41 protein-coding genes and 4 pseudogenes are annotated in these 55,641 nt (G+C 38.7%); 31 read left to right on the top strand and 14 right to left on the bottom strand.

Annotated elements, in window-relative coordinates:
• Positions 1-563: 563 nt before the first annotated feature.
• Positions 564-1,442: an NAD kinase gene (locus tag JCM17102_RS14825; protein ID WP_025075725.1), complete on the bottom strand. Its 879-nt coding sequence runs from the start codon at positions 1,440-1,442 to the stop codon at positions 564-566.
• A 148-nt stretch (positions 1,443-1,590) separates the two neighbouring features.
• Here JCM17102_RS14825 and JCM17102_RS14820 point away from each other — a divergent pair, with 148 nt between their 5' ends.
• From JCM17102_RS14820 to folE, 14 genes and pseudogenes are all read left to right on the top strand, one after another.
• Entirely contained in the window at positions 1,591-2,304 is a 714-nt protein-coding gene (locus JCM17102_RS14820; RefSeq protein ID WP_025075724.1) for a pyridoxine 5'-phosphate synthase, read from the top strand.
• Positions 2,304-3,020, top strand: a complete 717-nt coding sequence (locus tag JCM17102_RS14815) for a MotA/TolQ/ExbB proton channel family protein (protein WP_025075723.1) — start codon at positions 2,304-2,306, stop codon at positions 3,018-3,020. Before JCM17102_RS14820 ends, JCM17102_RS14815 begins: the two co-directional genes overlap by 1 nt.
• Positions 3,021-3,022: 2 nt before the next feature.
• Positions 3,023-3,439 carry an ExbD/TolR family protein gene (locus JCM17102_RS14810; protein ID WP_025075722.1) on the top strand — a complete coding sequence of 139 codons (417 nt, stop codon included), beginning with the start codon at positions 3,023-3,025 and terminating at the stop codon, positions 3,437-3,439.
• Between the two features lie 5 nt (positions 3,440-3,444).
• Positions 3,445-4,320, top strand: coding sequence for an energy transducer TonB family protein (locus tag JCM17102_RS14805; RefSeq protein ID WP_025075721.1), 876 nt, complete (start codon positions 3,445-3,447; stop codon positions 4,318-4,320).
• A 25-nt stretch (positions 4,321-4,345) separates the two neighbouring features.
• Positions 4,346-4,897: a DJ-1 family glyoxalase III gene (locus JCM17102_RS14800; protein ID WP_025075720.1), complete on the top strand. Its 552-nt coding sequence runs from the start codon at positions 4,346-4,348 to the stop codon at positions 4,895-4,897.
• Between the two features lie 7 nt (positions 4,898-4,904).
• Complete coding sequence (locus tag JCM17102_RS14795; protein ID WP_025075719.1) at positions 4,905-5,564, top strand: 2-C-methyl-D-erythritol 4-phosphate cytidylyltransferase; 660 nt, start codon at positions 4,905-4,907, stop codon at positions 5,562-5,564.
• The gene (recG, locus tag JCM17102_RS14790; RefSeq protein WP_025075718.1) at positions 5,565-7,661 is read left to right on the top strand and encodes an ATP-dependent DNA helicase RecG; all 2,097 of its coding nucleotides are present in this window, start codon (positions 5,565-5,567) and stop codon (positions 7,659-7,661) included.
• Positions 7,662-7,880: 219 nt separating this feature from the next.
• Positions 7,881-8,344 (top strand): annotated as a pseudogene (gene ndk / locus JCM17102_RS27830) (nucleoside-diphosphate kinase).
• A 21-nt stretch (positions 8,345-8,365) separates the two neighbouring features.
• Complete coding sequence (locus JCM17102_RS14780; RefSeq protein WP_025075717.1) at positions 8,366-9,247, top strand: peptidoglycan DD-metalloendopeptidase family protein; 882 nt, start codon at positions 8,366-8,368, stop codon at positions 9,245-9,247.
• 108 nt (positions 9,248-9,355) lie between these two features.
• A complete protein-coding gene (locus JCM17102_RS14775) occupies positions 9,356-9,898 on the top strand; it encodes a DUF1599 domain-containing protein (RefSeq protein WP_025075716.1) in 543 nt (180 codons plus the stop codon).
• Positions 9,888-11,243, top strand: a complete 1,356-nt coding sequence (locus JCM17102_RS14770) for a BT_3928 family protein (RefSeq protein WP_025075715.1) — start codon at positions 9,888-9,890, stop codon at positions 11,241-11,243. The genes JCM17102_RS14775 and JCM17102_RS14770 overlap by 11 nt, the downstream gene beginning before the upstream one ends.
• Positions 11,244-11,307: 64 nt before the next feature.
• The gene (gene tpiA / locus JCM17102_RS14765) at positions 11,308-12,066 is read left to right on the top strand and encodes a triose-phosphate isomerase (protein ID WP_025075714.1); all 759 of its coding nucleotides are present in this window, start codon (positions 11,308-11,310) and stop codon (positions 12,064-12,066) included.
• Positions 12,067-12,159: 93 nt separating this feature from the next.
• Positions 12,160-12,609, top strand: a complete 450-nt coding sequence (locus tag JCM17102_RS14760; protein WP_025075713.1) for an SPOR domain-containing protein — start codon at positions 12,160-12,162, stop codon at positions 12,607-12,609.
• A 7-nt stretch (positions 12,610-12,616) separates the two neighbouring features.
• Entirely contained in the window at positions 12,617-13,207 is a 591-nt protein-coding gene (gene folE / locus JCM17102_RS14755; protein WP_025075712.1) for a GTP cyclohydrolase I FolE, read from the top strand.
• A 26-nt stretch (positions 13,208-13,233) separates the two neighbouring features.
• Here folE and dnaG read toward each other — a convergent pair.
• The 8 genes and pseudogenes from dnaG to recJ form a co-directional block, all read right to left on the bottom strand.
• Positions 13,234-15,311 (bottom strand): annotated as a pseudogene (dnaG, locus tag JCM17102_RS27825) (DNA primase).
• 116 nt (positions 15,312-15,427) lie between these two features.
• Positions 15,428-16,201, bottom strand: coding sequence for a prephenate dehydrogenase (locus tag JCM17102_RS14745; RefSeq protein WP_025075711.1), 774 nt, complete (start codon positions 16,199-16,201; stop codon positions 15,428-15,430).
• A gap of 38 nt (positions 16,202-16,239) precedes the next feature.
• Positions 16,240-17,301 carry a bifunctional 3-deoxy-7-phosphoheptulonate synthase/chorismate mutase type II gene (locus JCM17102_RS14740; RefSeq protein WP_025075710.1) on the bottom strand — a complete coding sequence of 354 codons (1,062 nt, stop codon included), beginning with the start codon at positions 17,299-17,301 and terminating at the stop codon, positions 16,240-16,242.
• Between the two features lie 85 nt (positions 17,302-17,386).
• Positions 17,387-18,568: a pyridoxal phosphate-dependent aminotransferase gene (locus JCM17102_RS14735; RefSeq protein WP_025075709.1), complete on the bottom strand. Its 1,182-nt coding sequence runs from the start codon at positions 18,566-18,568 to the stop codon at positions 17,387-17,389.
• Positions 18,543-19,391: a prephenate dehydratase gene (locus JCM17102_RS14730; RefSeq protein WP_025075708.1), complete on the bottom strand. Its 849-nt coding sequence runs from the start codon at positions 19,389-19,391 to the stop codon at positions 18,543-18,545. The genes JCM17102_RS14735 and JCM17102_RS14730 overlap by 26 nt, the downstream gene beginning before the upstream one ends.
• A 351-nt stretch (positions 19,392-19,742) precedes the next feature.
• Positions 19,743-20,705: a tetratricopeptide repeat protein gene (locus JCM17102_RS14725; protein ID WP_025075707.1), complete on the bottom strand. Its 963-nt coding sequence runs from the start codon at positions 20,703-20,705 to the stop codon at positions 19,743-19,745.
• A 39-nt stretch (positions 20,706-20,744) separates the two neighbouring features.
• A pseudogene (locus tag JCM17102_RS27820) lies at positions 20,745-22,648 on the bottom strand (RecQ family ATP-dependent DNA helicase).
• The gene (recJ, locus tag JCM17102_RS14715; protein ID WP_025075706.1) at positions 22,641-24,359 is read right to left on the bottom strand and encodes a single-stranded-DNA-specific exonuclease RecJ; all 1,719 of its coding nucleotides are present in this window, start codon (positions 24,357-24,359) and stop codon (positions 22,641-22,643) included. Before recJ ends, JCM17102_RS27820 begins: the two are co-directional and overlap by 8 nt.
• Before the next feature lie 262 nt (positions 24,360-24,621).
• On the opposite strand from recJ, the gene JCM17102_RS14710 reads away from it, so the two are divergent.
• Positions 24,622-25,476 carry a phosphodiester glycosidase family protein gene (locus JCM17102_RS14710; protein WP_025075705.1) on the top strand — a complete coding sequence of 285 codons (855 nt, stop codon included), beginning with the start codon at positions 24,622-24,624 and terminating at the stop codon, positions 25,474-25,476.
• A 1,419-nt stretch (positions 25,477-26,895) separates the two neighbouring features.
• Here JCM17102_RS14710 and JCM17102_RS31820 read toward each other — a convergent pair.
• Positions 26,896-27,126 carry a hypothetical protein gene (locus JCM17102_RS31820; protein ID WP_245798503.1) on the bottom strand — a complete coding sequence of 77 codons (231 nt, stop codon included), beginning with the start codon at positions 27,124-27,126 and terminating at the stop codon, positions 26,896-26,898.
• 265 nt (positions 27,127-27,391) lie between these two features.
• Positions 27,392-27,832: an acyl-CoA thioesterase gene (locus JCM17102_RS14700; protein ID WP_025075703.1), complete on the bottom strand. Its 441-nt coding sequence runs from the start codon at positions 27,830-27,832 to the stop codon at positions 27,392-27,394.
• 78 nt (positions 27,833-27,910) lie between these two features.
• On the opposite strand from JCM17102_RS14700, the gene JCM17102_RS14695 reads away from it, so the two are divergent.
• The 16 genes and pseudogenes from JCM17102_RS14695 (at position 27,911) to JCM17102_RS14620 (ending at position 52,806) form a co-directional block, all read left to right on the top strand.
• On the top strand, positions 27,911-28,474 hold the full coding sequence (locus JCM17102_RS14695; protein WP_025075702.1) for an L-threonylcarbamoyladenylate synthase: 564 nt from the start codon (positions 27,911-27,913) through the stop codon (positions 28,472-28,474).
• Positions 28,475-30,268, top strand: coding sequence for a chloride channel protein (locus JCM17102_RS14690; protein ID WP_025075701.1), 1,794 nt, complete (start codon positions 28,475-28,477; stop codon positions 30,266-30,268).
• Positions 30,269-30,273: 5 nt separating this feature from the next.
• Positions 30,274-31,242, top strand: coding sequence for a methionyl-tRNA formyltransferase (gene fmt, locus JCM17102_RS14685; protein ID WP_025075700.1), 969 nt, complete (start codon positions 30,274-30,276; stop codon positions 31,240-31,242).
• Between the two features lie 27 nt (positions 31,243-31,269).
• Entirely contained in the window at positions 31,270-31,920 is a 651-nt protein-coding gene (rpe, locus tag JCM17102_RS14680; RefSeq protein ID WP_025075699.1) for a ribulose-phosphate 3-epimerase, read from the top strand.
• A gap of 8 nt (positions 31,921-31,928) precedes the next feature.
• Positions 31,929-34,025 carry a ComEC/Rec2 family competence protein gene (locus tag JCM17102_RS14675; RefSeq protein ID WP_025075698.1) on the top strand — a complete coding sequence of 699 codons (2,097 nt, stop codon included), beginning with the start codon at positions 31,929-31,931 and terminating at the stop codon, positions 34,023-34,025.
• 47 nt (positions 34,026-34,072) lie between these two features.
• Entirely contained in the window at positions 34,073-35,110 is a 1,038-nt protein-coding gene (locus tag JCM17102_RS14670; RefSeq protein WP_025075697.1) for a DHH family phosphoesterase, read from the top strand.
• A 197-nt stretch (positions 35,111-35,307) separates the two neighbouring features.
• A complete protein-coding gene (bamK, locus tag JCM17102_RS14665) occupies positions 35,308-35,967 on the top strand; it encodes a BamK family beta-barrel-assembly machinery protein (RefSeq protein WP_025075696.1) in 660 nt (219 codons plus the stop codon).
• A 35-nt stretch (positions 35,968-36,002) separates the two neighbouring features.
• Positions 36,003-37,391 (top strand): phosphoglucosamine mutase, encoded by a 1,389-nt coding sequence (gene glmM / locus JCM17102_RS14660; RefSeq protein WP_025075695.1) that lies wholly within the window; start codon positions 36,003-36,005, stop codon positions 37,389-37,391.
• 216 nt (positions 37,392-37,607) lie between these two features.
• Positions 37,608-41,555 (top strand): helix-turn-helix domain-containing protein, encoded by a 3,948-nt coding sequence (locus tag JCM17102_RS14655; RefSeq protein WP_025075694.1) that lies wholly within the window; start codon positions 37,608-37,610, stop codon positions 41,553-41,555.
• Positions 41,556-41,803: 248 nt separating this feature from the next.
• A pseudogene (locus JCM17102_RS27810) lies at positions 41,804-44,141 on the top strand (GH92 family glycosyl hydrolase).
• Between the two features lie 18 nt (positions 44,142-44,159).
• Positions 44,160-44,951 (top strand): basic secretory family protein, encoded by a 792-nt coding sequence (locus JCM17102_RS14645; protein WP_025075693.1) that lies wholly within the window; start codon positions 44,160-44,162, stop codon positions 44,949-44,951.
• Between the two features lie 17 nt (positions 44,952-44,968).
• Positions 44,969-47,287 carry a GH92 family glycosyl hydrolase gene (locus JCM17102_RS14640; RefSeq protein WP_033886925.1) on the top strand — a complete coding sequence of 773 codons (2,319 nt, stop codon included), beginning with the start codon at positions 44,969-44,971 and terminating at the stop codon, positions 47,285-47,287.
• 149 nt (positions 47,288-47,436) lie between these two features.
• Positions 47,437-47,745, top strand: coding sequence for a hypothetical protein (locus JCM17102_RS14635; protein WP_025075691.1), 309 nt, complete (start codon positions 47,437-47,439; stop codon positions 47,743-47,745).
• A gap of 145 nt (positions 47,746-47,890) precedes the next feature.
• Positions 47,891-48,892, top strand: a complete 1,002-nt coding sequence (locus JCM17102_RS14630) for a basic secretory protein-like protein (protein ID WP_033886923.1) — start codon at positions 47,891-47,893, stop codon at positions 48,890-48,892.
• Positions 48,893-49,079: 187 nt separating this feature from the next.
• Entirely contained in the window at positions 49,080-51,647 is a 2,568-nt protein-coding gene (locus tag JCM17102_RS24090; protein WP_275564408.1) for a hypothetical protein, read from the top strand.
• 160 nt (positions 51,648-51,807) lie between these two features.
• Entirely contained in the window at positions 51,808-52,806 is a 999-nt protein-coding gene (locus tag JCM17102_RS14620; protein WP_025075689.1) for a glycoside hydrolase family 43 protein, read from the top strand.
• Positions 52,807-52,834: 28 nt separating this feature from the next.
• On the opposite strand, the gene JCM17102_RS14615 is transcribed toward JCM17102_RS14620, so the two are convergent.
• The 3 genes from JCM17102_RS14615 to JCM17102_RS14605 are packed head-to-tail and all read right to left on the bottom strand — an operon-like array spanning position 52,835 to position 55,636.
• Positions 52,835-53,623 carry a LytR/AlgR family response regulator transcription factor gene (locus tag JCM17102_RS14615; RefSeq protein ID WP_025075688.1) on the bottom strand — a complete coding sequence of 263 codons (789 nt, stop codon included), beginning with the start codon at positions 53,621-53,623 and terminating at the stop codon, positions 52,835-52,837.
• A gap of 21 nt (positions 53,624-53,644) precedes the next feature.
• Entirely contained in the window at positions 53,645-54,703 is a 1,059-nt protein-coding gene (locus tag JCM17102_RS14610; protein ID WP_025075687.1) for a sensor histidine kinase, read from the bottom strand.
• Between the two features lie 27 nt (positions 54,704-54,730).
• Positions 54,731-55,636, bottom strand: coding sequence for an efflux RND transporter periplasmic adaptor subunit (locus JCM17102_RS14605; RefSeq protein WP_025075686.1), 906 nt, complete (start codon positions 55,634-55,636; stop codon positions 54,731-54,733).
• Between the last annotated feature and the right edge of the window lie 5 nt (positions 55,637-55,641).

Raw genomic sequence — 55,641 nt, 5'->3', positions numbered from 1 at the left:
AAGAAAAGCCTTATATTGCTCATAAACAATATAAGGCTTTTCTGTAATTATATAGTTTGATTAATGCTTTTCGGACTATAGTTACAAAGTGGTTCTTATAACTATTACTTCTTTCTTCCTAGAGTATTAATAGATAAGTTCCTGTCTCTTAATACAAAACTTGCTCTAATCTAATACAAAACTTGTTTGCGCCTAATATAAATCTATAATTGCAAGTTTTGATTATATAAATGAAACTTGCGTTTATATAAATGCAAGTTCCGTTTATAGATTGAATCAAATAGAGAGAAACTTTGCTATTAAAGGAAAAGAAGTTTACTCCTAATAAAGAGGAATTTATCTATTAATACTTTGGAATAGAAGTAGTAAGTGTTAATGGGTGATAGGTGATAGATGCGGTGATAGATTGTTTTAACCTATCACCATGTCTCAAAGTACGATGAATAAGCGGTTATAGATCTTCCGGTGATAGGTGATAGAGAAAAATGAATTATTTCTATAGTGGGATTTCTTATTTAAAATGTGAAAAGGAATAAATTGTTCTAACAAAGGTTTTCAGAGCCTTAGCTGTTGCTCCTTCCATCCGCTCCCCACATCATTTTACTGCGAAGTGTATCAAAAAATATGTGGTTGAAGCGTTTTATTACTTTAATACTGTAGTCAGCTTTACGGATTTTGAGTTGAGTCGTCTCCTTGCAACTCTCACTTCGCCCGTCAATAGCTACGAGAAAATTATGACTACGACTCTCTACATCAAGAGTTATTTCCCAATCGTCACGAATGACAATAGGACGGATGTTGAGGCTGTGAGGCGCTACAGGAGTAATAGCAATCGCATTGCAATGGGGAACAATAATAGGACCGCCTACACTGAGAGAATATGCAGTAGAACCGGTAGGAGTCGTTATTACCAGACCATCGGCTTGATACGTATTCAAATAAGCTCCGTTGATAGCTGTACGAATACTGATCATCGAAGAACTATCCCGTTTCAGAACAGCAATCTCATTAAGTGCGTATGGATAATTCTGCAAGCGTTTGTCATTACAAATAAGCTGTAATACCCCCCTTTCTTCCACACTATATCTTCCGGAGAAAATTTCTTCGAATGTCTCTTCCATTTCCTCCGGTGAGATATCGGCTAGAAATCCTAAACGTCCCGTATTAATTCCAAGGATAGGGATTCCCTTTCTGCCTACACGACTAGCCGCTTTCAGGAAAGTACCGTCGCCACCGATACTGATTACCATATCAGCCGTAAAATCATTGCCATCAAACAAACGGTCAGCATGGATCTGCATTTTTAGGTCTGAAGTCAGAAATTGATAAAATTCTCTGCACACATAGATCTCTGTTCCATGCTTTTGCAGGAGTTGGAACAGATTAGCGGCATGAGAAGACTTCTTAGCCTGAAAAGTATTTCCGAAAATGGCAAATTTCATAAGTTATATCATTAGTTTCGATTGCAAATTTGGCATTTTTTCTTGGAATTCTACTTTAAATAACCAAAAAAGAACTAAGAATGCGTTTCGTATTATTAGGCAACTAATAATAATATTTGTATTTTTGCGGCAAATATTGCATAAAACTATGACTAAATTAAGTGTGAACATAAACAAGATTGCTACATTGAGAAATGCGCGTGGAGGGGATGTCCCCAATGTGGTAAAGGTAGCTCTTGATTGTGAAACTTTTGGTGCCGACGGTATTACCGTTCATCCCCGTCCTGACGAACGTCACATTCGCCAGGCAGATGTATATGATTTGCGTCCATTGTTACGGACAGAATTTAATATCGAAGGTTATCCGAGCCCTGAGTTTATAGATCTGGTATTGAAGGTAAAACCGCATCAGGTTACTTTGGTTCCCGATTCTCCTTCTCAAATCACATCCAACTCCGGGTGGGATACGAAAGTGAATCTGGAATTCTTGAGGGAAGTGCTCGACCAATTCAATAGTGCCGGTATCCGTACTTCTGTGTTTGTTGCTGCCGATCCGGAAATGGTGGAATATGCTGCAAAAGCAGGAGCAGACCGTGTAGAACTCTATACTGAACCTTATGCTACGGATTACCCTAAAGATCCTGAAGCGGCTATCGCTCCTTTTATAGAAGCGGCAAAAACTGCCCGTAAGTTGGGATTAGGCTTGAATGCCGGACACGACTTGAGTCTTGTGAACTTAAATTATTTCTATAAAAACATTTCTTGGTTGGATGAAGTTTCCATCGGACATGCATTAATTAGTGATGCGTTGTATCTGGGATTGGAGCGTACCATTCAGGAATATAAAAACTGTCTACGCTAATGAATGGATTGATGTTATTGGCCCAAGGGGCTATGAGTATGGCTGATTCGCTTGCGACAGCCAATCCTGTGTTAACTCCGGTCAGTGCTCCGGAAATGAACATGCTTGATATGGCTATCAAGGGTGGCTGGATTATGATTGTACTGGGAGTACTTTCGGTGGTATGCTTCTATATTCTGTTCGAACGTAATTACATGATTCGTAAGGCTGGAAAAGAAGATCCGATGTTTATGGACCGTATCAAAGATTATATTCATAGTGGTGAGATAAAAGCGGCTATTAATTATTGCCGTACCATGAATACCCCCTCGGCTCGTATGATTGAAAAGGGTATTAGCCGTTTGGGCCGTCCGATTAATGACGTACAGGCTGCTATTGAAAATGTTGGTAATATCGAAGTTGCCAAGCTTGAAAAAGGACTGACTGTAATGGCAACCATTTCCGGTGGTGCTCCGATGCTCGGATTCTTGGGTACGGTGACCGGTATGGTGCGTGCTTTCTACGAGATGGCCAATGCAGGAAGCGGCAACATTGACATTACACTGCTCTCCGGTGGTATCTACGAAGCTATGATTACCACAGTCGGTGGTTTGATTGTAGGTATCATTGCCATGTTTGCTTATAACTATCTGGTGATGTTGGTAGACCGCGTCGTAAACAAGATGGAATCTCGTACAATGGAGTTTATGGACTTGTTGAATGAGCCAACGAAATAACTATGGGATTAAAGAGAAGAAATAAAATATCGCCCAATTTTAGTATGGCATCCATGACGGACGTCATTTTCCTGTTATTGATCTTCTTTATGATTACTTCTACAGTGGTATCGCCCAATGCAATAAAGGTGTTGTTACCTCAAGGAAAACAACAAACCTCGGCCAAACCGCTGACGAGAGTGATCATTGATAAAGACCTTAAGTTCTACGCTGCTTTCGGTAATGAAAAGGAGAAAACACTAACTTTGGACGAACTGACTCCGTTCCTGAAATCATGTTCGGAGAAGGAACCTGAAATGTATGTTGCATTGTATGCGGATGAAACAGTACCTTATCGCGAAGTGGTGAAGATACTGAATATTGCGAATGAGAATCATTTTAAAATGGTGCTGGCTACCCGCCCACCGGAAAATAAATAAGAATGATGGACAGAAGAAAAAAGGGTGAATATATCGGAGCGTTGGGTGCACTGTTGGTGCACGTGGCAGTGATTGCTCTTTTGATTCTGGTGAGCTTTACGGTTCCCCAGCCGGATGAAGATGCTGGTGGAATACCTGTCATGATGGGAAATGTAGATACTGCACGAGGCTTTGAGGATCCTTCATTGGTGGATGTGGATATATTGCCGGAAGAACCGGCTGTTGCCGAGCCCGAACCGACTCCGCCGGAAGTTCCTTCTGAACAGGAATTGCTGACACAAACGGAAGAAGAAACAGTGGCTATTAAACCAAAGACGGAACCAAAGAAAGAAACCGTGAAACCAAAAGAAGTGACTAAACCAAAGGAACCAGTAAAGAAACCGGAGAAGACGGAAGCAGAGAAAGCGGCAGAAGCGAAACGTTTGGCAGAAGAAAAGGCAGAACGTGAGCGGAAAGCAGCCGAAGAAGCTGCAAAGAAAAAAGTTGCAAATGCTTTTGGTAAAGGTGCTCAGATGGGAGGAAATAAAGGAACTTCTGAATCCGGAACCGGAGTGGAAGGTAGTAAGGACGGAAATTCTTCTACAGGAGCGAAGACTGGAGTTGCCGGTTACGGAACATTTAACCTCGGTGGACGTTCTTTAGGTGAAGGTGGTTTACCGAAGCCTGTCTATAATGTACAGGAAGAGGGACGTGTGGTTGTAAATATTACGGTGAATCCTGCAGGTTTGGTTATTGCTACCAGTATAAACCCTCAAACAAATACGGTGAATGCCGTTTTGCGTAAATCAGCGGAGGATGCCGCAAAAAAGGCTCGTTTCAATTCGGTAGATGGAGTAAACAACCAGAGTGGAACGATTACTTATTATTTTAATTTGAAATAGTATCACTGATCAAAATATTAAGATTATGGGAACTGTATATGCTTTTTTTGCAGATGGTTTTGAAGAAATAGAAGCCTTTACTGCCGTTGATACACTGAGACGTGCCGGGTTGAACGTAGAAATCGTATCTGTTACTCCGGATGAAATTGTAGTAGGTGCACATGATGTATCTTTGCTTTGTGACATTAACTTTGATAATTGTGACTTCTTTGATGCCGATTTGTTGTTGTTGCCGGGTGGAATGCCGGGGGCAGCTACTCTTGATAAACATGAAGGATTACGCAGATTGATCTTGGACTTTGCAGCCAAGAATAAACCAATCGCTGCAATTTGTGCCGCTCCGATGGTATTAGGAAAGTTGGGCTTGTTGAAAGGTAAGAAAGTTACTTGTTATCCAAGCTTCGAACAATACTTGGATGGAGCCGAGTGTGTTAATCAACCAGTTGTTCGTGATGGAAATATTATCACAGGTATGGGGCCGGGAGCTGCAATGGAATTTGCTTTGACTATTGTTGAATTGTTGGTCGGTAAAGAAAAAGTTGACGAATTGGTAGAGGCAATGTGCGTTAAACGCTGAACTGCTTATGAATCGATATGTGATTATTGTTGCCGGTGGCAAGGGGTTGCGGATGGGAAGTGATTTACCTAAACAATTTCTTCCCATCGGCAACAAACCTGTATTGATGCGTACTTTGGAAGTCTTTCGGAAATTTGATGCGAATCTTCAGATTATCCTGGTACTTCCACTTGCACAACAGGAGTTTTGGAAGCAACTCTGTGAAAAGTATTGTTTTACTGTGGAGCATGTTGTTGCCGATGGTGGTGAAACTCGTTTCCATTCAGTGAAAAACGGATTAGCACAAGTAAAAGGTCCCGGATTGGTCGGCGTACATGATGGAGTTCGTCCATTCGTGGCAGTTGAAGTGATTCGTAATTGTTATATTCTGGCAAAGCAATACAAAGCTGTAATTCCGGTGATTGATGTTGTCGAGACTTTGCGGCATTTGACTGATGCAGGAAGTGAGACAGTCAGTCGTAATGACTATAAACTTGTACAAACTCCTCAGGTTTTTGATGTGGAACTTCTTAAACAGGCTTATGCGCAGGAATATACTCCGTTTTTTACCGATGATGCTTCTGTAGTAGAAGCTATGGGTGTTTCTGTTTATCTTGCACCCGGTAATCGTGAAAATATAAAAATAACTACTCCTTTCGATTTGAAAATAGGGAGTGTTCTCTTGTAAATGTTCGATTTAGTTACACGTGACATAAAATATATCTCCGGTGTAGGTCCTCAAAAGGCAACTGTATTAAATAAGGAGTTAGGAATCTACTCTTTGCATGATTTGATTTATTATTTCCCCTATAAATATGTAGACCGGAGCCGCATCTATTACATTCACGAAATAGATGGTAATATGCCGTATATCCAATTGAAAGGGAAAATTCTCGGCTTCGAAACAGCAGGTGAAGGACGGCAACGTCGTTTGACAGCTCATTTCTTTGATGGTACAGGCGTAGTGGACTTGGTGTGGTTTCAGGGAATTAAATATATATTGGAAAAATACAAGCTTCACGAAGAATATATCATATTTGGCAAGCCAACTGTTTTTAATGGACGGATCAATGTGGCACATCCTGATATCGATAAAACGGATGAGTTAAAACTTTCTTCCGTGGGACTGCAACCTTATTATAATACAACGGAGAAGATGAAGCGTTGTTTTCTCAATTCTCATGCTATTGAGAAGATGATGACAGTGGTTATTCAACAAATACAGGAACCTCTGCCGGAAACACTTTCTCCTAAACTGCTGGCCGAGCATCATTTGATGTCTTTGACGGAAGCTCTTCGAAATATTCATTTTCCCGCAAATCCTGATGTGTTGCGCAGAGCACAATATCGTCTTAAATTTGAAGAGCTGTTTTATGTGCAATTAAATATTCTCCGGTATGCCAAAGACAGGCAAAGGCGTTATCGGGGATATGTCTTCGAAAAGGTGGGCGATATATTTAATACCTTTTATACACAGAATCTCCCTTTCCAACTGACGGGTGCTCAGAAGAGAGTGCTGAAAGAAATAAGAAACGATGTCGGAAGTGGAAAGCAGATGAACCGTCTTCTACAAGGAGACGTAGGTAGTGGAAAGACTTTGGTTGCGTTGATGAGTATGTTGTTGGCGTTGGACAATGGTTTTCAAGCTTGCATGATGGCTCCTACTGAGATTTTAGCAAATCAACATTACGAAACCATCAAAGAGTTACTCTTTGGCATGGACATTCGTGTGGAACTTTTGACAGGTTCCATCAAAGGGAAAAAAAGGGAAGCTATTCTGGTCGGTCTATTAACAGGAGATGTGCATATATTAATAGGTACACATGCTGTTATTGAGGATACGGTAAACTTCTCTTCTTTGGGATTTGTGGTGATTGATGAGCAACATCGCTTTGGTGTGGCACAACGGGCCCGTCTTTGGAGTAAGAATGTTCAGCCACCTCATGTGCTTGTGATGACTGCAACCCCAATTCCCCGTACGTTGGCGATGACTTTATATGGCGACTTGGATGTTTCTATTATTGATGAACTCCCACCAGGACGAAAGCCAATCGCTACGATTCATCAGTTTGATAATCGTCGTGAAAGTCTATATCGTTCAGTGCACAAACAAATTGAAGAAGGACGCCAGGTATATATCGTCTATCCTCTGATAAAGGAAAGTGAGAAGATTGATTTGAAGAATCTAGAAGAGGGATATCAACATATTCTTGAAGAATTTCCCGAATGTAAAGTTTGCAAAGTACATGGTAAAATGAAGTCGGCTGAGAAAGACGAGCAAATGCAGCTTTTTGTTTCGGGACAGGCACAGATTATGGTGGCTACTACTGTGATAGAAGTGGGCGTAAATGTACCTAATGCTTCTGTGATGATTATAGAAAATGCCGAACGTTTCGGTCTCTCACAATTGCATCAGTTGCGGGGTAGAGTGGGGCGTGGTGCTGATCAGTCTTATTGTATTTTGGTTACTACTTATAAACTGACGGAAGATACCCGAAAGCGGCTTGAGATTATGGTACGTACCAATGATGGATTTGAAATTGCTGAGGCCGATTTGAAGTTGCGTGGTCCCGGTGATTTGGAAGGTACGCAACAGAGTGGTGTCGCTTTTGATTTGAAGATTGCGGATATTGCTCGTGACGGACAATTGTTGCAATATGTTCGTTCGATAGCTGAAGATATTGTGGAGCATGATCCTATGGCAGAGAATCTGGAAAATGAAATCTTATGGCGTCAGTTGAAGGCACTTCGGAAGTCGAACGTTAATTGGGCTGCGATTAGTTGAAAACGGTTAAACATACAGTTTATTTACGTAAATGTGTTGCAAAACATGTTTTTTCTTTATTTCTCCTATTCATAGGCACTTACAGCTTGTTTTTAGTCTTTCTTTAGTCCTGCCTATCTGAAAAATAGTTAATAATAAACTTGCTGTTTCATTGGAAAATGCTATCTTTGGGAGAATTTTTAGAAAATGTATTGTTTAACCGTCTGAATATTGCATATTATGCTTGAAAAAACATTGGTCATTTTAAAGCCTTGTACCCTTCAACGGGGATTGTTGGTGAGATTACTCATCGCTTTGAACGTAAAGGATTACGATTGGCTGGAATGAAGATGATGCAATTGACTGACGCTTTGTTAAGTGAACATTATTCTCACCTGAGCAGTAAACCCTTCTTCCAACGGGTGAAGGATTCAATGATGACAGCTCCTGTTATTGTTTGTTGCTTTGAAGGTGTGGACGCTATTCAAACAGTCCGTACATTGGCGGGACCAACTAATGGACGCCTGGCAGCACCAGGAACCATTCGTGGAGATTATAGTATGAGTTTTCAAGAGAATATCGTTCATACTTCTGATTCCCCGGAGACTGCAGCTGCTGAATTAACAAGATTTTTTAAACCGGAAGAAATATTCGATTATAAGCAGATTACATTTGACTACTTGTATGCAAATGACGAATATTGATTGAACAATTGACGAGAACGAATGAATTTTAATTGTATTATTAAAACAGGATTGGTTGCGGTAGCGGCTATGGTCAGTTTGAGCTCCTTTTCGCAAGATCTGATTGCCCGTCAGGCACCAATAGATAAAAAATTAAAAACAGTAGACTCTTTGGCATTGCAAAAGCAAATTCGTATTGAGCAGTCTGAATACCCTGCCCTTAGTCTATATCCAACTTGGAATAACCAATATGTACATGCATACGGAAAAGATGTTATTATTCCTGATTCTTATACTATTGACTTGACAGGTTTCCATATGCCGACTCCAAGTACGAAGATCACTTCACCTTTTGGTCCGCGTTGGAGAAGAATGCACAATGGTCTGGACTTGAAGGTAAATATCGGTGATACTATTGTAGCTGCTTTTGACGGTAAGGTACGTATTGTAAAATATGAGCGTAAAGGATATGGTAAATATGTAGTGATACGTCATGATAATGGTTTGGAAACTGTATATGGCCACTTGTCTAAACAACTCGTAGAAGAAAACCAATTGGTAAAAGCTGGTGAAGTGATTGGTTTGGGTGGTAACACCGGACGTTCTACAGGTTCACATCTTCATTTTGAAACTCGTTTCTTGGGGATTGCTATCAATCCGGTTTATATGTTTGATTTCCCAAAACAAGATATCGTAGCTGATACTTACACATTCCGTAAAACTCAACGTAAGAATTCGACTCGTGCTGGTTCTCATGATGCGGAAATAGCTGATGGAACGGTTCGTTACTATAAAGTGAAGAAGGGTGACTCTTTGTCACGTATTTCTAAGTTGACGGGAGTCTCTATTACGAAACTCTGTGAGTTGAATCGTATTACTACTAAGAGTACTTTGAGATTAAATCAAGTTTTGCGTTGTTCGTAAAAAGTAATACAATATAATCTTTTGCAGAGGGCACTTTAATATAATTTAGAGTGCCCTCTTTCTGTTTTTACTTAATTATTGTTACCTTTGCACACTATTTGGAAGAAAATGAAAGATACCAAGCAACAATTTGAACATGTCATCGCTTTGTGCCGTGACTTATTTTCCAAGAAGCTGCATGATTATGGGCCTGCATGGCGCATTTTGCGTCCAGCTTCGGTAACTGACCAGATTTTTATTAAAGCCAACCGTATACGTAGCATTGAAATAAAAGGAGTAACCTTGATAGATGAAGGGATTCGTTCTGAATTCATTGCTATTGTTAATTATGGTCTAATAGGATTGATTCAATTAGAATTGGGATATGCTGAATCTGCGGATATAAGCAATGAGGAAGCATTGGCCTTGTATGATAAATATGCTAAAGAAGCTTTGGAATTAATGCTTGCCAAGAATCATGATTATGATGAAGCTTGGAGAAGTATGCGTGTTAGTTCTTACACAGATCTGATCCTGATGAAAATCTATCGTACCAAACAGATTGAGAGCTTGTCAGGAAACACTTTAGTGTCGGAAGGTATCGATGCCAATTACATGGATATGATTAATTACTCTGTTTTCGGACTGATCAAAATAGAATTTGAAGGATAAGCATTTACATATCATTCAGCAGATAGGAGCGAATGTTTGCCGTTTTTTGATGGCAGCAGCATTTATCTTTTCCGGGTTTGTGAAGTCTGTAGACCCGCTAGGTTCGCAGTACAAGATACAAGATTATCTTTCAGCGTTCGGGATGGCTTCTTGGTTTCCTTCCTTTTTCCCGTTGTTAGGGGGAATTATTCTATCTGCGATTGAGTTCTCTGTTGGTATTTTCCTGTTTTTCGGTGTCAGAAGATCAGTAGCTTCTACTTTAGCATTGATCCTGATGATTTTCATGACTCCGTTGACTTTATATCTTGCACTTTTTAATCCGGTTTCAGATTGTGGCTGTTTTGGTGATGCATGGGTATTGACCAACTGGGAGACTTTCGGAAAGAATGTGATATTGTTGATCGCAGCAGTCATCGTATTTAAAGAAAGAAAGCTGCTCATTCGGTTTGTAAGTCAAAAAATGGAGTGGTTGGTATCTCTATATACTTTGTTTTTTGTATTTGCATTATCATTTTATTGTCTAGATCGTTTGCCAGTTTTAGATTTCCGACCTTATAAGATTGGAAAGAATATCCCGGAAGGCATGACTATTCCGGATGGATCTAAACCAAGCGTATATGAAAGTATATTCACTTTAGAGAAAAACGGAGAAAAGAAAGAGTTTACATTAGAGAACTATCCGGATAGCACATGGAAATTTATAGATACCCGTACGGTTCTTAAAGAAAAAGGATACGAACCTCCTATTCACGATTTCTCGATGTTAGAACTGAATACGGGAGATGATATAACAGATGATGTACTGACTGATATGGGGTATACCTTCCTGTTAGTGGCTCATCGTATTGAGGAGGCTGACGATAGTAATATCGATCTGATTAATGAAGTTTTTGATTATTCTGTAGAACATGGTTATAAGTTTTATTGCCTGACTTCTTCACCGGAAGAACAAATTGAGTTGTGGAAGGATAAGACAGGGGCTGAATATCCTTTTTGCCAGTTGGATGATATTACATTGAAAACGATGATACGTTCTAATCCGGGATTGATGTTAATAAAGAATGGAACCATCCTGAATAAGTGGAGCGATGAAGATATCCCGGATGAGTATGTGCTGACTGATAAGTTGGAAAATCTACCACTGGGACAAGTGAAAGTGGAGAGTGATACTCATACTATTGGATTTGTCGTTTTATGGTTTGTAATACCATTGTTGTTGGTGTTAGGAGTAGATATCTTAATCGTTCGTCGCCGGGAACGCAGAGCTACTAAGAAACGACAAAATAATGTAAATGAAAAGAATGAGAAAACAAGGGAGGATAACGGAGAGAAATCTTCATTCTAAGTTATCTGCTTGAAGATTTATAAATAGATAGTAATTTATTAACCCTTTAAATAAAAAGACAAAAATGAGAAAGAACATTGTTGCAGGAAACTGGAAAATGAACAAAACCCTTCAAGAAGGTATTGCTTTGGCAAAAGAACTGAATGAAACATTGGCTAATGAAAAGCCTAACTGTGATGTAATTATCTGTACTCCGTTTATTCACCTGGCTTCTGTTACTCCATTGGTAGATGCTGCTAAGATTGGCGTAGGTGCTGAAAACTGTGCTGATAAAGAATCAGGTGCTTACACTGGCGAAGTTTCTGCTGCTATGGTAGCTTCTACAGGTGCTAAATATGTAATCTTGGGCCACTCTGAACGTCGTGCTTACTATGGTGAAACTGTTGCTATCCTTGAAGAGAAAGTGAAATTAGCTCTGGCTAACGGTCTAACTCCGATTTTCTGTATCGGTGAAGTTTTGGAAGAACGCGAAGCTAACAAGCAAAATGAAGTAGTAGCAGCTCAATTGGCATCTGTATTCTCTTTGTCTGCTGAAGATTTCTCTAAGATTATTTTAGCTTATGAACCGGTTTGGGCTATTGGTACTGGTAAAACTGCTTCAGCAGAACAAGCTCAGGAAATCCATGCTTTCATCCGTTCATTGGTAGCAAATAAATACGGTAAAGAAATTGCGGACAATACTTCTATTCTTTACGGTGGTAGCTGTAAGGCTTCTAATGCAAAAGAATTGTTTGCTAACCCTGACGTAGATGGTGGTTTGATTGGTGGGGCTGCTTTGAAAGTTGCTGACTTCAAAGGTATCATTGATGCGTTTAAAGCATAATTAAAATCTTCTAGACGCGGATTGCATGGAGATACCATACTTTATAAGTAACAGTTGATCTGTGAAATTCGTGTCTATTTAAAAATTCACTGAATGAAAAAGCTATCTTTATTTATTCTATTGTTTGTTTTTACAGGCGTTGGTGCACAAGCTCAGAATATCGTAAAGAGTTTGGAACGTAACGTACCAGGACAGGGAAAGGTGACTATTCATCAGGATCCTGCAATAGAAGCGTTGATTGGTGTAGAACGTATTGGAACGGGTGAGCAAAAAGTATTAAAAACTTCTGGATTTAGAATTCAGGCATATGCCGGCAATAATACTAATGAAGCTAAAAATGAGGCTCGTAATGTGGGTGCACGTATAAAAGATCATTTTCCAGAACTGACAGTATATACTTCGTTCAATTCTCCTCGCTGGCTTTGTCGTGTGGGTGATTTCCGAAGCATTGAAGAAGCGGATGCCATGATGCGTAAGATGAAAGCAACTGGTGTGTTTAAAGAAGTCTCTATTGTTAAGGACCAAATTAATATTCCTTTATAATCTGATTATGTTAGAAAAAGAAGAAATAGACTCTCCGAATTTGGAGGAGTTGAAAAGTCATTATCGTAGTATCATCACTCTTTTGGGAGAAGATGTAGAACGGGAAGGTTTATTGAAGACTCCGGAACGTGTGGCTAAAGCAATGCTGAGTTTGACAAAAGGTTACCATATGGATCCTCATGAAGTGCTCCGTTCGGCTAAGTTTAAAGAAGAATATAGCCAGATGGTGATTGTGAAAGACATTGATTTTTTCTCTCTTTGCGAACATCATATGTTACCGTTTTATGGAAAAGCACATGTGGCGTACATTCCTAACGGCTATATTACAGGACTGAGTAAGATTGCTCGGGTAGTCGATATCTTTTCTCACCGTCTCCAAGTGCAGGAACGTATGACACTGCAAATCAAGGAGTGTATTCAGGAAACACTTAATCCATTGGGAGTAATGGTTGTAGTGGAGGCGAAACATATGTGCATGCAAATGCGTGGGGTGGAAAAACAAAATTCTATAACTACTACTTCCGATTTTACGGGTGCATTTAATCAGGCTAAAACTCGTGAGGAGTTTATGAATCTGATTCAGCACGGATACTTGTAACGGTTTTCTGCTTTGAAACAAGGGGATTATCGCAGAACTACGCGATCCCCTAGCGTTTAGCCATAATACTTTGTACTCCTCTTAATTCATTGTAACGTTGCATCAGTGAGTTACACTTTTCATTGTCATTAGCGAGAGATGGATCTTGCAATGCATAAAGCATGTGTTTTAATTCTTCTGTTACAATTGCATATTTGAAGTTTATCATTAGCATGGGAACTAATTCATAAAGACGTTCCTCATCTGTCACAATCTTCTGTGATTTCGAATGATATTTACTGAGTTGATAACGTACATTAATCAGATCGACACTTAGTCTGCTGATAGTCGGATCTGAATGTGCCAGGAAATAGCGTTCTGCCACAAATCCTGAGTCGTGAATATGTGTTGCTGCTTCCGATAGAATCTGGCGATGTAACGGATTATGGAAAGCCAGATCATCTTCTTTCAAATCATTAATAATGTATTCTATGACAGTTACAGGAGTCTCATTCCCTTCTTCATCAGTCAGATTACACATAATCTTTTCCCCATAACGGACTACCGCTTGTAAAATAAGTCGTTCAAATTTGTAGAACTCTTGTCCTTCTTTTCCTTCCTGAGGAATAAAGGAAGTATAGCTATCCTCTTGCAAGGTAGATGGAACCTTCGAATATCCAGCACCTACTTCGGGTGGCATTGGAATATCTCCGTCAGGCATTGGGATATTTTCTCCAGGTACAGCCTGAGACATATTAGCTGCTCTTTCGTTAATTCTACGTTCCCGTTCTGTTTGTTCAACTCGTTTTTCCGCTTGTGCTTCCCGTCTTTTAGCTACCTCGGATACAAGTAGTTTATCTTCTACATGTAGTAACTGAGCACATTCTTTGATATAAACATCCCGTATAATAGCCTCCGGAATAACGGAAATACTTTGTACCAGATTACCTATCAGTTCTGCACGCTTGATTGGATCTTTTCCAGCGTCTTCTAACAATAAGTTTGTCTTGAAACGGATAAAATCACTTTCATGCTCTTTAATGAAGGCTTGGAATTCAATGGAGTTATGTTTACGGGCAAAAGAGTCCGGGTCATCACCGTCAGGAAGCAAACATACCTTGATATTCATTCCTTCTTCAAGTAACATATCGATTCCTCGGAGAGAAGCTTTGATACCTGCTACGTCACCGTCATAAAGAACAGTGATATTATTAGTGAAACGATGGATCATACGGATCTGTCCCGGCGTTAAGGCCGTTCCAGAGGAAGCAACTACATTTTCTATACCCGATTGGTGCATGGAAATAACATCCGTATAGCCTTCAACTAGAAAGCAACGATCTTGCTTTACGATCGCTTGTTTCGCGAAGTAAATACCATATAATTCGTTGCTCTTATGATAAATCTCAGATTCGGGAGAATTGACATATTTTACTTTGACTCCCTTTGTTGCATTGGCAAGTACACGTCCGCCGAAAGCAACAACTTTGCCTGATAGTGTATGAACAGGAAAAATAACTCGTCCCCAGAAACGGTCGCGTAATCGGTGGTCATCTGTTTCGTAGCAAAGTCCGGTTTTAACAAGATATTCTTTTTTATATCCTTTTTGTAGAGCTTCTTGTGCAAAAGCGTCATGACTGTCGGTACAATATCCTAATTGAAATTTCTCAATAATGTCATCCCGAAAACCACGGTTACGGAAGTATGCCATACCAATACTACGACCGTCTACATGATTTTTTAAAATATCTTGAAAGTAGTCACGTGCATAGTTATTGACGATGAAAAGACTCTCACGTTCACTTTGGACCAGTTTCTCTTCATCACTTAACTCCCGTTCCTTAATTTCAATATTGTACTTTTTGGCAAGGTATTTTAGAGCTTCCGGATAAGACATTTGTTCATGTTCCATTATGAAATGTACAACATTTCCCCCTTTTCCACAAGCGAAGCATTTACAAAGTCCTTTGGCAGGAGAGACATAAAAAGAAGGTGTCTTATCACTATGGAACGGACATAAACCGACATAATTCACTCCACGTTTACGCAAAGTGACAAAATCAGATACAACATCTATTATCTGTGATGCATCTAATATACGGTCTATTGTTGCTTGATCAATCATTGTTCTTATCTCCTGTGAATCCGTTTTTGCGGATACAAAGTTACACATAAAAAAATCCTCTGCAAAAAAGATTTTTAGCAGAGGATCGTTAAATATTGCCTATACAGACTAAAGGATTATTTAATTTTCTCGCGAATCTTCGTCAGATACTTCTTCATTCCTTCCGCATCTTTGTTTTCAATGATTTCAAGCAGATTTTTTAGCTCTGTCCTGATATTGGCTACTTGTGACGGGGTACGGGGATTGAATAAAATTTCCTGAAGCAGGTAGTCATCTTCGTTCAAAAGTCCTTTGGCGATAGCCATATGCTTTTTGAAGGTAGTACCGGGTGCTTCCTGATGTTTCATTACTGCTGCAAACACAAAAGTCGATACAAATGGAATAGACAATGAGTAAGCCACTGTCTCATCGTGTTCGTCAAATGTATACTCAAAAATATTTAGGCGTAATGTCTGGTAAAGGTCTTTGAAGAATATCTTTCCCAAGTGGTCACCTTCGCTGATGATAATTGCATTTTCGCTGCTCAGATTGCTGAGGCTGGCAAAAGTAGGACCAAACATCGGGTGAGAAGAGACATAACGGAAACCACTTTCTTCATAGAATTTCTTCAGTCCGTTTTTTACCGAGGCGATATCACTTATAATACAGTCCTTGGGTAACACTGGCAATACGGTGCGGAAGGCATCAAGAGTATACTTCACAGTAGCAGCGTTGATGACTAATTCCGGTTCAAATTCTTTAATCTCCTCTAGTGTAGTGAAACGATAGGTGTTATAGACAAAACGTAACTGGTGCGGATTGACGTCAAACACGGCCGTCTCGTGCTGGAAACTTAATATATCGGTAAAGAAGGAACCCATTTTTCCGGCTCCAAGGATTAATATTCTCATATCTTTATTTATCAGTTTATTACGTGGTAATTCTCCTATTACTTATTAATGATTTCCATCTGTTGGCGAACAGATTCTTCGTGGATGGCTTCGAATATCTTTTTCATGAATTCTCCATCCATACCGCAATGCTCACCTTGTGCACCACGCTTTTCCAAAATTTCGTTATAACGTCCTGTTTGGAGAACAGTGATTCCATGTTCTTTCTTATAAGTACCGATTTCACGTGCTACACGCATTCTTTTTGATAATTCCTGGATGATGTTATCGTCACATTCATCAATTTGCTTGCGCAGTTCTGATAGGTTCTCTGTTGTTTGAGTTTCGGTACGAATCACTAATAAGTTGAGGATGTAATCCAGTACATCCGGAGTAACCTGTTGAGATGCATCACTCCATGCACAATCCGGATTACAATGACTTTCTACAATCAGGCCGTCGAAATTTAAATCCATTGCTTGCTGGCAAAGAGGAGCTACCAATTCTCGTTTACCTCCAATATGACTAGGATCGCAGAAAATAGGTAAGTTAGGAATACGACGGCGTAGTTCGATTGGAATATGCCATTGAGGAAGATTGCGATAAATTTTCTTATCGTAGCTGCTGAAACCGCGATGGATAGCTCCTAGACGTTTCAAACCAGCGTTATGAATGCGTTCCAAAGCACCGATCCATAATTCAAGATCCGGATTTACCGGGTTCTTTACGAGTACGGGAATATCTACACCTTTCAGGGCATCCGCAATTTCTTGTACGGCGAAGGGATTGGCAGTAGTACGTGCACCTATCCAAAGAATATCAATACCCGCTTTCAGACATTCATAAACATGCTTAGCTGTAGCTACTTCGGTAGAAACATACATACCTGTTTCTTTTTTCACTTCTTTCAACCAGGGAAGGGCTTCTACTCCGATACCTTCGAAGCCTCCCGGTTTGGTGCGTGGCTTCCAGATTCCGGCACGAAATATTTTTTGTCCTTTAGCAGCCAGTTGTTTGGCTGTATCCATAACTTGTTCTTCAGTCTCTGCGCTACATGGACCGGCGATGACAATCGGTCTTTTCGCTTCAATGCCCGGTAATAAAATTGATTCGAGTTCCATATTCTTTCTTTATTTTTATTTTATTCTGATATTCAGTTTTTATCAGGAGATTTGTTCTATTCCTTTTGTTTCTCTCTTTAGATGATTAGGAAAGTTTCTTTATTCTCTCCAATGCTTCTGCCAGTTTGTCGTCTTTGCAGCAAAGAGAGATACGGATATATCTGGCTCCATTGCTTCCGAAGATAAATCCAGGGGTAATAAATACTCTCGCTTCATGGAGTACTCTTTCTGTCAGTTCCTCCACATCCCTACAAGAAGCAGGAATTTTTCCCCAAAGAAACATTCCTACTTGTTTTTCATCGTACGTGCAACCTAGAGTATTCATGATTTCACCCGCTAGATGACGACGATTCCGATAATTCAGGTTGTTACCTTCATACCAACTCTTCTCTGCTTCTAAAGCGGTGGCTGCCGCCAGTTGCATGGCACGAAACATTCCGCTGTCGATATTGCTTTTCACTTTCAAGATCCATTGGATAAAGTTTGAATTCGAAGCTATCATTCCGATACGCCATCCCGGCATATTATGGCTTTTACTCATGGAGTTGAATTCGATGCAACACTCTTTAGCTCCCGGTACACTGAGAATACTAATTGGCTTTTCGTTTAGGATAAAGCTGTATGGATTGTCATTGACAATCACGATATTCTTGCGACGTGCAAAGTCTACCAAACATTTGTACAGTTCCGGCGTTGCATTGGCACCTGTTGGCATATTGGGATAGTTGGTCCACATTAATTTAACCCGGCTTAGATTCATCTTTTCCAATGCTTCGAAATCCGGCATCCATCCATCCTCTTCTTTCAAATCGTAATTAATCACCTCTGCACCAAGTATTTTACTCAGAGAAGTATAAGTCGGATATCCTGGATTGGGGACTAGAACTTGTTCTCCCGGATTAACGAAAGCGAGTGTGACATGAAGGATACCCTCTTTTGAACCAATAAGCGGTTGTATTTCAGTATTTGAGTTTAGTTCTACTCCATACCAGCGCTGATACCAATTGGCAAAAGCTTTACGAAGTTCAGGAATACCTACATACGGTTGGTAACCATGTCCATTCGGGTCGTGTGCATTGTTACACAATGTTTCGATCGTCTTCTCTGAAGGTGGCATATCAGGACTTCCAATTCCCAGACTAATTATATCTTTACCTTCAGCATTCATTTGAGCTACTTCTTTAAGTTTTTTGGAGAAGTAGTATTCACTGACACTACTCAGTCTATCGGCTGGAGATATCTTATATGTTTGATTTTCCTTCTGCATATTCGCCTAATAATTTAAGTTCTTTGGTTAATGGAGTGATTGCTGTAATGGATTGTTTATATCTCAGATAATCGTTGAAAGCTACATCTACATAAAATTGGTATTCCCATTCACGTCCGATGATCGGCAACGATTGTATCTTAGTCAGATTGATATTATAGAACGATAAAATTGATAACACTTGTGAAAGACTTCCTTCCATATGTGGTAGTGTGAATACCATACTTGCTTTATTGATAGCATTGGTATGATGTTGGCGGAGTTCATCAACTTGCCAAGGATCGGCCACTACTAAAAAACGGGTGAAGTTGTGTTTGTTGGTTTCGATACCTTCCTGTAAAACTTTCATTCCATAGCGCTCTGCTGCTGTTTTGGAACAGATGGCTGCATGTCCTTTCAAGTTCTCTTTTTTAATAATTTCTGCGCTGAGCGCTGTGTCCTCGCTTTCTACTACTTTCAGTTGCGGATGTTGGTTCAGAAACTCGCGGCATTGCATTAATGCGATAGGGTGGGAGTTTACCTCATTCAAATCCTTCCAGTCTTCATCCGGGAGACAGACAAAACTGTGAGAAATGCGCAGTTTGTATTCTCCAATAATCTGTGTACCACTTTGTCTCAATAACTCATTGTTGTGTAACAGACTACCTGCAATTGTATTTTCAATGGCAAGCATCCCGATGACTTGACTGTCTTTTCGGATCGATGTAAACACATCCTCGAAGTTGGCACAACAGATTAACTCTATTTCTTCTCCTTCGAAGTACTTGTGTGCGGCGATGTCGTGATACGAGCCGATTGTTCCTTGAATTGCTATCTTTTTCATTGTTCTAAATTTCTATAAATAAAAAAATCCCGCGTCCATGTCGGAGCGGGATTCATATGATTGATTTCTTCATTCAGTCCTTAAGCATCACTGTCACTTGATACATACAAACTCCCGCTCCACTTTGTTGCTAAAGTAAAAGTAAAAAAAGAAGTAATATGCATAAGTAAATGATTTCATTCGAATCTCAATTTTTTAGCTTTATTTTTTAATTTATGGGACAAAAGTAATACTTTTCTGTTAGATGCAAATAAAAAACGATATTTTTTTTAGTTTTTCATCTAAAATAGATGAAAGTATCATGCTATGTTACAGAAATATTTCGCTCTTAATTACATTTTTCTTGCTGTTTTAGAAGATTCCAGGCAGTGTTTCCGGTTTGGTTCCCAAATTCTTAAACTCCCCGTTAAGACTTGAACCATCCTTTGGATTTAACTCCAGTGATTTTTTCATATCTTCCACAGAACCATCTTTATCTCCGTTAAGAAGTTTGGCACGTCCGCGCTCTTTATAGGCTTCTGCAAAATTAGGATTTAGTTCGATTGCTTCGTCGAACAGGCTAATCGCTTCCGACAGTTTTTTCTGGTTAATGAAAAGTTGCCCAAGATAAAGATAAGCTTGTTCGTTGAACGGATTTATTTCTGTCACCTGTTTATAGTCTGCTTCTGCTTCCTCTTGTTGCTGATTAGATTCTTCCACTTTCCCACGTAGAAGTATGGCGGTCTCTTCTTCCTGATTTTGTGCCAGTACGGCATCAATATCTTCCATTGCTTCCTTATATTGGTGCATCTTTACTAATGCTTGAGCACGCATTAGACGAGCTTCAATGAAATCATCTTTCAGTGAGATAGCTTTAGTCAGATGGGCGATCGTCATGAGATCATCATCTTGTCCTTTGCAGGCTTTTCCTAAAAGGAAGTGAGCAACAGCATTGCCTTCTTCGATTGCGATTGCTTTATTGGCAGCCTCTTCCATTGCTTTGTAGTCTTCCTGAACGTAACATACGTTAGCCAAGGTCAGGAAGGTGTTGGTCATATCCGGCTCTATTACAGCCATTTTTTCCAAGAGTATACGTGCTTTCTCTGTTTCTCCCATTTGGATATACAGCTGGCTAAGATACCCCATTGTTTCGAAATCCTCTTCGATGGCAAGGGCTTCAGTGAAACATTTTACAGCATAATCCGCACGTCCCATACGCTGTGCACGTAAGCCGTCATATTTGAATATTTCGAAATTCTTTTGGTCGTTTTTTTGTTTTTCACTTTCTGATGTTTCACTCTTCCCGGAAAAGAATGATTTAAAAAAGTTCGGCATGATTCTGTTATTTTTGAGTTTATGTGCAAATGTAATAACTTATTTTGAAATATAGATCATTCCATCTTCTATCTTCAATACTCCTTCTTCTAATAAATACTGAATGACTTCTCCTATATCTTCTTTTTCTGTTTCCACTTGGTTAGCGATATCCGCAGGAGTAAGTTTCTTTTTGTTGAGTATAAAGAGAATCTGTCTTTTTAGTTCTTCGAAAGAAGTTTCGGACAAATGATTATCTGCATGATGACTAAGACAAACATCACATTGCTTGCAGCTATGTTCATTCTTCTCACCAAAGTATCGAAGTAACATCCGGCTTCGACAGATATTATCTGTTGTGACATATTCTTCCATTGCCTTAATACGTGCTTCATATCGTACTTTGCGGTCTTCATAGACGGAAATGGGAATGTGGACATCATGTAGTTCCATTCGTTCGCGCGTATATATAATATAAGGTGTCTTCTTATGAGGGATGTAATCTACGATACGACGTTTAGTTAATGTCACTAAAATAGCATAGATTTGTTGGCGCGTTAGTCCTGTGCGTACGGCAAGTGATTCTTCACTGATATAAGCATAGTCGGTGAATACCCCTGTGTAAGAACGGAGGATGGCTTGTATCAATGCTTCGGCTTCTTTGCCCATTTCGTGCAACTTATAAAGTTCATCCCGCCGAATGGTAAAAAAGATACGCGAGGAGTTATCTTGTTCATCTGTATATTCCAGATAACCTGCTTGCGTCAGTATTTTTAAAGCACTGTCTACCGGGACAGGGAAGTACTTGAACTTTCGGCAAAACTCTTCCAGATTAAACTCACGAACACACTGAAAGCCATCACCCATTGCCATCTGGTAATAATATTGCAGATGTTCGTAAACATTTAGAATATATTCTTTTTCGGGAAAAGTATCAGCGATCCGCTTGTGAAGGGTCGTCTTATCGGATTTTGCATACAGGATAACGGCATAGGCTTTTTCCCCGTCTCTCCCTGCACGTCCGGCCTCTTGGAAATAAGCTTCCGGAGAGTCGGGAAGGTCGAGGTGGATGACGATGCGTACATCCGGTTTATCGATACCCATACCGAAAGCGTTGGTAGCTACCATGACGCGTACTTCACCGTTTTGCCAACGTTTCTGCCTGATATCTTTTACAGCATTATCCAGTCCGGCATGGTAGAAATCTGCTGTAATATTTTCGTTCATCAGCAGTTCGGTTATTTCTTTGGTACGTCGTCTGTTACGTACATAAATAATAGCACTACCCTCTATCCGACGTAAAATATGTAGTAACTCTCCTGTTTTATTATCTGTTTTGCGAACAATATAGGCCAGATTCTTTCGCTCGAAACTCATTCGGAAAACGTTTCTTCCCGAAAATTTAACCTGGACTGGATATCTTTCACTACTTCTGGAGTTGCCGTAGCCGTTAAAGCTAGTACTGGGACACCTGGTAGTAAATCCCGTATCTCAGCTATTTTAAGATAAGCCGGACGGAAATCGTATCCCCATTGTGAAATACAGTGGCTTTCGTCCACTGTGATCATTGAGACTTTCATCGAACGTAGTTTGATACGGAATATTTCGGTATCCAGACGTTCCGGTGATATATATAAGAATTTATAATTACCAAAGATACAGTTTTCCAGAGCAGTAAGAATTTCCTGCCTGGACATTCCGGAATAGATAGCCAGCGCTTTGATTCCTCGTTTCCGAAGATTCTGTACCTGGTCTTTCATAAGGGCTATGAGGGGAGTGATAACAATACAAATTCCTTCCTGTGCGAGAGCAGGTACTTGAAATGTGATGGATTTTCCACCTCCCGTAGGCATCAATCCTAACGTATCCTTTCTTTCGCCGATACTGGTGATGATCTCCTCCTGCAAATCGCGGAAGGAGTCATATCCCCAATATTGTTTTAATATCTCCTGATACTTATTCAATCGGCTTTATATCCTCAATTTGAAGTTGCACTTCACCACGCTTGTGTGTATTTTCTTCAATGGAATAACAGATATCAAATGAACGTTTCGTTTTGATATAACGAACGTGCGAGCTTTGACCGAAAGCTATACCATTCATTACGTTATTTGATTTGTTATCTACCAATTCCAGTTTGATATGCTCCTGATCCCGTCCAACTACTTTACTGGTTCCATAATCATATACATGATGAGTACAGAATACAGGTTTAGTATTATCCGGACCGAAAGGATTGAACTTCTTCAGATCATTAAAAAACTTAGGAGTAATGTCCTTAAAGTCAATTTCAGCATCAATATCTATCACCGCACTGGTTTGTTCGGGCAAAATGTTTTTTGAGACAAACTCTTCAAAGCGTTGTGTAAATGCTTCCACATTTTCCACCTTCATTGATAATCCGGCTGCGTAAGTATGTCCTCCGAAATTTTCTAATAGGTCACGACAATACTCGATAGCCTTATAAACATCAAAACCGGATACGGAACGTGCCGAACCTGTTGCCATGTCATCTGTACGTGTCAGTACAACTGCTGGGCGATAATAGATCTCTGTCAGACGGGAGGCAACGATACCGATCACTCCTTTATGCCATTCTTCATTGAAAAGTACGATGGAACGTCGATCAGCCAAGCCTTCTAGATGAGCCACAATCTGATTAGCCTCTTCTGTCATACTTTTATCCAAGTCTTTTCGGGTTTCATTGTATTGGTTGATCTGTCCCGCTTTCTCCAGAGCAGTGGAAAAATCCTTTTCTGTTAGCAGGTCTACTGCCTCTTTACCATTCTGAATTCTCCCTGAAGCATTGATGCGCGGACCTATTTTGAATACGATATCGCTAACGGTGATTTCACGTTCGGAAAGTCCGCAAACATCGATAATCGCTTTCATCCCGACACTGGGATTACTGTTTAGCTGCTTTAAACCATGGAAAGCCAAGATCCGGTTTTCACCCATAATCGGTACGATATCCGAAGCGATACTGACTGCCACTAAATCAAGTAATGGAATCAGGTGGTGAAATTCAATGCCATTATTGATAGCGAATGCTTGCATGAATTTGAAACCAACACCACAGCCGGAAAGGTGTGTGTATGGATACGTGTTGTCCAAACGTTTCGCATTCAGAATAGCTATCGCAGGAGGTAAAACGTCATCTGGAACATGATGGTCGCAGATGATGAAGTCAATACCTTTTTCTTTGGCATACGAAATTTCTTCCACTGCTTTAATTCCGCAGTCGAGTACAATAATCAAACCTACACCGGTTTCTGCGGCATAGTCTATACCTTTTTTAGAAATACCATATCCTTCGTTATAACGATCAGGTATATAATAGTCAATGTTCGAGTAGAACTGTTGTATGAACTTGTAGACCAGTGCCACAGCTGTAGTACCGTCTACATCATAATCCCCATAAATCAGAATACGCTCTTTCTTTCCCATTGCCCTGTTCAGACGTTCCACTGCAATGTCCATATCCTTCATCAGGAATGGATCGTACAGATCGGGCAATTGCGGGCGGAAAAACTTTTTGGCTTCTGAAGCCTTTGTTATTCCCCGCTGCACCAATAATTGTCCAAGTATCGGGCTAATCCCTAATTCTTGGGCCAATGTCTGGCTTGTCTCTGCCTGTTCGGGTGTAATGGGTTGATAATTCCATTTGTGATTCATTTTATATATTGTTTTTTCTTTTTCTTTTCTCAGAGGTCGGAAAGGCACTTCTTTCCAACAAGGGGTAAAAGTACGAAAAAAAGCGGAAGCTTATAGTAAGATGTGACGAAAATATTTCGGGGAGATTTGAAAGTTAAGATTTATTTTAAAGAATAGAACTTTTTTTTTCTTTTGACAAATACTTGCTGAATATGTGGATAGAGCTTATCTTTGTATCTATTCTTTTTGAGTGAAATACAAAACAATAATTTTTCCAATGAACATGAAACGTTATTTTACTTTCTTTATTTTGCTTGTCTTTTTAGTTGGTGTGGTTGGTGCTCAGACGAAGGTAGATTCTGTCGCTATTGTCACTGCCCCCTGGCAGGTTGTGGAAACACAAAAAGGTATTGTTCATAAACATGTTGTCATCCCTTCTCTCTATCAAGGTGTTCAATCCATCAATATAATTGAAATAGATCTGGCAACACAGAAGAAAGTAGGGGTGGCTGTAAATGAAAAAATGGATAAAATCAGCTATAGTGCTCCAAACTATCAAGCAATTGCAGCAATTAATGGCTCTTATTTTAATATGAAGGAGGGAAATTCGATTTGTTTCTTGAAAATGGACGAACAGTTGGTGGATACGACTACTTTGAGTGAATTTAAAATTCGGGTAACGGGAGCAATTTACATCAAGAAAGGTAAACTGAAATTGATTCCTTGGAACAGAGATATCGAGAAAACGTATGAAGGGAAAAAAGGAACGATTCTAGCTTCCGGACCTTTGATGTTGAAAGACGCGGCTTATTATGACTGGAGTATGTGTGATTCTGAGTTTATTCGGACAAAGCATCCCCGCAGTGCTGTTTGTATTACCAAAAAGGGAAAAATCTTATTTGTAACGGTAGATGGACGTTCGGAAGGACTTGCAGATGGGATAAATATCCCTGAGTTAGCTCATTTGCTTAAAGTGTTAGGAGGTAAAGATGCAATTAATTTGGATGGTGGAGGATCTACCACTTTATGGCTGTCAGGAGTATCAGAAAATGGTATTGTTAATTATCCATGTGATAATAAAAGGTACGATCACCAGGGAGAACGCCGGATAGCTAATTTCCTTTATATATATGAATAATGTTTTGAATGCGATGTTATTGTTGAATTATGCTTTTCTTCTTAGGATAAAAAATACTTGTTTTATTGTCACTTGTCACTTTTTTTAAGTTAAACATCTTATTATCAATGCTAAAATGGTGATAATAGCCGGTGATAATAGGGTGACAATAGGAAATTATCCGGGTTCTATTGTCACTTTTACTTTGTTATTCTATTATTCTCGGCGCTTTTGTGTTTTTACTTTCCCTTTCTTTGTGTTATTATTGGATTTTCTATCTCTTTTAAATATAGAAAAGAGACAAAGCAATCATCTTATCTTTTTATTTCGGTTAAATAGATTTGGCATGTAAAATTGTGTAATCCCCTTTATATTAGAGGAAATAGACCGTTTGTTTAGTTGTTTTGAACCTTTAGTTAATGGCTTTTTGAAATGATAAATATCGTTTTACGTACATGGTCCCATGGCTTCACGTACGTGATCTATTGGGTTCACGTACATCATCCGAATGGTTTACGTACGTGAAACGAGGATGTGTACCTTGCAAAAAACAGTAGTCGAGCCTTGTCGGTATGTTAAGGTTAGTAGTATTTGTTCTATTATATGCCGTATTAGTTGAATAATCATTCTGTTTATTAATAAAAAGCAAGTAATGCAATAGCCGTAGATTGTGTTTTTTAACACTCAGGAAATTGATGATCGAATTGTATTTGTAATCGTTGATAACCAGATAAATAAATGATAATATAACTAAATGGAAGTGACAATAGGGAGGTTCTAAATTTCTATTGTCACTCTATTGTCACCTGTCTATTATCACTATTTCATCATTGATTATCTGGGACTTAATACAGAAAAGTGATAAGTGACAATAAAAAGTAACTTTATAATCTCTAAGAGAGCAAGGTAGATATAGACTCAATAATATTTTATTAGAAACTTATATTAAGAGAAAACTAAAACAGGATTGGCATATTTACATCGCCAATCCAATTTTGTCTATATGAGATTATTATGGGAGACTATCTATGTTTTACTACATATCATCGAGATCTTTTGAAATTTTGATAGAATTTGTTTCAAGTTGATAGATAAAATAAGTACTAAGAGCCGGTGAATATACTCCAAAACTGGTGAGCCCAATTTGATTTTGGTATAACTTGAATGTACAAATATCTGTTGCTGATATAAATGGTTCTTTTTTTAGGTGAGAATGGAAATGCTTTCCACCGGGTTTTCTCTTGTCAATTGGAATAAGGCTGGAATGAAATTTCTTCCAGGATTGTATTTCTCCTTCTTTATTAGTGATGAACAGATAGTCGTTTCCAGTGGGGACTTCTTTTGCTTGCTGAGTTCCGTTTATAGCATAAAGTTTATACCCTTTTTCAAAAGGGGGTAATATCCAGTTCAGACTATACCCTTCAAATGTGCTGCCTCATATTAATTCTCGACTATACTTTTCAGAATTTTTGTTCTGGTACTGAGTAGGTTGTTTTCACAATCGGACAAGTCGCGATATAAATGACGTACTAAACAAGGTGTTGATGTTTCAAGAAAAGATACTTCAAAACAACATTTCCCCTCTTTGTCGATCAGAATACATTTGATGGAATCTCCCTGCTCATAAGTTAAATAAGTAGCAGCAGTTTCCATCGTTTCCGGTTTATTCATATACATATCCTGAAATACCCATGTGGCTTTTTCATATCGATATAGGAGATTGCCTTCTTGGATGATAGAGTCACATTTTTTGTCCTAATTCAGCTTTGGTATAATTATTAGTTTGAGAATAAACTACCGAAAAACATGATATAAGAAGAATAGCGGTGAGTATTCTTTGTTTATTAAGGGATTGTTTAATAAACAAATATATGATATTTTTAGTACCTACATTACTTTCTAAAAAGAATATTTGCCATTGTAGCTCTTTTTATGATCATTTTCCTGTCTTTTTCCGTAAATCCCGTCCTTCATACCTGCAAATAGCCTCAATCCATTCCTGAGTAAGTGGCATAGATTCGTGCTTTTCCAGATCGTAAGTAACCATCACAGATTTACAGACACATTTTACCTCAAAAGTTTCTGTGTCGATCACCCGTTGAACCAAATGAAAACTTTTAGTTCCGATTTCCGAAACGGCTGTTTGTACTGCAATATGATCCGATCCGAAAATTTGCTTGACAAAATTTGCCTCAATATGTACAACGACAATTCCCATTTTTTCCCAGTCGACTCCCGGGCATACATAAGCAAAATATTCAGTCTTTCCCAAATCGTAGAAAGAGAAATAAACGGTGTTATTGACGTGACCGAATTTGTCTACGTCATTAAAGCGTAATTGGATAGGCAATGAGTGGTGAAATACAATTTCTTCCATAGTTTTCACTTAATCTTTTTGAATTCGGAGCAAAAGTAGTACTTTTGCGTGTTATTCTCAACAGAAATTAATCAAGAAATGATAGAAGATATTAAAAAAGCCTGTCAGGTGATGAATGGAGGAGGAGTTATCCTTTATCCTACTGATACCGTATGGGGTATAGGTTGTGACGCTACTAACGAAGAGGCTGTACGCCGAATTTATGAGATAAAAAAACGTGCCGACAGTAAAGCAATGTTGGTTCTGGTGGACACCTCTGTGAAAGTAGATTTTTATGTACAGGATGTTCCCGAGGTGGCGTGGGATTTAATTGATGTTGCAGAAAAACCACTTACCATTATTTATTCAGGTGCGCGTAATTTGGCTCCCAATCTGCTGGCTGAGGACGGTAGTGTTGGTATCCGGGTGACAAATGAAGAGTTCTCCAAACGCCTTTGCCAACAGTTCCGTAAGGCGATTGTTTCTACATCGGCCAATGTTAGCGGGCAACCGGGTGCAGCTAATTTTAGTGAAATCAGCGATGAAATAAAATCTGCTGTAGATTATATTGTAGGTTATCGTCAGGATGATATGAGCCGGCCAAAACCTTCTAGTATTATTAAGTTGGATAAAGGTGGAGTGATTAAGATAATTCGTGAATAGATGAGGAAAGAAAAACAGAGTTTGTTACAGCGTTGTATTAAATGGCGGGAAAATAATATTAAGGAGAAACAATTCATCTTGATACTAAGTTTTCTTGTTGGTATCTTTACGGCGATGGCAGCCTTAATATTGAAATTCCTGATTCATGAAATACAGAATTTTCTTACAGAAAACTTTAACGCGACAGAAGCTAACTATCTTTATTTAGTATATCCGGTAATCGGAATCTTTTTAGCGGGTTTGTTTGTACGGAACATAGTAAAAGATGATATTAGTCATGGAGTCACTAAGATTTTGTATGCTATTTCCCGTAGACAAGGACGTATTAAAAGACATAATATATGGTCGTCTACCATTGCCAGTGCTATAACCATCGGATTCGGTGGATCGGTCGGGGCGGAGGCTCCTATTGTATTAACCGGTTCGGCAATCGGTTCCAATTTGGGAAGTGTGTTCAAGATGGAACATCGTACCCTGATGTTACTGGTTGGTTGCGGTGCGGCAGGTGCAATTGCCGGAATCTTTAAGGCTCCGATCGCCGGTTTGGTGTTTACGTTGGAAGTCTTGATGATTGACTTGACTATGTCCTCTTTGCTTCCTTTATTAATTTCGGCAGTAACGGCAGCAACAGTATCTTATATCATTACCGGAACCGAGGCTATGTTTAAATTCCATCTGGATCAGGCATTCGAGTTGGAGCGTATTCCTTATGTTATTTTATTAGGTATTTTTTGTGGTCTTGTTTCGCTGTATTTTACCCGTGCAATGAATTCCGTAGAAGGAGTTTTCGGAAAGCTCAAAAATCCATATAAGAAACTGGCTTTCGGCGGGGTGATGTTGAGTGTATTAATTTTCCTTTTTCCTCCTCTTTATGGCGAAGGTTACGATACGATTGAACTTTTACTGAATGGATCATCGGCAGTAGAGTGGGATACGGTCATGAACAATTCCATGTTCTATGGATATGGTAATTTGTTGTTGGTATATCTTTTACTGATTATCTTGTTTAAGGTGTTTGCTTCCAGTGCAACGAATGGTGGAGGTGGATGTGGTGGTATTTTTGCACCTTCACTTTATCTGGGATGTATTGCGGGATTTGTCTTTTCTCATTTCAGTAATGAGTTTGAATTCTCTGCTTTTCTGCCCGAAAAGAATTTTGCTTTAATGGGAATGGCAGGAGTGATGAGTGGTGTCATGCATGCTCCTCTGACCGGCGTATTCCTGATTGCGGAACTGACAGGAGGATATGACTTGTTTCTTCCATTGATGATTGTCTCGGTAAGTTCATACCTGACGATTATTGTATTTGAGCCACATAGTATTTACTCCATGCGTCTTGCCAAGAAAGGGCAATTACTCACTCATCATAAAGATAAAGCTGTATTAACTTTGATGAAGATGGAGAATGTGGTAGAGAAAGATTTTGTGGTAGTCCACCCGGAAATGGATTTGGGTGAACTTGTAAAAGCAATTGCTGCTTCACATCGAAATGTTTTTCCGGTGACAGATAAAAAGACCGGTGAGTTGTTGGGATTAGTACTGTTGGATGACATTCGTAATATCATGTTTCGTCAAGAACTTTATCATCGCTTTACCGTTAGTAAATTGATGACATCTGCTCCTGCAAAGATCTTTGATACGGATGGAATGGAGCAAGTGATGCAGACTTTTGATGATACAAAAGCATGGAATTTACCTGTGGTAGATGAAGAAGGTCGTTATGAAGGTTTTGTCTCTAAGTCGAAGATATTTAATTCATATCGACAGGTGTTGGTACATTTTTCAGAAGACTAGAAGAAATGAAGAAAGAAGATTTAAGAATTGTATATATGGGCACACCCGATTTTGCGGTGGAGGCCTTGCGTCAGTTGGTAGAGGGTGGTTATAACGTAGTAGGTGTGATAACAATGCCTGATAAACCGGCAGGACGCGGACATAAAGTGCAGTATTCTCCGGTAAAACAATATGCGTTGGAACAGAATTTGCCTTTGTTGCAACCTGAAAAGCTAAAGGATGAAGCTTTTGTGGAAGCTCTTCGTGCTTGGAAGGCAGACTTACAGATTGTGGTTGCCTTTCGAATGTTGCCGGAAGTAGTATGGAACATGCCTCGATTGGGTACATTTAATCTTCATGCTTCTCTGCTTCCTCAATATCGTGGTGCGGCTCCTATCAATTGGGCGGTAATCAATGGGGATACGGAGACAGGGATTACTACTTTTTTCTTAAAACATGAAATAGATACCGGTGAAGTAATTCAGCAGGTACGAGTGCCAATTGCAGATACAGATAATGTAGAAGTGGTGCATGATAAACTGATGATGTTGGGAGGAAAGTTGGTTGTTGAAACAGTTGATGATATTTTAAATGGTACAGTGAAATCTATTCCTCAGGAAGAAATGGCGGTAGCAGGTGAACTTCGTTCGGCTCCGAAGATCTTTAAAGAGACTTGTCGTATTGATTGGAATCAGCCGGTGAAGAAGGTATACGATTTTATTCGCGGATTATCTCCTTATCCTGCCGCATGGACCGAATTGATAAACTCTGAAGGGGAAGCAGTAATAATGAAAGTATTTGAAAGTGAGAAAATACATGAAACACATGATCTTACTCCGGGTACTATTGTTACGGATGGGAAGAAATATATCAAAGTCGCCCTACCTGACGGATTTGTTTCCATACTATCTTTGCAGCTTCCCGGTAAGAAACGTCTTAAAACGGACGAATTTCTTCGTGGATTCCATCTTACGAATGAATTTCGAATGAACTAACCTTTTATGAACTAAAATAGATAAATGATGAAACCAATTATTGCTCCTTCCATTCTTTCGGCTGATTTTGGATATTTGGCGAGAGATATTGAAATGATAAACCGCAGTGAAGCGGAGTGGGTGCATATTGATATTATGGACGGAGTGTTTGTTCCTAATATTTCGTTCGGCTTTCCGGTATTGAAATATGTAGCTAAATTAACGAACAAGCCTTTGGATGTACATTTGATGATTGTTAATCCGGAGAAGTTTATACCGGAAGTTAAAGCACTGGGTGCTCATACGATGAATGTTCATTATGAAGCTTGCCCTCATTTGCACAGGGTAATTCAGCAGATCAGGGAAGCAGGGATGCAGCCTGCTGTAACTATTAATCCGGCAACTCCGGTAGCTTTATTGCAAGATATTATACAGGATGTTTATATGGTTCTTATCATGAGCGTAAATCCTGGATTCGGTGGACAGAAGTTTATAGAACACTCTGTTGAAAAAGTCCGTGAGTTGAAGTCTTTGATTGAACGTACAGGGTCGAAAGCTTTGATTGAAGTGGACGGAGGAGTGAACTTAGAGACAGGAGCTCGGTTAGTGGAAGCAGGAGCGGATGCATTAGTAGCCGGTAATGCGGTGTTCGGAGCGCCCGATCCGGAACAGATGATTCGGAAGTTACACGAAATCTAATTTATTTCTTGGATAATTACTATTTACATCAGTATCCGTATATACGCCTGATTATCCCATGGATAACAGGCGTTTTTTGTGGAGATATGTTCTTTGACAATACATCTGTACTGTCTGGAAGTATCCTTCTTTTTTGTTTTTTTGTCGGTTTATCCTTTACTTTTTATTTTTTACGACGTCATTCCCTGCGTTGGTGTTTTGGTATCTCGGTTTCTGCTCTTTGTTTTATGGGAGGGTGGATAGGAATAACAGGGCAGTTGCAACAGTCTGTTTATGACTTTAAAGATCAAGAAACAGTTTATCGGGTACGATTGACAGATGCACCGGAGTTAAAGGAACGGTCCTACCTTTGTCGTGTATTTCTGGAAGAGTATCATGATTCTGCCAATATTTGTCCGGTGGAGCGAAAGGCTATTCTTTATCTGGAACAAGATTCGTCAGTAGTGCGGTTACAGGATGGAGATGAACTATTAGTTTCTTCGCAAATCTCTCCTCCTGTGAACGGGAAAAACTTTGGAGAATTTGACTATAGCCGCTATCTGATGTATAAAGGGATCGCCGGAACCGGATATGTTGCTTCCGGGAAATGGACAAAGTTGTCTTCTGTTTCAGTTTCTTCCCTTCGGTTGATGGCTAATTCTTATCGGGAGAAGTTGCTGGCTTTATATCGGAAACTAGGGTTTGAAGGAGATGAATTAGCGGTACTTTCAGCATTGACTGTGGGGGATAAAACTGAACTAAGTGAATCAATTCGTGAAAGTTATTCTGTTTCTGGTGCAAGTCATGTTTTGGCATTATCCGGTTTGCATATAGGACTTTTATATGTCTTATTTTCTTATATTTTGAAATTGTTGGATGTGAAGGGAGGTAATGCGGGAAAATATTTGCGCACTCTTCTTCTCCTTCTATTATTATGGTCCTTTGCATTTTTCACAGGACTGTCGCCGTCAGTTATTCGTTCGGCCAGTATGTTTTCTGCGTTGGCAGTAGCAGAAGTATTCAGCCGTAAGGCTATCTCATTAAATACTTTAGCTGCAGTTGCGTGGTTTATGTTATTATGTAAACCGGTCTGGCTGTTTGATGTAGGTTTTCAACTTTCGTTTCTTGCGGTAGCGTCTATTTTATTAATTCAGAAACCGATTTATCAGTTGCTTCCTGTCAAGGGTTGGTTGGGAAAATATATCTGGAGATTGATGGCAGTATCTATAGCGGCACAATTAGGTACGGCTCCCCTTGTTATGTTTTACTTTTCCCGTTTTTCCACTCATTTCTTATTGACTAACCTGGTAGTGATTCCTTTAGTAACCATTATATTATATATGGCTGTTTTGATGCTTTGCCTGACTCCTTTTTTCTGGCTTCAATCTGTCATGGCTGAAGGATGCAGGTTGCTTCTTAAGGCCCTTAATACTTTTGTCCATTGGGTAGAGCAATTACCATTCTCTTCCATAGATAATATTTGGCTTTATCAATGGGAAGTTGCAGGCTTTTATATATTCCTATTGTTGGTATTGTATTATATGATGAAGCGCCGGCTTCGATACTTATGGGTATGTTTATCCTTTTTGTTGATGTTAGGAGTGGGACATTCTATTATGAATTGGGCAAATCATCCTCAACGTAGTCTTGTCTTTTATAATGTTCGTGGGTGTCCGGTGGTGCATTGCATAGAAAATGATGGGCATTCGTGGCTTAGCTACGGAGATCAGCAATCGGATAAGAGACGTTTAAAGCGTGTTGTAGCAAACTATTGGAAACAGATTCAACTTTTACCTCCTGTGGAAGTTAAAACGGATTTTCAGTCTGCCGGTTTTTCTCGTCACCGGCAGATATTGTCTTATCATGGTTGCCGTGTGGGTATGATCACAGATAATCGTTGGCAAAACAAATTTGCAGTTTCTCCGTTATCTATTCATTATCTGTATTTGTGTAAAGGTTATGAAGGACATATGAAAGAGCTAACCCGGATATTTTCTCCGTCATGTATCGTTTTGGATGCTTCTTTTTCAGAATCTCGAAAGCGGCTTCTAGAAAAAGAATGTCGACAATTAGGTTTCCGTTTTATCTCTTTATCTGAAGAAGGTTCTATCCGTTTTTTGCTCTAAGTACAAAGATTTATCGTACATTTGCAACTCAAAAAAGTAATTATAATATGCTGACTAAAGTAATTGAACAGGCTAAGATTGACCATTTTACAAAGTGGTTTGAAAGGGCTGACAAAATAGTAATTGTGTCTCATGTTTCTCCGGATGGCGACGCTATCGGTTCATCATTAGGACTTTATCATTTTCTGGATTCACAGGAAAAAAATGTAAATGTCATTGTTCCCAATGCGTTTCCTGATTTTCTGAGATGGATGCCGGGTAGTAAAGATGTTCTTTTGTATGACCGTTATAAAGATTTTGCTGATAAATTGATAGCCGAAGCAGATGTTATTTGTTGTCTTGATTTCAATGCGTTAAAACGTATTGAGGATATGGCAGATGCAGTTGCTGCATCTCCGGCACGTAAAGTCTTGATTGATCATCATCTTTATCCGGAAGATTTTTGTAAGATTACGATGTCTTATCCTACCATTTCTTCTACTTCTGAATTAATATTTCGTTTGATTTGCCGAATGGGTTATTTCAGTGATATTTCCAAGGAAGGAGCCGAATGTATTTACACCGGTATGATGACTGATACAGGTGGGTTTACTTACAACTCCAACAATCGCGAGATCTATTTCATTATCAGTGAACTCCTTTCCAAAGGTATTGATAAAGATGACATCTATCGCAAGGTGTACAATACTTACTCTGAGAGTCGTTTGCGTTTGATGGGATATGTCTTGTCGAACATGGTGGTATATTCTGATTGTAACGCTGCACTCATTTCTCTTACGAAAGAGGAACAGGGGAGATTTGATTATATCAAAGGCGACAGCGAGGGCTTTGTCAATATTCCCTTATCTATTAAAAATGTATGTTTCTCTTGCTTTTTGCGTGAAGATACCGAGAAGCCGATGATAAAAATATCTCTTCGTTCCGTAGGAACTTTCCCTTGTAATAAAGTGGCTGCTGAATTCTTTAATGGAGGTGGGCATTTGAATGCATCCGGAGGTGAATTCTTTGGAACAATGGAGGAAGCAAAGGCTGTTTTTGAAAAGGCACTTGAAAAGTATAAGTCTTTGCTTATAGCTAAAAACTAAGAATTTTTTCCTAAAAGCCGCCCTGATCCTTAATGTAAAGTATAGGTCTTTTTCTAGTGATGAGATTTATATGGATTATAATAACATGGTTAAATGTGTAAGGAGAAGGTTAAAAGTTACAAACTTTTAACCTTCTCCTTATGTTTTATTCCTCGATTTGAGATACATTTGTGCCAAATATAGCTAAATAACAGATAATGAAGAAACTTGTATATTTATTTCTCTCTTTGATGGTTGCCGGTGGTCTATTTCAGGCATGTGATAACTCCAAAACATATGCAGAGCAATTGGAAGATGAAAAAAGAGAGGTGAGTAGGTTCATTAGAGATAATGGAATCCATATTATTTCGCAGGATGAATTTGAAAGGAATGATACAGTCACAAATTTGGATAGGAATGAATATGTAGCTCTTTCCGATGGGGTGTATATGCAAATAGTGGATAGAGGTTCCGAAGAAAATAAAACGGATACTTTTGCTACAAATGATGAAATTTGTGTTCGCTATATAGAAAGAAGTATAATGGGTGACTCCATTCAATCTTTGAACGTTTTTTATCCAGGATATGAGAATCCTCTTATTTATTCATCTCCTTTGGTGTTTCGTTATAATGTTCAAGGTTCTTATGCCTATGGTACAGTTGTAGAAATGGATTATTCGTGGATGCTCATGGTTCGTAGCCAATTGAGGGATTATACAGTACCTGCTGGTTGGTTGTTGGCATTACCTTTTGTTCGTAATAACGCTCATGTCCGTTTAATTGTGCCTTCTAAGATGGGACATGCTGCATTGCAAAGTTCGAATTATGTTATTCCTTATCACTACGATATTTGGTCATTCAGTAAAGCACTGAATTAGAACACTAACATAAATAATATTTTTAGTTAATACTTATGACTCTAATTAAATCTATCTCTGGAATCCGTGGTACTATTGGCGGAGGAGCAGGAGAGGGACTGAATCCACTTGACATTGTAAAATTCACTTCGGCATATGCTACTTTGATTCGCAAGACTTGTAAAGTGAAAAGTAACAAGATTGTTGTGGGACGCGATGCCCGTATTTCTGGTGAAATGGTGAAAAACGTAGTAGTTGGTACATTGATGGGGATGGGATGGGATGTTGTAGACATTGATCTGGCTTCTACTCCGACTACAGAATTGGCTGTTACGATGGAAGGGGCTTGTGGAGGTATCATTCTGACAGCTTCTCATAATCCTAAACAGTGGAATGCACTGAAGTTGCTTAATGAACATGGTGAATTTTTGAATGCAGCAGAAGGCAACGAAGTACTTCGTATTGCTGAAGCGGAAGAGTTCGACTATGCAGATGTAGATCATCTGGGTTCCTATCGGAAAGATCTTACCTATAATAAAAAACATATTGATAGTGTTTTGGCTCTTGATTTGGTAGACGTAGAGGCTATTAAAAAGGCAAATTTCCGTGTAGCTATTGATTGCGTGAATTCCGTAGGTGGTATCATTCTCCCTGAACTTCTTGAACGTTTAGGTGTGAAGCATATAGAGAAACTTTACTGTGAACCAACTGGAAATTTTCAACATAACCCGGAACCGCTGGAAAAGAATCTGGGTGACATTATGAATTTAATGAAAGCTGGTAAAGCTGATGTTGCTTTTGTAGTAGATCCTGATGTAGACCGTTTAGCTATGATTTGTGAAAATGGTGCAATGTATGGTGAAGAGTATACATTAGTTACCGTAGCTGATTATATATTGAAACATACTCCGGGTAATACAGTTTCTAACTTGAGTTCTACCCGTGCTTTACGTGATGTAACTCGCAAATATGGTATGGAATATGCTGCGGCTGCCGTAGGAGAAGTTAATGTAGTGACAAAGATGAAAGAAACTAATGCGGTCATTGGTGGAGAAGGTAATGGCGGAGTTATTTATCCGGCAAGTCATTATGGACGTGATGCTCTGGTAGGTATTGCTCTGTTCCTCAGTCATCTTGCACATGAAGGTAAAAAGGTAAGTGAGCTTCGTGCGACTTATCCTCCTTATTTTATTGCTAAAAATCGTGTAGATCTTACACCTGAAATTGATGTAGATGCTATTCTTGCTAAAGTGAAAGAGATCTATAAAAATGAAGAGATCAATGATATTGATGGCGTGAAGATTGATTTTGTTGATAAATGGGTACATTTGCGTAAAAGTAATACTGAACCGATTATTCGCGTATATAGCGAGGCTTCTACTATGGAAGCTGCAGACGAGATCGGTCAGCAGATAATGAATGTGATTAATGAGTTGGCGAAGTAAAAGCCAATTGTAATAGAATAAATAAAAGATAATGCTGCTATCTATCATTGATGGTAGCATTATTTTTTTGTTTCTGAGGGATGTCCTGTTTCTATAAATAGGACCAAAAAGGAAATATGGTTTAAAACTGTCTTAGCTAATAGTTTTAAATTGCTATATTTGCCTTTGATATTTAAAAATAGTCCCTCTATTTGTGAGCTAATTTTAATAGTTTGTATGAAAACACGCTTAATACTGAACATATTTACACTTTTATTCTCTTTAGGATGCTTAGCCGGTAATAATGAGAAAGATTCCTATTTTTTCTCAAAAGTGGATTATCAGCAAGGGTTATCTAATAGTGCAGTACTTTGCCTTTTTCAGGATAAAGCGGGGTTGATGTGGTTTGGTACTTATGATGGTGTGAATTGTTATGATAGCAAAGGGATGGAAATCTTTCGGTCTGACTTTTCTGCTGATCAAACGTTAAGTAATAATATAATCCATTCCATTCAACAAGCAGACAGCAGTTGCTTGTGGATAACTACACATCTTGGAGTAAACCGTTTTTCGCAGAATGCGCGTCAGATAGTCGGTTCTTATGATTTTTCCGGAGATTATTATCTGTATTCCAATGCTAAAGGGAATACTTGGGTCGTGAGTCATGATGGAATCTATTATTACAATACTCATCATGGAAAGTTTGTTCATCTTAAAGAACTACCTACCGAAATGGAAGTGGTGCAACGTCGCTCGTTTGTTGCTGATGATGGGGTACTATGGTTTTTTCCATCCAATACGGGCAGTCTACAACAATTTTCACTAGATAGTTTTGAACAAGATACGCTCACTAGTAAAGTGACTACTACACTGACCGATTTCCATGCAAAACCTATTGATGATGTGTTTTATCAGAATGGTATTTTTGTTTTTATTGATAGGGATCGGGATTTATTTGTATATGATATTTCGCGTAAATCTAAAATTTATATTCGGAATATTTCTTCGTTGATGGAGAAATATGGAGATATCATGGGGATTGTCCCTTTTTATGAGGATATCATTATTGGTTTCAGAACGAATGGATTGGTACGATTAAGTGCCTCTGAAAAGTATGAAGCGGAAATTGTAGATCGTAATATACGTATATACGATATTTATCGGGATGTTCGTCAGGGGATTCTTTGGATTGCGTCGGACGGACAAGGGGCTATTATGTATTCAAAGAAATATTCTATCGCAACAAACTTAATGCTCAGTCTTTTATCTCCTAATTTGAGTAGGCAGGTACGTTCTGTAATGACGGATAAATATGGAGGATTGTGGTTTGGAACAAAAGGAGACGGCTTGTTGCATATCCCCCATTATAGCGATGGGATGGATCCTGCAAAAACTGTAGTCTATGCTCCAACGGGAAAACAAAATATTTCGTCCTATATTAAATGGGATAAAGAGTTTCATGTTTATAAGTTGAAACGGAGCCGATACATGGATGGTTTTTGGATTGGATCGGGGAATCCGGGACTATTTTATTATTCATTTCAAGACGGTGTACTACATCAGGTAGAAGATGATTCGGAAGATCCGGCTATTGAAATACATGATATTTATGAAGAGAATGATAGTGTACTTTATGTGGTAACAGCCGGAGTTGGTTTTCGTAAGATTATACTTGATAAAAGTGGAGGAACTATAAAAGTTAAGAATCAGAAGCGTTATCATTTCTTCTGTGAACAGCGGGAAGTAGCTATGTTTTATCCGATGTTAGCTGAGGGAGACTCTATTTTATGGTTAGGAAGTCGCGAAAAAGGATTGGTGAAGTTTGATAAAAAGACAGAAGAATACCAGCTGATTTCTTTAAAAGAGATACTTCATAAGTCGGTAGATGATATATTGAGTTTGCATCGTGCTAAAGATGGGTGCATGTATGTTGGGACCACTTCCGGATTGGTTTGTATATCCTTTCAGGGAAAGAAAATCAATGCCAGCTACATCGGACGAGAGCAAGGATTGTTGAATGATATGATTCATGGGGTATTGGAGGATGAAAATGGATTTTTGTGGTTAGGCACAAATCGGGGATTAATTAAATATAATCCGAAAAACGGTTCATCTCATGCTTATTATTATAGCGCAGGTGTACAGATTGGGGAGTTCAGTGATGATGCTTATTATTGCTGTCCTTATACAGGACATCTTTTTTTCGGAGGAATTGACGGATTGTTGTTTTTAGATAAGGTGGTTGCAGTGGCTCCTGAATATCACCCGGATATTTTATTGCGTAAATTGAGTATCGGACGTTCGCAGGTAAATTTGAAAGATTATTATGTAGATGGTGATAAAGCTCTGCAGTTTAAGGGGGCAGGAGTCTCTTTTACTCTTTCTTTTGTAGTACCGGATTTCCTTTCGGGAAATGATATTGAATATTCGTATATGTTAGAGGGATATGATAAGGATTGGACTTCATTCAGTAGTATGAATGAAGCCTCTTATACAGGTTTGCCGGGAGGGGACTATTTATTTAAGGTCCGATATAAAAATGATGTATTCGATACGGAGTATCGGTGTTTCTCTATTCCTGTCCATGTTCTTTCTCCTTGGTATCGTTCGCTGACAGCCTATATCATTTATGGCTTATTGTTGATCATGCTATTTGGATATCTGGTTTATTTACTTCGTAAGAATTTGCTTCAGGAACGTATGATGAAGCGTTTGCGCGGGATAGAAAGTCGTCAGGAAAGTGCAGGTATTGATTCTTCTAATCGGGATGTGCTTGATCGTTTTACTTTTATATATAATTTCTGTGATCAGTTGCGTGCAGAAAACATATCTTATGAACAACGTATTGAGACGGTAGAATTAATCCGTGAAACTGTAATGGCAGCTCTGCTTAGTCCGGATAACTTGAATAGCAGGGAACTTAAGCAATTCTTTCCGGATCGTTTTATTGTAGCAGCTCGTATGTGTATACAGGAAGTTTCGTTAGCTGTGTTGCATACATTGAAAGAGCAAGGGATTGATAGTTCTATTGTGAAATCAGTCATACCGAAGGATTTTACTTTCCCCATTTATAAGAATGCATTACATAGTATTCTTTATTATTGTTATCTCTGGGTAGCCGAAACAAAAGGCATATTGGGTGTTACAGTAGATGTAAAGGAAGAAAGTGGGAAGATGCTGTTGCTTTTCTTGTCTACAGACGATACGGCTAAAATGTTGTTTGAACATCTTTCCGGTAAAACTACTTCGGAGGTTGTAAGAAGCTCGGATCATGCGTTTAGTGTTCGGTTGTTATTGTGTTTTGTGCAGTCTGCTTTAGAACGGATTGATGCAAAACTTCATTATACTGACAAGGGAGATGAGAAACAACTGACGATAACCTTTGAACCGGCAATTTTGACGGAAGTGGGAGGTAAGAAAAAGAAAACGGTTCTTTTATTGGAAGATAGAGATGAAATGGCTTGGTTGATTGGAAACTTTCTGGCTGATGAATATACCGTAAGGCAAGTGAAGAGTGTGCAGCATGCATTTGAAGAAATACATCGTTCGTCACCCTCTCTGTTTTTGGTTGATATGACGATGTATGCGAATGCCGAAAGTGTTTTTATGGAATATATTAGTAAGAATCGTTCATTACTTTCGAAAACCGCATTTATTCCTATGCTGACTTGGAAAGTTAGTTCGTCCATCCAGCGCGAATTAATTTTATGGTCTGACTCTTATATTGTACTTCCTTATGATATTTTGTTCTTGCGGGAGGTTGTTCATAATGCAATTTATGGCAAGTATCAAGTGAAGCAGATTTATATGGAGGATTTGGGTGATCTTGCCGGACAGATTGTTTGTAACACGCCGGAACAAGCTGATTTTATTCGTAAAATGTTACAAGTGATTGAGCAGAATCTGAATCAGGAAGAATTAGGTTCAACTTTGATTGCTGATCGTATGGCAATGAGTCCCCGCCAATTTTATCGGAAGTTCAAAGAAATTTCAGATGTAGCTCCAGGTGATTTGATAAAGAGTTATCGGATGGAGAAAGCTGCACGTCTGTTGCTGAATAATGATATGTCTATCCAAGATGTGATTACTGATGTGGGTATAGCTAGCCGTTCTTATTTTTATAAAGAATTTACTCGCCGTTTTGGTATGACACCCAAGGATTACCGGGAACAACACACAAAATAAAAAGAAGATGACTATACTGTTATTATTAATTTGTATTTAAGTTTGTTCTCTAATTGTACATCATAAATTAATATTGGTTGATTTTCAGTATTATAGCTTGTGCTCTAATTGACCTATATGTGCTCTAAATGGACAAATCCGGATTGACAGGAATTTGTCACTCTGGAGGATTAAGATTGTTTGTGAAGGTCTTAAATTTGCTGATGAATATATAATCTGATAACTTTTTAATATCTTAATTCGTGAACATGAATAAAAATAAACTATTCTCTTTCACTGCGACTCTACTATTGGGAATTTCCTCTACGTTCGCACAACAACCTGTAGATTATGTTAATCCTATCATTGGGACGAATGGGATGGGACATACGTTTCCCGGTTCTTGTACTCCTTTTGGTTTGATACAGTTAAGTCCGGACACAGATACAATTCCTCATAATGTGAATGGGGCTTATCAAAAAAATGCTTATGAATATTGTGCAGGTTATCAGTATCGTGATAAAACAATTGTTGGTTTCAGTCATACGCATTTGAGCGGAACAGGACATTCGGATTTGGGAGATATTCTTTTAATGCCTGCTGTTGGTGAATTGAAGTTGAATCCTGGGCGGGCAGAAAATCCGGATGAGGGGTATCGTTCACGTTTTAACCATGCTACTGAAAAAGCAGCTCCCGGGTATTATGAGGTTATGCTGGACGATTATGGTATTAAGGCACAGCTAACTGCTACACAACGGGTAGGAGTACATAAATATACTTTCCCTAAAGATAAAAACAGTCATCTAGTATTGGATCTTGCACATGGCATTTATAATTATGACGGTAAGGTGCTGTGGGCTAATTTACGGGTAGAAAATGACACGTTGCTGACCGGTTATCGTATTACGAATGGTTGGGCGCGTACCAATTATACCTATTTTGCTATTTCCTTGTCTCAACCGATAAAAGATTACGGATATAAAGATAAAGCAAAGGTATTATACAATGGTTTTTGGCGTCGTTTTAAACTGGAAAAGAATTTTCCGGAGATTACGGGACGCAAGATTGTTGCTTATTTCAACTTTGATACAGAACAACAACCTGAGTTAGTCGTAAAAGTAGCACTTTCTGCGGTAAGTACAGAAGGGGCAATCAAGAACCTCCGTGCAGAAGCTGAAGGACAAAGTTTTGAGCAGTTGGCTGAAGCTGCCCGCAAAAGTTGGAATGATGAGTTGGATCATTATGAGATAGAAGGAACACAGGATCAAAAGGCGATGTTTTATACTTCACTTTATCATACGATGATCAATCCGTCAGTTTACATGGATGTAGACGGTTCATATCGTGGGTTAGATCATAATATTCATCAGGCTAAAGATTTTACTAATTATACAATTTTCTCTTTATGGGATACTTATCGTGCCCAACATCCATTTTTGAATCTGATTAAACCGGATCGTAATGCAGATATGGTGGAATCAATGATCAAACATCAACAGCAGAGTGTTCATGGAATGCTTCCTGTATGGAGTCATATGGGGAATGAGAATTGGTGTATGAGTGGGTATCATGCCGTATCTGTATTGTCAGATGCTATTACAAAAGGTGTATTTACAAATACAGATGAGGCTTTGGCTGCGATGGTAAGTACTTCGACTGTTCCTTATTATGAAGGAGTTGCAGACTATATGAAGTTGGGATATATTCCTTTGGATAAAAGTGGAACAGCAGCATCTTCTACATTGGAGTATGCGTATGATGATTGGACCATTTATCAGACAGCTTTAAAAGCTGGTAATAAGGAAGTAGCAGAGAACTATCGGAAACGTGCTTTGAATTACCGGAATATTTATGATACGACAATTGGCTTTGCGCGTCCGCGTTATAGTGATGGTACCTTTAAGAAAGATTTTGATGTGTTGCAAACTTATGGTGAAGGTTTTATTGAAGGTAATTCTTGGAATTTCTCATTTCATGTACCTCATGATGTATTTGGTATGATGGATTGATGGGAGGGAAAAGAAATTTGTAGAGAAATTAGACGAACTGTTTTCTATGCATTTGCCTGAAAAATATTATGCAGATAATGAAGATATTACTTTAGATTGTCTGGTAGGTGGCTATGTTCATGGTAATGAACCGAGTCATCATGTCCCCTATTTATATGCTTGGACCTCTCAGCCATGGAAAACTCAATTCTGGATACGTGATATTTTGAATCGTATGTACCGAAACGATATTAACGGTCTGGGAGGAAACGATGATTGCGGACAGATGTCAGCGTGGTATCTGTTTACCGTAATGGGATTTTATCCTGTTTGTCCCGGAACTGACCAATATGTACTGGGAGCTCCTTATTTGCCATATTTGAAACTGAAGCTTCCAAATGGAAAGACGCTGGAGATTAAAGCTCCGGAAGTTAGTGATAAAAAACGCTATGTTCATTCTCTAAAGATAAATGGTGTAGCTTATGATAAAATGTATGTTACTCATGAAGACATCTTAAAGGGAGGCGTTTGGGAATTTAAGATGAGTTCTTCTCCGAATAAACGTCGTGGACTTGCAGCAGAAGATAAACCATACTCATTAACAAATGGGGTAAACTAAATTATAAAAATACTTGATATGAAAAAGAAATATTTATTTTATGGATTATTCTTGTTGGTAGGAATAGGAGCTTGTTCTACAAGTAAAAAAGGACAGCAAGATGGAGCAGAGGTTTTATGGAAAAAATATAATGTTGGAACCGTATTGTTTGAGGATAAGGCTCCGAATTCGAAAGGGTCCGATATTTATCATCGGATTATTCCGGATGCTGAATCATATATTAAAGAACAGGCACGTACCGTATTGACTACACTTTATAACTCTCCCAAAGATAGTATTGTGCCGGTGTATAAGATTCATTATACTTTGGAAGATATTGATGGAGTTTCTGCCAAAGGTGGTGATCATGGAAATATTTCTATTTTCTATAGTACACGTCACATCGAAAAGTCATTCGCGGCAAATGATACAGCAAAACTATTCTTTGAGACTCGTGGAGTACTTCTGCATGAATTGACTCATGCTTATCAGTTGGAACCTCAAGGTATTGGAAATTATGGTAATAGTCGTGTGTTCTGGGCTTTTATTGAGGGTATGGCGGATGCTGTACGTGTGGCTAACGGAGGATTTGGACCGGGAGCTCGTCCGAAAGGAGGAAATTATATGGACGGTTATCGTACCGCAGGCTATTTCTTCGTATGGTTGCGTGACAATAAAGATCCGGAATTCTTACGGAAATTTAATCGTAGTACATTGGAGGTTGTACCTTGGTCATTCGATGGAGCTATTAAGCATGTGTTAGGTAAGGAGTATAACATAGATGACTTATGGCACGAATATCAAGTAGCAGTAGGAGATATACAAGCATAAAATAAATCGCGATGAGAATGACTGGAAAGAAGTTGTTTTTGGTTTTGTCATGTCTGGCAACTTTGCCAGGCATGGCTCAAACCGAAAAATTGATTGAGTATGTGAATCCATTTGTGGGAACGGATGGATATGGAAATGTTTATCCGGGAGCTCAAATCCCTTTTGGAGGAATCCAGATAAGTCCGGATACAGATGCTAAGTTCTATGATGCAGCATCAGGATATAAATACAACCATCCAACGATCATGGGATTTAGCCTGACACATTTAAGTGGCACGGGAATTCCGGATTTGGGAGATTTCTTGTTTATACCGGGAACAGGAGAAATGAAATTGGAACCGGGTACCCATGAGGAACCTGATAAAGGATATCGTTCACGTTATTCACATGAACAGGAATGGGCAACTCCCAATTATTATGCAGTAAAACTGACAGATTATAATGTGAAGGCTGAGATGACTTCTGGTTTGCGTAGTGGAATTTTCCGCTTTACTTTTCCTAAATCGGACAAAGCATTTATTATGATTGACATGAATCATACTTTATGGCAATCTTGTGAGTGGTCAAATCTGCGTATGATTAACGATTCTACAATTACGGGTTATAAGCTGGTAAAGGGATGGGGACCGGAACGTCACGTTTATTTTACGGCTGTTTTTTCAAAGAAACTCGACGGACTTCGGTTTATGCAGGATAAGAAACCTGTTATTTACAACACTTCTCGTTTCCGTAGTTGTAACGAAGCCTGGGGTAAGAATTTGATGGCTTGTCTTTCTTTCAACACAGAACAAGGAGAAGTTGTTACTGTAAAAACTTCTATTTCTGCCGTTAGCACAGATGGAGCTATGCAGAATATAAAGGAGTTGGATGGTATGACATTTGATGACTTGAAGGCAAAAGGAGAGGAACTTTGGGAGAAGGAGTTGAATAAATATACATTGGAAGCTGATCGGAAAACGAAAGAAACATTCTATACTTCGGCTTACCATGCAGCTTTGCATCCTTTCATATTTCAGGATTCTGACGGTAGTTTCCGGGGATTGGATAAGAATATTGAAAAAGCGGAAGGTTTTACGAACTATACTGTATTTTCTTTATGGGATACTTATCGTGCCTTGCATCCTTGGTTCAACTTGGTTCAGCAAGATGTAAATGCGAATATTGCCAATTCTATGTTAGCTCACTACGATAAAAGTGTAGAAAAAATGTTGCCTATCTGGTCATTTTATGGGAATGAGACTTGGTGTATGATTGGCTATCACGCTGTTTCTGTATTGGCGGATATGATAGTAAAAGGTGTTAAGGGATTTGATTACGAACGTGCCTATGAGGCAATGAAGACTACGGCAACGAATCCACATTATGATTGTTTGCCGGAATATAGTTCGATGGGGTATGTGCCTTTTGACAAAGAAGCTGAGTCGGTATCTAAAACACTGGAATACGCTTACGATGATTATTGTATTGCGCAGGCTGCTAAGAAATTAGGCAAAGAAGACGATTATCGTTATTTCCTGAATCGTGCACTTTCTTACCAGACTTTGATTGATCCGGAAACGAAATATATGCGTGGACGTGACAGTAAAGGTGACTGGCGTACTCCGTTTACTCCTGTAGCTTATCAAGGACCTGGTTCTGTAAATGGTTGGGGAGATATAACAGAAGGTTTCACGTTGCAGTATACTTGGTATGTTCCACAGGATGTTCAGGGATATATAAACGAAACAGGAAAAGAACTGTTCCGTAAACGCCTTGACGATCTTTTTACGGTGGAACTTCCGGATGATATTCCTGGAGCACATGATATCCAAGGACGTATTGGTGCTTATTGGCATGGTAATGAGCCTTGTCATCATATAGCTTATTTATATAATTATTTGAAAGAACCATGGAAATGTCAAAAATGGGTTCGTACAATTGTAGATCGTTTCTATGGTAACACACCGGATGCTTTGAGTGGAAATGATGATTGTGGACAGATGTCTGCATGGTATATGTTTAATTGTATCGGTTTTTATCCGATTGCTCCTTCGAGCAATGTTTATAATGTTGGCTCTCCTTGTGCTAAAGCAATAACTGTTCGTATGAGTAATGGTAAAATGATTGAGATGAAGGCAGACAATTGGTCACCGAAAAATGTATATGTGAAAGAGTTATATGTGAATGATAAGAAATATGATAAGTCTTATCTAACATACGATGATGTTCGTGATGGTATAAAACTTCGATTTGTGATGAGTGCTAAACCGAATTATAAACGGGCTATATCCGATGAGGCAGTGCCTCCTTCACTTTCATTACCCGGAAAAACGATGAAATATCAACAGATAAAATAAAATATATTTGTGCATTATTAATTTCGCAAAAGCCGTAAGATATAGTCAGGAGTCAAATCCATATATTTCTTCTCATTTTGCTCATAATCTATTGATTGTGGAGGTATTGAAGATTGTACGGATGAATAGATAAAATAATAAAGATAATTATGGTAAGAAAGCTAATGATTTTACTCATAGCTTTCTTGCTTTCATTACCTGCTTTTTCTAAAGACTTTAAGGTGAATGTTTTTGGTGGAAGAAACAGTGTTGTAGTGAAGCAAGAAGGTGACGGAACGATAGAGAATGATTATTTATTGAAAGTGGGATCTCGGAAGTATAAATTCAAATTAAAAGGAGATCAAATGTTTCGGGTAGAAAACTTAAAAGAGAAATCTTATAAAGTAGTGCTGAAACAAGGGGATAAAAAAAAGTTCTTTTATTCCTTACAAGGCTGTTGTTCAGGTATATGGGAATAAGTACCAGAAAAAAATATCTCCTCAACAACCATCAGAAACATATCTTGACCGTGAAATAGACGAACTTACTATTATATGGAAAGACACGCCAGAAAGTAACGAGGAATTAGGAAAATATATTGGTGCAGAAATTAGTTATCTTAACTTGCGTAACCAACAAAAACATTTGTTACTTGCCGGACAACGAAATACAGTAGTTACCACTTCTCAGGATGTTATGGTACGATTGGCTTATATACCCAAGCAATGTATAGACACTTTTTATACTTCTTCTTTTGCTGTGAATGCCCGAGAAATAAGTTTAGAAGATAAGTGGAAATCTTTTTCGTTACCCGAGAATATAAATGTATGCATAGATGATTCGATGCGCCAATCATCTATTATACAACTGTATGCAAAGATACTGCTTGATAAACCGGAGAATGACCCGATGGTGGTAGCAACAGAGCACAAGGCTGAAAATGTAAATGAACTAGTTGGAAATTTCGATTCATTCTACAAACGTGTGATATTAAGAGTAGTCAATGTACTTTATGCTCCGGGCGACGACATTATTAATATCAAGCAACTGACTAATATGGTTGGAGCTATGGTAAAAGAGAAGGAAGGGTTTGATGGGGCTACTCCTGCATATCTAAGCCATCATCAGGGGAAAGCACGTATGAAGTTGAATGCTCCTTATCTTGAAAATTATTATAAGAGAAGTAATTTTAATGTTTTAAAAAACGAGCAGATTGGTATTTTCCTTCATGAATTGACACATGCTTATCAACATTATCCCAATTATAAAAAGACGGAAAATGCGGACCATTATTTTGTAGGTTTAGAAGGTATGGCAGACGCAGTACGTTTTATAGCAAAAGGATTTGGAGATAAAGAACGTATTGGTGCTGGTTTGCAAGGAGAAAAAAGTGAGAAGAAATGGCTGACTCCTTATCGTGTTTCTGCTTGTTTCTTAATGTGGTTACGTAATTTTGATGGGGATTTCGTTCGTAAGTTTCATCATACTATAAAAGAAATAGATCATTGGTCGTTTGATAAAGCTATTCATCAAATCCTTGGAGAACAGTATGATGCAGAACAATTATGGAATCTCTATTTGAAGGATGTGAAAGAAGAAGCATTGGAGAAAGGGTATTTAAAATAGTCCTGGTTGCTGCTTTATTATGATAACAGAGTTAGAACCGATTTTATGAAAGGAGACAATTATAATATCAAATGCTTCAAAAAAGGATAAAATCGTCTCAATTTAGTCTTTCTTGCTATCATTTATTTGTGTATTTTTTCATTGCTATTTAAAAATAGTTATATTTGAACCACAAAATCTTATAGAGATGAAAAACAAAAGACTATTCTTAATTCTTGTAGTTTGCAATCTGCTAGCTACAATTGTAGTTGGACAAGGGCTTCCAACTCAAGGTGGTATATTTGAACAGTACATGAAACAGGCACAAGCTTTTGCTTCAAACTATCCACGTGAAAAAGCCTATCTGCATTTTGATAATACAAGCTACTATATAGGGGACACAATTTGGTTTAAGGCTTATGTAACTCTTGCGGAACAACCGACATTTAGTGAGATAAGTCGACCATTGTATGTGGAATTAATAGATCAGGCGGGCCATATCAGGGACAAGCAAATTATAAAACTTTCTCAAGGACAAGGAAATGGACAGATAGCTCTTCCTAAGTCGTTGTTGTCCGGTTACTATGAGGTGCGGGCTTATACTCGTTGGATGTTAGGATTTAGTGAGCCACAATATTTTTCACGTACTTTCCCAATATACCAATTAGCAAGAGGGAATCAGTCGGAACGTAATATCACTAATTATGATTTGAGTACCTCTATGGATCAACGTCCGGAGATAACTAAAAAGAAATTAGATATAGGATTCTTTCCTGAGGGCGGGCAGTTAGTGGAAGGAATAGAGTCACGTGTCGCTTTTAAAGCAGAAAGTAATCGTGATGGCGACATTCAATTATCTGGAGCACTTTTTTCTGCTGACGGAAAAGAGCTAGCAAAATTAGAAACTATGCACGACGGTATGGGACATTTTAATTATACTCCCACATCCTCGCCAGCTACTGCTAAAGTAAACTATAAGGGAAATGAATATAAGTTTGAACTTCCAAAAGCACTTTCATCAGGCTATGTGATGAAGGTAGACAATGCATCAGGTGTTCTTTCAGTAAATGTATTCTGTGATGCAAAAACAGTCCAAGACTCTTTGGCTATTTTTATTAGCCATGCCGGTAGACCTTATGCTTATAAAACAATATATTGTCAAGCAGATGCACCTCAACAGATGACGGTGCGTACTCGTGACTTGCCTTCAGGTGTTATTCAGATTAGTCTTATCAATCGTGCAGGACATACATTATGTGAGCGTTTTACTTTTTGTTTTCCTAAAGCGCCTTTACGTATATCAACTTCCGGATTGAAAAGGGTCTATGAACCATATGCGCCTATTCGTTGTGAGTTGCAGCTAAAAGATTCGTCAGGGAATCCTGTAACAGGTAATTTGTCTGTAAGTGTACGCGATGCGTTACGCTCTGATTATTTGGAGTATGATAACAATCTATTTACCGATCTTTTGTTTACCTCCGATTTGAAAGGTTATATTCATCAACCAGGCTATTACTTAGTTGATATGGATACTAAAAAACTGCAAGAACTGGATATCTTGATGTTAGTACATGGATGGCGTAAATACGATATGGAACAAATAATCGGAATTACTCCATACACACCACTACAAAGACCAGAATCACAGTTGGTCCTGAATGGTCAGGTAAAATCGACTATTCTAAAGAATGAATTGAAAAATATCGGTCTTAGTGTAATGATTAAAAAGGAGGAAGGTATTATTACCGGGCAAACTGTAACAGATGAGAATGGACGTTTTTCTATTCCTATGGAGGATTTTGAAGGAAGTGAGGAAGCACTATTCCAGACACGTAGATTGAATAAGAATCGTAATAAAGATGCTTTTATTATGATTGATCGTAATTTCTCCCCTAAAGTACGCCCTCTTGATTATTTGGAATCTCATCCAGAATGGAAAGATTTGGATCAATGGAGACAAGTCGTTGATGATTTCGATTCTCTTTATTTGGATTCTCTGCGTAGAGTAGAAAGTGACTTCTTATTGGATGAAGTTGTCGTCAAGAGTAAAAAACGCAAAGGTTACATGGATACGAAAATCAGTGAAAAGAGTATAGACGCTTACTATGATGTGCGTCAGATTGTTGATTTGTTGCGTGACCAAGGAAAATTTGTTAATTCGATTCCTGAATTCTTGGAAATACAAAGCCCGCAATTTCTTTGGGATAAAAGAGATGATTCATACACTTATCGGTTGAAGCCAATGAAGTTTATTTTCGATGGTAAAATTTTGTCTCGTATTGAAGAAAAGATGATGTTGACTGAGATTGACGGATTGGCTTCAATGATTATATGTAAAGGAAGTCAGGCTATTCGTGATGAGATACTTAACAATTCCAGTCTATCTGGTGTAAATGATGTATTGGATCTTAGTACTTCTGATGATCGCAGTATGACAGATGATATGAATAGAACAGATCTAGGCGATCTTAGTTCTACAGATAATAGTAGTACAAGTAATAGTAATACTTTGAATACTAATAAAAAATTAGATATGACAAATTTAGATGAATTTATATTTGTATATCTGATACCTCTTCCTCACCATGATATTATGAATAAGAATGAAACTGCAGCTTGGGGAACTCGCAAGACAGTCATACAAGGTTACACACCTGTATTGGAATGTTATTCTCCTTCTTATCCGCAAAAGCAGTTGTACATGGATAGGTTGATAAGAGACGTACTCTTTATTGGAATCCTACTGTACAGACAGATGCAGAAGGAAAGGCTGTAATTGAATGTTATAATAATCAGTATTCCACTCCTTTGGTTATTCAGGCGGAAACCATGACTAATGGTCGGATTGGAAGCGTTACTTATTCAACGATACCGGTAGCTGATAAATAATTTTATAGATAAAAGTTAGTTATATATTAATTTAAATTTCTTGTAATATGAAGTATAGAAACATTTTTCTTTCTATAGTATTAGGTTGTTCTACTTCTCTTTGTGCTCAGAAAGCTTCTACTCCAAAGGAAACAAGTGGTAATCCCATTTTTCATGGATGGTATGCTGATCCGGAGGGAGTTGTGTTTAATAAGGAATATTGGGTTTATCCGACATATTCTGCTCCTTATGATGATCAGATATTTATGGATGCTTTCTCATCTACTGATTTGGTAAATTGGAAAAAGCACCCTAGAGTAATTGAAAAAAAGAATATTAGTTGGCTACGACGCGCATTATGGGCACCGGCAGTCGTTCAGGAAAATGGGAAATACTATTTATTCTTTGGTGCTAATGATATCCAGAACAATAATGAACTGGGAGGAATTGGAGTAGCTGTGGCTGATAATCCGGCCGGACCTTTTAAAGATGCGTTGGGTAAACCGTTGATAGATAAAATTATTAATGGAGCGCAACCTATCGACCAGTATGTATTTAAAGATGATGACGGGCAGTATTATATGTACTATGGTGGATGGAGACACTGTAATATGGTAAAGATGGCTCCGGATTTATTGAGTATAGTTCCTTTTGAAGATGGGACTATGTATAAGGAAGTAACTCCTGAAAATTATGTGGAAGGACCGTTTATGTTGAAACGAAAAGGGAAATATTATTTCATGTGGTCTGAAGGTGGTTGGGGTGGTCCCGATTATTGTGTGGCATATGCTATTGCAGATTCTCCTTTCGGTCCATTTAAGAGAGTCGGAAAGATTTTGCAGCAAGATCTTTCTGTAGCTACGGGAGCCGGTCACCATTCATTGGTAAAAGGTAAGGGAAAAGACGAATGGTATATCATTTATCATCGTCGTCCGCTAGGAGAAACAGCAGCTAATAGTCGTGAAACTTGCATTGACCGATTGTACTTTGATAAAGATGGGTATATAAAGCCTGTAAAGATGACTTTCGAAGGAGTGAAGGCTAGCCCTCTTAAAAAATCTCGTTAATTGATATTATAACTTATAGGAGTGGTGCTTATTTTCTTGAGAACCACTCCTTAAATTCTGCAACTTTTGCCTTACTGACTAATATCTTTTCTTGATTTCCCAAATATCGCAGATTGATAGATAAACGGCTGTTGAACCATAAATCAATATCTTTAATTGCTTCCCTTGAAACCAGATATTGGCGATTAGCCCTGAAGAATAGTGTCGGATTTAAGCAATCGGTAAGTTCATCCAACGTCTGAGGAAAATAGTGTTCTGTTCCGTCTGCTAAAACTGCTTTTACCTGGCAGTCTTTGATATAGAACAATTGTATCATGTCTACTGAAACAGGTAATAATTTATCTCCTTTCAGAGGAATGAGAAAATGTGTCTTATAGTTTTCTTGTTTTTTGAGGGAATGAATTAATTGCAGTAATTCATTGTCATGCGTTTGTAAATCATCTTCATTTTTGAAAGGGGAATCCTGTAAACTTTCTAATTTTTCAAAAGCGTGTTCTACGTCTTCTTTGCAGATCGGTTTCAACAAATAGTCGATACTGTTTACTTTAAATGCGCGTAAAGCGTATTCGTCATATGCCGTAGTGAATATAATCGGACATGTAATATGAATATGTTCGAATATCTCGAAAGCGGAACCATCTGCCAGATGAATATCCATAAATACCAGCTCAGGCATTGGATTGCTATTAAACCATTCGATAGTTCCTTCGATGCTATCCAATACTGCGATAACTTCCACGTCCGGTTTTACTTCATTGAGTTGTGAAGTCAGGTTGCGTACGGCTGCTTTTTCATCTTCAATAATGACAGTTTTCATTGGTCTTCTCTCGAATAAGGATTATAGATTTTCGCAGATAAGAGGAATACATACGGTAAATTCCTTATCCTCTGTAATTTGAATGTCTTGTTTGAACAAAAGACGGTAACGCTTGGCTAGATTTGCCAGACCGATACCTGTACCGGGAGTAGCAGTCCATTTGGGCTGTATAGCGTTGCTGACAGACAAGTATCCTTCGTTATCCGTAGTGATGTGGATAGTCAGCGGTTTACGGTTGCTGATTTCATTATGTTTCACTGCGTTTTCGATTAATACTTGTACCGCCATTGGAGGAAGAAGATAATTTTCCAATGTTTTGTTTATTTGAATATCAAATTGCAGGTTGTTTTCGAATCTCATCTTTAACAAGAATATGTATGCAGAGGCGAAGTCCATTTCTTTCCGGAGAGTAACACTTTGGGAATCGTTACTTTGTAATGTATATCGTAATACACGGGAAAGTTCCTGAATATAGTCTTGTGCTTTACTTTGGTTTTCGCGAACCAATGATTGTAAAGTGTTCAGAGAGTTGAACAACATGTGCGGATTAAGTTGGTTCTTTAATACTTCATATTGATTACGGAGATTCTCTGCCAGCAATTGTTCGTTTTCTATTGATACAAGTTGCTGACGACGAATTAGATAAATAATGTAACAACTGCTGGTGACAAGACAGGAAATGATAAAGTCACGTAAAGGATGTAGGTAGTGATGTACCATTGCGTCGATTGCAGGAATATCCAAGGTGTTGTGCATGAATACAAATACCTGTCCAAGCAGATTATTTAATACCCAGGTAAAGATGAAAGAAAGAAGAATCTTTGTCCCTGTTATCTTGATAGATGCTTGGTTGAAATGAAATAAGCGTGTATTGATAGCAAAGAGCACCAGTAATGAAAGGAAAGTAAACCAAACTTCGTTTGCTACATCAATAAACCTCATACCCGGAAAAAGAGAGTGGCTCTCGAAACGGTCGAAGAGAGAAACTAATTCCGGGAAATGGATAAGTACAGCCACCACAACGGAGATGATGACTGTAGAGAGTAGATACTTATCTTTTATTATGGTCTTTACTATCATACTGCAAAGATAGTTGTTAATTGTGAATTACTTGGTTGCGACCGGTTGTTTTTGGATATGCGCAGTTACGTACATTCCCGGACGGAATTGCGGGTCCGCCTCTTTGATCGTTGCATATACTTCGAGCGAACGGTTTATTTCGTCTACTTTCTGTCCGATAGAAACTACTGTGCCATAAAATACTTTTGTACCCATACCATTGACGCGGAATTGTACAGGACTTCCTACCTGCATATCCGCAAGGTCCTTTTCGTAAGTAGTCAGGCAGAGCATAGGCATCGTTTTGTCAATCACTTCACAAAGGGCTTCTCCCGGATTTACATATTTGCCGATATTCATTTCGACATTTGTTGCGTAACCACTGATAGGAGATTTTACTTCCAGTAAAGGTTGGATACCATTCTGAATGAGAGTCTCCGGATGTACGCCAAGGAGCAGAAGTTGTGTAGCTGCGGCATCCTGACGGCTTTTCATCGAAAGATAATCTGCTTTACTCTGTTGGAATTTCTTTTGTGAAGCTGCTTGTTCGGCAGAAAGAGTTTTTTGCCGTTCGTATTCCGCCTGAAGATATTCGGTTTGGGCGTGACTGTCCAGATAAGTCTGTTGCAGAGTGATAAATTCCGGATTCTCCAAAGTGGCTAACACAGTATTTTGGTTAACGTGTTGTCCCGGTAACAGAGAGGTGTTTTTGATTACTCCGCCCATAGTTAAAGCAATGGTTGCTTGTCGTTGAGGAGGGAGCACAATCCGACCGTTGAAAGAAACTTGATTTGGCTTTGAAGTAGCAGAGGTTACTGCATCTACTTCCGGCTGTGCCATACTATCAGTTTTGGCTGTAGCAACAGGGATTGTCTCGTCAGTATCTGCTGGTTGCTGGTTTCCTTTGCAAGCTATTAGAGCAAGTAATAGGAAAGGGTAAATTATCTTTTTCATATTCT

The sequence above is a fragment of the Bacteroides faecichinchillae JCM 17102 genome, from assembly GCF_000614145.1.
Classification (GTDB): Bacteria; Bacteroidota; Bacteroidia; order Bacteroidales; family Bacteroidaceae; genus Bacteroides; species Bacteroides faecichinchillae.
This window is presented reverse-complemented; position numbering and strand designations above follow the sequence as displayed.

Bases quoted from the DNA above. Each gene is read 5' to 3' on its own strand.
- JCM17102_RS14825 (WP_025075725.1), bottom strand. From the start codon at position 1,442: ATGAAATTTGCCATTTTCGGAAATACTTTTCAGGCTAAGAAGTCTTCT.
- JCM17102_RS14820 (WP_025075724.1), top strand. From the start codon at position 1,591: ATGACTAAATTAAGTGTGAACATAAACAAGATTGCTACATTGAGAAAT.
- JCM17102_RS14815 (WP_025075723.1), top strand. From the start codon at position 2,304: ATGAATGGATTGATGTTATTGGCCCAAGGGGCTATGAGTATGGCTGAT.
- JCM17102_RS14810 (WP_025075722.1), top strand. From the start codon at position 3,023: ATGGGATTAAAGAGAAGAAATAAAATATCGCCCAATTTTAGTATGGCA.
- JCM17102_RS14805 (WP_025075721.1), top strand. From the start codon at position 3,445: ATGGACAGAAGAAAAAAGGGTGAATATATCGGAGCGTTGGGTGCACTG.
- JCM17102_RS14800 (WP_025075720.1), top strand. From the start codon at position 4,346: ATGGGAACTGTATATGCTTTTTTTGCAGATGGTTTTGAAGAAATAGAA.
- JCM17102_RS14795 (WP_025075719.1), top strand. From the start codon at position 4,905: ATGAATCGATATGTGATTATTGTTGCCGGTGGCAAGGGGTTGCGGATG.
- recG (WP_025075718.1), top strand. From the start codon at position 5,565: ATGTTCGATTTAGTTACACGTGACATAAAATATATCTCCGGTGTAGGT.
- JCM17102_RS14780 (WP_025075717.1), top strand. From the start codon at position 8,366: ATGAATTTTAATTGTATTATTAAAACAGGATTGGTTGCGGTAGCGGCT.
- JCM17102_RS14775 (WP_025075716.1), top strand. From the start codon at position 9,356: ATGAAAGATACCAAGCAACAATTTGAACATGTCATCGCTTTGTGCCGT.
- tpiA (WP_025075714.1), top strand. From the start codon at position 11,308: ATGAGAAAGAACATTGTTGCAGGAAACTGGAAAATGAACAAAACCCTT.
- JCM17102_RS14760 (WP_025075713.1), top strand. From the start codon at position 12,160: ATGAAAAAGCTATCTTTATTTATTCTATTGTTTGTTTTTACAGGCGTT.
- folE (WP_025075712.1), top strand. From the start codon at position 12,617: ATGTTAGAAAAAGAAGAAATAGACTCTCCGAATTTGGAGGAGTTGAAA.
- JCM17102_RS14745 (WP_025075711.1), bottom strand. From the start codon at position 16,201: ATGAGAATATTAATCCTTGGAGCCGGAAAAATGGGTTCCTTCTTTACC.
- JCM17102_RS14740 (WP_025075710.1), bottom strand. From the start codon at position 17,301: ATGGAACTCGAATCAATTTTATTACCGGGCATTGAAGCGAAAAGACCG.
- JCM17102_RS14735 (WP_025075709.1), bottom strand. From the start codon at position 18,568: ATGCAGAAGGAAAATCAAACATATAAGATATCTCCAGCCGATAGACTG.
- JCM17102_RS14730 (WP_025075708.1), bottom strand. From the start codon at position 19,391: ATGAAAAAGATAGCAATTCAAGGAACAATCGGCTCGTATCACGACATC.
- JCM17102_RS14725 (WP_025075707.1), bottom strand. From the start codon at position 20,705: ATGCCGAACTTTTTTAAATCATTCTTTTCCGGGAAGAGTGAAACATCA.
- recJ (WP_025075706.1), bottom strand. From the start codon at position 24,359: ATGAATCACAAATGGAATTATCAACCCATTACACCCGAACAGGCAGAG.
- JCM17102_RS14710 (WP_025075705.1), top strand. From the start codon at position 24,622: ATGAAACGTTATTTTACTTTCTTTATTTTGCTTGTCTTTTTAGTTGGT.
- JCM17102_RS31820 (WP_245798503.1), bottom strand. From the start codon at position 27,126: ATGAATAAACCGGAAACGATGGAAACTGCTGCTACTTATTTAACTTAT.
- JCM17102_RS14700 (WP_025075703.1), bottom strand. From the start codon at position 27,832: ATGGAAGAAATTGTATTTCACCACTCATTGCCTATCCAATTACGCTTT.
- JCM17102_RS14695 (WP_025075702.1), top strand. From the start codon at position 27,911: ATGATAGAAGATATTAAAAAAGCCTGTCAGGTGATGAATGGAGGAGGA.
- JCM17102_RS14690 (WP_025075701.1), top strand. From the start codon at position 28,475: ATGAGGAAAGAAAAACAGAGTTTGTTACAGCGTTGTATTAAATGGCGG.
- fmt (WP_025075700.1), top strand. From the start codon at position 30,274: ATGAAGAAAGAAGATTTAAGAATTGTATATATGGGCACACCCGATTTT.
- rpe (WP_025075699.1), top strand. From the start codon at position 31,270: ATGAAACCAATTATTGCTCCTTCCATTCTTTCGGCTGATTTTGGATAT.
- JCM17102_RS14670 (WP_025075697.1), top strand. From the start codon at position 34,073: ATGCTGACTAAAGTAATTGAACAGGCTAAGATTGACCATTTTACAAAG.
- bamK (WP_025075696.1), top strand. From the start codon at position 35,308: ATGAAGAAACTTGTATATTTATTTCTCTCTTTGATGGTTGCCGGTGGT.
- glmM (WP_025075695.1), top strand. From the start codon at position 36,003: ATGACTCTAATTAAATCTATCTCTGGAATCCGTGGTACTATTGGCGGA.
- JCM17102_RS14655 (WP_025075694.1), top strand. From the start codon at position 37,608: ATGAAAACACGCTTAATACTGAACATATTTACACTTTTATTCTCTTTA.
- JCM17102_RS14645 (WP_025075693.1), top strand. From the start codon at position 44,160: ATGAAAAAGAAATATTTATTTTATGGATTATTCTTGTTGGTAGGAATA.
- JCM17102_RS14640 (WP_033886925.1), top strand. From the start codon at position 44,969: ATGACTGGAAAGAAGTTGTTTTTGGTTTTGTCATGTCTGGCAACTTTG.
- JCM17102_RS14635 (WP_025075691.1), top strand. From the start codon at position 47,437: ATGGTAAGAAAGCTAATGATTTTACTCATAGCTTTCTTGCTTTCATTA.
- JCM17102_RS24090 (WP_275564408.1), top strand. From the start codon at position 49,080: ATGAAAAACAAAAGACTATTCTTAATTCTTGTAGTTTGCAATCTGCTA.
- JCM17102_RS14620 (WP_025075689.1), top strand. From the start codon at position 51,808: ATGAAGTATAGAAACATTTTTCTTTCTATAGTATTAGGTTGTTCTACT.
- JCM17102_RS14615 (WP_025075688.1), bottom strand. From the start codon at position 53,623: ATGAAAACTGTCATTATTGAAGATGAAAAAGCAGCCGTACGCAACCTG.
- JCM17102_RS14610 (WP_025075687.1), bottom strand. From the start codon at position 54,703: ATGATAGTAAAGACCATAATAAAAGATAAGTATCTACTCTCTACAGTC.
- JCM17102_RS14605 (WP_025075686.1), bottom strand. From the start codon at position 55,636: ATGAAAAAGATAATTTACCCTTTCCTATTACTTGCTCTAATAGCTTGC.